Here is a 52,737-nt window from a genome sequence, read left to right on the forward strand (position 1 = left end):
CTTTAGCCTCTACCTGATGGTGGTGGTGTTGCGACTCTGGTTGCAATTGGCCCGGGCAGACTTTTACAATCCGTTCAGTCAATTTATTGTCAAAGCCACCAACCCGCTGGTCCTGCCGCTGCGCAAAGTGATCCCCAGTCTGGGGCAGCTCGATACCGCCACTTTGGTATTGGCCTGGCTGGTCGCCGTGTTGAAGATGCTGGTGCTACAGCAGTTATTACTGGGTGGCGTAGCCCTGAGTCAGGCACTGGTTGCCGGAGTTCTGGTGCTGGTGAAAGAAAGTCTCAGCCTGATGTTTTGGATTTTGGTGATCCGCGCCATTCTCAGCTGGTTCAGTCAGGGTCGCAATCCCATTGAGCAGGTCCTGCATCAGTTGACCGATCCTTTGCTGCGTCCAATTCGGCGTGTCATCCCACCGATGGGCGGCTTGGATCTGTCGGTATTGGTAGCACTGATCGCACTGCAGTTTATTCAAATTCTGCTGGCTGACGTGTTGCGTGGCTTTTAACTGCGGCTGGTGCGGCTGGCGAGCAGCTGCTCCGCTATACTTGAACCCCTGACACGACTCTGTAAGGAGATACCCAATGAGATTCTGGCTTGGCTGTTTTTTTGCTATTCTCGCCTGGTCTGCTCCAGCCGAACAAAAGCAGCAACTGGGCCCCTGGGATGTGCATTACCTGGCCTTTAACGCTACTTTTTTAACGCCGGAAGTAGCCCGTAGTTACGGCATTGAACGCAGTCGTTTTACCGGCTTGGTGAACCTGTCGGTGTTAAACAGCAGTGATCAGGTTGCTCAGCAGGTGAATGTCACAGGCACGGCCAGAAACTTGCTGGGGCAGCAACGTACCCTGCGTTTTCAGCAAGTGCGTGATGGCCAGGCTGTCTATTACTTTGCCCCGCTGACTGTGCGCAATGAAGAGCTATGGCGCTTTGATATTGTCTTGCAGCAAGGCAACGAGCAGCAACGGCTGCGTTTCGAGCACACCTACTACACCGATTGAGCTGTCTATGAATGAATTGGTTTTAGCCACCGGCAATCCCGGTAAAGTTGCGGAGCTGGCAGCTATGCTGGCTCCATTTTCCTGCCTTGTTCGCCCACAAAGCGAGTTTCAGCTGGCAGACGCCGATGAAACGGGCTTAAGCTTTGTCGAAAACGCCATCATCAAAGCCCGGCATGCAGCTTTGCACACCGGCTTACCGGCCATTGCGGATGATTCAGGTCTGGCGGTGGATGCATTGCAAGGCGCACCCGGTATTTATTCGGCTCGTTATGCCGGAGAAGGTGCCAGCGATGCCGACAATGTGCAAAAACTGCTGGCAGCCTTGCACCAGCTGGCGCCCGAACAACGCCAGGCTCAATTTCATTGTGTGCTGGTGTTTATGCGTCACGCCGAAGATCCAACGCCCCTAATCAGTCACGGCCGTTGGCAGGGTCTGATTCATCAGCAACCGCAAGGCGACGGCGGTTTCGGTTATGACCCGGTATTTTTTGTACCGGAGCAAGGCTGCACTGCCGCGGAGCTCAGCAAACAGCAAAAGCAACAACTCAGCCACCGAGGTCAGGCGCTGCGTCTGCTGATAAACCAGCTGCAACAGCACGGGTATTTTCAACCTTGAGTCTGACACTGCCACCTTTATCGCTCTACATCCATATTCCCTGGTGCATTCAAAAATGTCCCTACTGCGACTTTAATTCCCATGCCGTTAAACAAGGGATCCCGGAGCAGGCCTACATCAGCCATTTGTTGGACGACTTGCAACAGGATCTGCATTGGGTGCAAGGGCGTGAAGTACAGAGCATCTTTATTGGTGGCGGTACCCCCAGTGTGTTCAGTGCTGAAGGTATTGCGCACTTATTGGCCGGGGTTCGGCAGCGGGCCGCACTTAGCGCAGACTGTGAAATAACCCTGGAAGCCAACCCCGGTACTTTTGAGGCAGAGCGATTCGCCGGCTATGTGGCTGCTGGCGTCAACCGTTTTTCCATAGGTGTACAAAGCTTTTCCAATCCAGAGTTGCAGGCGCTGGGCCGGATCCACAGCAGTAATGAGGCCATTCAGGCCGCCCAACTGGCTGCCACCTTGCCATTGCGCAGTTTCAACCTGGATTTGATGCATGGCCTACCAGGGCAAAGTGTGGAGCAGGCCATGGCCGACTTGAAGCAAGCCATCGCCTTAGCACCACCGCATCTTTCCTGGTATCAACTGACCATCGAGCCCAATACCGCTTTTGCCTCAAGACCGCCGGTCTTGCCAGAAGACGATCTACTGTGGGCTATCCAGGAACAAGGTCACGAGCTGCTGCTGGCCAATGGCTATCAACAGTATGAAACCTCCGCCTATGCCAAAACAGGCCAACAATGCCAGCACAATCTCAATTACTGGCGTTTTGGTGATTACTTGGGGATCGGCTGCGGAGCCCATGGCAAAGTTACGCTTAGCGAAAGTGGTTCCATTCTTCGCACCAGCAAGGTGAAGCACCCGAAGGGCTATATGGATTTAACGCGTCCTTACCTGGATGAGCAGCGTCAGCTGGATGACAGCGACCTACCGTTTGAGTTTTTTATGAACCGTTTTCGCTTACTGGAGCCTTGCCCTGTGCAGGAGTTTAGCGCCTATACCGGGCTCTCAGAGGCCAGCACGCAACCGGCGATACAAAAAGCAATAAAGTTGGGTTTACTGCACCATGACAATCAGCACTGGCAAGTCAGTCCCCTGGGATCGCGCTATTTAAATGATCTCTTAACGCTGTTTTTGGATGAGCCTGAAGCCTGAGCTTGCATAAAGCTTGTTCCCAAAAAAAACAATTCATACTGATTTTGTTGACATTACCAACATTTTACCAATTAGCACTTGGCCTCTGCTTAAAATCCGTTTATAACTTGTACGTCAGGTCAGGCACGGACAGCAACCCTTGATGTATCGATACGTGGGATGAATTTTGCTACTGGGTCAAGATAATAATGAAAATAACAGAAAATCGAGTACCTTTATCAACAGGCTCACCTGTTGAAGATTACAGCATCGTTAAAGCGGTTGGCTACGACGATATCAGTATTACCTACCGGGCATTGTGCAGCCGAAGCAACCGACTGGTCATTGTCAAAGAGTTTTTCCCAGCCGCTCTGGCCTCCAGGCGCAGCAGTTTTGGTGAGCTGCATGTTAGCGAAGCAGCCAAGCAGGACTTGCTCAACGAGAGCATTGAACGTTTTGCCGCCGTCACCACTGGCCTGACAGCTTGTGATCACCCGGCATTAAACCGCACGCTTATCTGTTTACAACATGGCGGTACCCTACTCAGTGTGCATGAAAAGCTCGACAGTCCAACGCTGCATGAGCATATCGAGCAGGCCGGGGTCTTGCCAATGCCTGAGCCTGCCATTCAAGCATTGCTGCGACCGTTGCTGGATGGTTTGCAGCAGCTGCACCAAAATGGCATTGTGCATTCAGGTGTTCAGCCTGAGCATATATTGCTGAAAAACCCTGAAACGCCGGTATTAAGCCACTTCTGTCAATCACAGCTGATAGGTCAGCGCAATACCCTGCCCGCAATGTTGGCTTTGGATGCTGTTTCGCCTTATCTGGCTCCTGAGCTGTTGTCGAAAAAATCTGAAATCACCGCCGCCAGCGACTTTTACGGCCTTGGGTTGACCTTGTACAAACTAATGACCGGGCTGGAGCTACCGCTGGCGCAAGACCGTTTGAATGCAAGCCTCGACAACGAGCCCGATCCTTTACCTCTATTGCGGGAAAAAGCATCGGGCTACAGCGCTGGACTTTGCAACCTGGTCGAAGCCTGTGTCCGATTGCGGCAAAAAGACCGCCCGCAAAGCGTCGATGAAGTACTCGCTAAGCTCAGTGAAACCTCATTGGCTCCTGTGACCAACAACGCGACTGCATCAATACCGCAACCAACGGAAGCGACCAAAGCAATGCCGGCTGCAGCAGCGGCAACCAGCAACAACACTCAAACAAAGCATACCACCACAGCTGCCACTACAGCCCCTATCACAGAAGAAGCAGCTAAAGGCTCGGGCATGACACGCCAATTGCAGCTGGGCGCAGCTGGTATCGCTGCCGTGCTGCTGATAGGGGTGACCTATGCCATCAGTAAACCGTCATCATCCGATCGGCAGGTGCTAAGCCAGCACCATAGCTTGGAACGCCTGGCGCAAATGGAAGCGGAGCGTTTGGAGCAACTGCGCCAAATGTATCAGCTAGTTACCATCCCAGCGGGTAGTTTTACCATGGGTTGCACCGGCCAAAACTGCCCGGAGTCGGAACTACCCAGTCGCACCATTGAAGTACCAGCTTTTGAAATGATGGCGCATCCGGTTACTTTTGCGATGTGGGACGCCTGTGTCGAACAAGGCGGCTGCTCACACCGGCCGCGCGACGAGGGTTGGGGCCGGGGCAACAGGCCGGTCATTAATGTCAGCTTCAATGAGATTGTTTCTGAGTTCATCCCCTGGCTCAATCAGGCTGCCCGTCAGCAATTTCGATTGCCATCGGAAGTAGAATGGGAATACGCAGCCAAAGCTGGTGCTGATACCCCTTACCAATTCGGTGATACCGTTGGCTGCACTCAGGCTCGCTTTGGTCGTCGCAGCGGTGGTGAATGTGGTGTGCAACTGGATGGAACTGCTGCCGTGATGTCGTTTGAGCCCAATAGTTGGGGCCTTTACGATATGCATGGCAATGTCTGGGAGTGGACCATGGACTGCTGGAACAGCAGCTATCAAGGCGCCACCAATAGCATAGCGCCCAGAACCAGTGGCAACTGCGTACGCCGCGTGCAACGTGGAGGTGCCTGGTTATCCAGCCCCAACGAGCTGACAGCGACTTACCGGACCAGCCACGACAACACCATTCGTCACCGAAACAACGGTTTCCGGCTGGTGCAGAGCAGCAATTAACCACTAGGGCTCCGTTTGGAGCCCTAGTGTTTTTCCACCACCACATCGTAGGCCAGCATTTGCGGTAAACGCTGTTGCAGTTGAGATTCAATAGCATTGAGCTCTTTCAGACGCTGGCAAAACAAGGCTGTTTTCTCTTCTAACAGAGAAGCTTTTTCTTCCAGGCCAAAGTTAATGCGTTCGACCAGATGCCCCATCGCATCCCATTGCTGGGGATCGGTTTGCTCAAAATTGGTTTCGGTATGCTGCAAGGTATCGCGCAACGCTTCCCAAACAGCACCAAAGGAGTGACGCGCCAGGTTATTGAGCTGAGGCTTGAGTTCACCATTTAAAAAATGCTCCAGCTCGTTCAGGCTTTGCGGTGCCAGATAAAAATGATCGCCGCTGCGGACAAAGCGGGACATTAACTGAAAGGTAGTTTCACGGATTAATTCGTTCCATTCTGCCTGCTGCGAGCGGCTGCCAACTCCAGATAGCATTCGCTCCATCGCAGACAGGCCCAACTCAACCCCATCGACAGCAATACCAACAATTTCAGGCACGAACTTGCGCAAACCCTGACTGTATTCGGTCACTAAAGCCGTTTCTTCCTGAGTTAAATCCTGCCATTCCCCTTTAATAAAGAGCTGAGTGTCATGGTTAATTTGCATCAAAGTGCGGTCATTGCTCATGATGCGAATTTGCTCCGGCGATATCAGCAGGCCATAGCCAAAACTGATGTTGCAGTCGCGGGCCTGGAGCGGAAAAGCAAGCAGTAAACAAAAAACCAGCAGACGCATCACAATACTTCTCGACAGTCACAATACCAATGTATGGTAGCTTAATTTGCAGACAACTTCAGCGCCTGCAAACGCATGCTGCTTTCTATTCATCGGAAAAACGCACAAAGCGCACGTAAAGCTGTTGGTTTTTTTCTTTGTAGTTATTTTTGCCACTGTACATGGCAATGGCCCAGGCGTGGGTTGGACGGCTGTGAATGCTGGTATTGGTCCAGATATGCTCGCTGTTGGCGCCAGCAAACAGGGTCCGGCGAAGCGCAGGATCGACACAGCGACGCTCAACAATGGCCATCGCCTCTTTAATATCCGGCAAACGCCAGTGCTGGCTATAGTCCGCAAGCATGGTGCTTTGTTGCAAGGCTTCCTGCCAACTTAACCGCACAGCGGTCCCCTCACAGCGCTGCTGAGCCTGGCTCCAGTTTTGACCATAGAGACACCGTTGCCAAATCAAGCCCGTACTTCGCTGATGGACGAGGCCATCCGGTAAAACTTCAAAATCACTCAACGGAGTCGAGGCTGCAATATCCTCAAAGCAAACCTGCTCTGCCAACAATGACTGTGCGGTAAGCAATACAGCAATAATCACAGCAACACGCATAGCACCTCCTTATGGGCTTCGAACCAAACGAACAAAAGCACGACTGTCCGCTCGTTTCGGCAATGAATTGTCGTTGCCATCACGCATATCAATCACCCAGGCAGCATGAGCCCCCCCACCCTCAGCGCTACTTTGCACAGTCCAGTAATACAAATGACCTAACAGCGCTGGCTCAGGCTCATGCCGGAACAGCGCCGGGTCTAGCGCCTTATCAGCGCCAAAATCGACCAGGGTGTTTAACTCGGCCACAGTCGGTAAACGCCAGTTGCCGCCACCACAGTACAAGGCCGCATTGACAGCTGCCACATACGCCTGAGTGCCACAATTGTTGAGGTCAGGGCAGCCATCCAGCGCTGGAGCAGCTTCTCCAAGGTTACCAGCATGCCCCTCGCCCTCACTGGTCCAGCTGTAATAATTACTTGCCGCACGCAGACTGGCACTTGCAACACTGGCCGCGGCTGGCTCTTTGACTTCCCAGATTAAGCCGGTCACATTATCACGAACACAGGAAAAATCAGCGGCATCACGAGGCAGTTCATCACCGTGGCTATCCAGCTTGCTAAAGTCAAAGCCAGCACGACCAACACCGGTTTTATTCAGCAGAGCTGCTATCGCATCGCGTCCAAAGTCAGCATCTTGCCTGGGATAAGCCTGATCATCGCAGGCAATCTGGTCCAATCCATCGTAACACTGGCTTTGGCCGGTATCGACCCGATAATGCAAACCCGAGGACAACACCGTCAAGACCACCTCATCGCTTGCCTGAGCACCGGTGCTGTCCTGCACCTGCAGCTGAAAGCGTAACTCAGGATGCTGCCTGCTGTCCGGCACGACAAAGTTGGTATGGCAAGCCTTGGCATCCATCAGCTGGACCGGCGCTCCGGTGAGCTGTGTCCAGTGACAATCGACAGCACTGCGCAAAGAGGCAGAGTTTGAGCCATCCAACCAGCTGGTGTGAAACTCCAGAACGGTTCGATCCAAACCTGCATCGGCATAAATCCCTGCGGCATTGCCCTGCACCAACAGCACAACCTCCAAAGCATCCGACAACCCGGCTTCATTCTGCACAAAAAGCTCAAACCGGAATTCGCTATCGTCCGCCAACAACGGAGCCTTCAATAACAGAACGGGCTGATTGATTGGCTGCTGCAACCAGGCAACAGGCCCTGCAACTTGTTGCCATAAAAAGGAAAGTGCTTGCCCTTCTGGATCAAAAGAGTCGCTTGCATCCAGTTGAATGTATTGGCCTGTAGTCGCATAGTTTCCATCAGCCAAACCGCCTTGCACCAAAGCAACCGGCGCCGATACAGGACGCATGACATCCACCTGAACCCGGTCACGCAATAAACGCCCGTCGCTCAGGGTATAGCGAACCTCAAAAATTAAACGGGACTCAGGAAGGTCATCTGGCAAAGGTATCGAGATGGTTGCTCCACTGAAAGGAAAATCAGCCAGTGCTGGCCCACTGAGTTGATGCCAGCTAAAGTCCCCGCCAGGCGGGTCGCCTTTTGCACTCAAGTTAAGCGTAGCGCCGGCATACAGCTGCTGATCCAGCCCAGCATTGACGCTGGCAAGATCGTCCGCTTGTGTGCCTTTATCACCGCAAGCGATGAGCAACAAGCACAGCAAAGACATCAAGCAATAGCGGTTCAACATGGCTCCGTCTCTCCTTTAGGGCAAATTGAATCTCCCTGGAAGACAGTAGCACTGCAAGCTTTAGGCCAATGCCCTTCGCTTACAGTGGCTCAATCTCAGGTTTGACACCGACCAAGTGAATTTTAGAGGGACCATATTCGCGCCGGCTACGGACAATTTCTTTATCGAAGTGCACTTCCACTGCAGAAAACAGCTCGTTACGGGCAATGACTTCCGCTTGCGCTAACAAGGCTTTGCGCTGCTCTTCCAGTTTACGGATATCCGCTATCAGCTCAGTCGCTGTGCGGCGATAATCTTCAAACTCGGTGGTTAACTCATTCAGACGCGCTTCAATGGCGGCACTGCCTTCAAGTTTTTTAAACTGCTCTATTTTTTCTTTTACACCTTCCATATCGTGCTTCAAGCCGGTGACACTGGCCCTGAGGACCTCCTGCTTTTCCACTATGGGATCGGTCAGTCGATTTAATCGAATCAAAATAGAGCTGATGGACAAAGCACCAATACTGCCCGCATAGACACCTTTATCCAGATAGAAGTTGCCACCGATAATTTTTCCGGTGGGTTTTTCTTCGGGACCGGCATAGACACTGTGAGCTTCTACCGCACTGTGCACCAACTGCTTGTTGACATAGAGATTACCGCCACAACCGAAACGGGCATACTGCGCCATGTTGCACTGGATATCGCCTTTGGCTTTGACCACCGTGCTGTACTCACTGCCAGCATCAGGATTTGAAACCTGGTGCCCTATTACCGCCCCTTGAATGGTGACATCACCACCGGCCTCCAGCAAGGTTCCCTCTACAACGCCTTTGACAAAGATATTGCCACCGGCAATGACTTTCAACCCTTCATGGACATCGCCATTCACCACCACCGAGCCTTTAAAAATTATGTGGCCGGTGCTGTTATCCACTTCCTTAACACTGAAGACATCATCGACAGTGGCCCCTGCCTCAATGACCCGCGGCAGACCATCCTTTGTTGCTTTTAATAAATCCGGATCTTCTGCGGATAAACCAACTCCCTCCCCCAGGTTCCATTCAACCGTTAAGCCTGGCATCGCCGGTATGGGTTCACCTGTCACCGTCATGCCTTCTTTACCTGTAGTGGGTGGGTGACGGCGCATCAGAGGCTCACCCGGCGCAATGGAGGGGATCACACCAAAATCACGCAAGTCTGCTTTTTTATCTTCAGGATTTAACACCGGGCGATTGCGGCGGCTTTCCATGGACGGGATCAGAGGTTCAAAACGCGAGTTCTCGCCCTGAGTCACAGCACGCCCTTGGGCAATAACGTGCTTTAACTTGGTGCCAGGCTCGGCTTTGCTGGCCTGAGCCACCAGATGAATAATGTTGTTTTTGATAAACCCAAAAACAATTCCCTCTTTTTGGGCCGTTTTCACCAAAGCATTGGCAGAAACCGGCTCGCCACCGTAGGCTGCAGTAATGTGTGCTGACGCAGACATTTTGTCTTCGGCAATGTTGAAGCTCAACTCAGCCGGAATTTTCTCAGCCACCCAATAGGTGAGCTCTTTACTCCCGGGAGCCTGCAGCTTCTCTTTGACCTTTTGCTGCTCTTGCTCGTAATGAGCCAACAAATTCTTAATTTGCTCCGGCACCAGCTTGCAACGTCCAAAGCCCGCTGCCTGCAAGTGCTCTTTCAGCACATCAACTGTCAGCGCTTGCTCAGCAACAGGGACCACAGCATGTACCTGCTGCTCTTTTTCTAGAAAACGGATGGCCGACTCACTCACAGGACAAAAGCACCACATCATGTTGTCATAGTGCTAATGAAACAAAAAAGGAGCAGAAAGGCAAGCCCTGTACCTACTTTACACAGGGCTTAAGTGCAGATTAGATATAATTATCCTGATGCACCCGGATAAAAAGGTTGGTATTGGATTTGCTGTAGTCGATTTTGTATTCTTTATTGTTCAGTGCCTGTACAAAAAGCAAAGTTTTACACTCGCCAAAAACATCGGTGCTAGAGATATCGACCAACTCCAAATAGCGCTCTTTGGCTTCGGCTCTGTTGGCCGGAACTGGCTCATTAAATGGCTTCACGCCGTGGCGTGTTACGATAAGTGGCGGATCTTCATCATCATTAATAATGACAAGGTCAACTTTCTTTTGCTTGTGGATAATGGTATTCCGGCCACTGACCAGAAATGCTTTTTCGTAATTATTCATGCATTGCTACCTGACGTCATCCTGTAAAATTAATTTTATTATGATACAGCCATTCTGAACTGTCTAGCCTAAGAGCCTGACTCCATGGCTGTGGTGAGTTGCTGCATTCGCAGTAAATTCACCTCCTTACAAAACTGCGCAGCCGGGGCATCAATGCAATTCAGCGGGATAAAGAGTTCGTAACCACAAAACTGTCCAAGCTTTTGCATCCGGTTGGCAAACATGGCCAGAATGCCATCATAGTTCTGCTTCGGAGTCGAGAACCGATCCTTTTCTGCCAACCACTCAGTAGCACACTGGCCTTGTGGGCACTTTTCTTTTAATACAGCAAACCAAAGTGCGCGCTGCTCCATCATCAGTTTAATGGCAAGACGCAGTGGCAAATGCTGCAAAAAAGCATGAAAGTCGGTGACTTTAAAAGCAATGTAATTGACTTCATGCTCCAAATCAGGCTGAGGGCTGCAATGGCTAAAGGCCTGCCAGGGCAACAACCAACTCCCTTTTCGATGGTGGTAGTGCAAGCCTTGCTCATCGCAGACCACCCCATACAATGGCTCGGATAATTTCGCCCACCCTGCGAAGATGCCAATAGCGGATGCGATAAAGGCAATCGCCAGCATGGGGGTTGCTTGCTCGACAAACAGCCAGCTAAACAATGCCAACACCACAAAAACGCCGGTACTGATCAACAAGGTGATGGCACCACCTTCATTACCACTGGCTTTGTAGCGCTTAAAAGGAGCTCCGCTCTCATCGACTGCTGTCATGCCCAAAAAATCCTCTGCTGCTTCGCTCTTTACTATACTGGATTCGATAAATGCTTGCTATCTTGAGCCAGATCAGTTGCGGCTCCTTTATACGACCAATACCGGCTTCACTGCGACAACATGAAATCCAAACGTCGCTAATTTACATACAATAGGGGTGCTTGCACCAAGCGCACATGCATTGATTTTAATGACTGGAGTTGTTGTGGCTAAAAAATATTCTGCCATTGTCCTTTTCTTGCTAACCGCCCTCGCGTTGTTGGCAGCCTATTTATTTTACCAAACCCAGCAAGAGACCAATGGTCAGCGGCCGCCTGCCAGGGCTATCGCTGTCAAGACCTCACATGCCAGCATGCAACCACTGGCGCGGCAAGTCAATGCATTGGGTACTGGCTTAGCCAACGACTCGGTTCAACTGATTGCATCCAGCAGCGAGTACCTCACCTATCTCAATGTGATTGAAGGTCAAAGTGTGCAACAAGGAGAGGTTATTGCCCGCCTGAATGATGTGGAGCAACGGGCCCGGGTTGCAGAATTGCAAGCGCAGTTGACCGAGCAGCAACGGCAGTTAGAGCGCCTCAAGAACCTCGCTGCCACCCAGGCTGCGGCACAGTCCATGCTCGATGAGCAGCAAAGCCGGGTCAATACTACCCTGGCCCAATTGGAAAGTGCCGAGTCACGCTTACGGCAAATGACCATTCGAGCGCCTTTTGATGGCGTGCTTGGTCTTCGCACGGTCAGCCAGGGAGCCTTTGTCAACAGTGGCAGTGTCATCACTACGCTGGATAATATTGCCCAGCTGCGGGTTGAGTTTAATGTCCCTGAACGCTTTATTGCTGAGCTTGCCGTTGGCATGCCAGTCGCCATTCGCAACATCGCCTTTCGCAATGAGATTTTTGAAGGTCAGATTAAAGCCATTGACCCCCGCATTGATCCGGTGACCCGTTCGGTGCGAGTGCATGGTGTGGTTGATAATCAGGAGCTTCGGCTGCGTCCCGGCATGCTGCTGGATGTTCGGGTTACCCTTGCCAATCAGGATGTGTTAATGGTACCGGAAAATGCCTTGGTGCCTCTGCAGAACCGCCAGTATGCTTTTACAGTCGGCGAAGACGATAGAGTCACCCAGGTTCAGGTACAAGTGGGCGAACGGATCCCGGGCTGGGCCGAAATCCTGGATGGCCTTGCCGATGGCGATGAGATTATTGTCGAGGGCGTGCAAAAAGTACGCACTGGCGTCACCATTCGTCGGGCGGAGTAACCTATGCTGTTATCAGATTTGTCGGTGAAACGCCCGGTCTTTGCAACCGTGGTCAACCTGCTGTTGCTTACCTTCGGCATCGTCTGTTTTACCATGCTGCCATTACGGGAGTATCCCAGCATCGATCGCCCGGTAGTCAGTATCAGTACCGTTTACCCCGGTGCCTCCGCTGAAATAGTGGAGTCACGCATTACCCAGCTGCTCGAAGACAGGATCAGTGGCGTTGAGGGCATCAACAACATTAACTCAACCAGCCGCAACGGCCGCTCCAACATTACCATTGAGTTCAATATAAGTCGGGACATTGATGCCGCTGCCAACGATGTCCGGGAGCGGGTTTCCAGAGCTTTGAATAATTTGCCTGATCAGGCTTTTCCACCCGAGGTTTTTAAAGCCAGTGACGACGACGATGTGGTGGTGTGGTTCATTCTGAACAGCGAAACCATGACCTCTCTGGAGCTGACCGATTACGCCGACCGGCATATTGTCGAGCGCTTTTCGGTGGTCGATGGTGTAGCCAATTTGCGTCTTGGAGGTGCCAGGCGGTATGCCATGCGGATCTGGCTCGATCAGGAAGCGATGGCTGCCCGTCAGGTCACTATTCAGGATATTGAGAATGTATTGCGCAGCGAGAATGTCGAATTACCGGCAGGTAACATTAAGTCGATTGATCGAGATTTCACCGTCCGGGTCGCCCGCACCTTTTTAACCCAGCAAGATTTCCGTAACCTGGTGGTCAAACGTGGCGCCAACAACTACCTGGTCCGGTTGGGTGAAGTGGCGCATGTGGTGCTGTCCTCTGAAGATGAGGAAAGTGAGTTTCGCAGCGATGGCCGTAATGTCCTTGGCATTGGTATAGTCAAACAGTCCACCGCCAATACGCTGGAAGTGGTGCGCAATGCCAGAGCTGAGATGGAACGGATCAAACAGAACCTGCCTGCAGGCACCACCATCGAGCCCGGTTACGATTCATCGCTCTTTATTTCAGAGTCAATCAAAGAAGTGTACCGCACCCTGGCCATTGCCATGAGCATGGTGGTGCTGGTGATTTACCTCTTCCTAGGCAATGTTCGGGCAACCTTTATCCCTGCCATCACGGTACCTGTTGCCTTAATTTCTGCCGTTACCGTGCTGTATGCTCTTGGTTTTTCGATTAATTTATTGACCTTGTTGGCCATGGTGTTGGCCATTGGTCTGGTGGTGGATGATTCCATTGTGGTATTGGAAAACATTTATCGCCGGATTGAACAAGGTGAACCTCCGCTGCTGGCCGCCTACCGCGGGGCTCGGGAGGTTGGCTTTGCTGTTATTGCAACCACCCTGGTGCTGATTTCTGTGTTCGTGCCTCTGGTTTTTATGGAGGGGCAAATTGGCCGCCTGTTTACTGAGTTTGCCCTGGCCGTTGCCGCGGCAGTGGCATTTTCCAGCATCGTCGCTTTGACGCTATCGCCGATGCTGTGCAGTAAAATCCTGAGTCACCGCAAACGCGAAAGCAAACTGGGGCACTGGCTGCATATAGGCTTTCGTGCTCTGGAAGCCGGTTACCGCAAACAGCTGGAAACCGTCACCCAAAGTCGCTGGCCGGTCATTGGCCTGGTGGCGTTGTGCCTGCTCTCAAGTTTGTTGTTGCTGCGTTTACTGCCTTCAGAATTAGCGCCAAGTGAAGACAGGGGCACTTTCTTTGTCAGCATGAATGGTGCTGAGGGTGCCAGCTACACCAGCAACAGCCGCAACATGCAGCTGGTCGAAGATGTACTGATGCCCTACTACGAGCGTGGTGAATTCAATCGCTTGCTGATCCGGGTTCCCGGCTGGGGCAACAACGGTGGTATTGCGATTGTCGGCTCTGAGAACTGGCACAATGAGCACCGCCGCTCTGCCGAGCTGATGAACGAAGTCCGTATGAAACTCAATGAGCTGCCAGACATTCGCGCCTTTACCTTTATGCGCAGTGGCCTGGGAGGCGGCGGTGGCGGCGGCCGACCTATTCAGTTTGTACTGCAGGGCAATACCTACGAAGAGTTGGCTCGCTGGCGCGATATTGTGCTGGAAAAAGCGGCAGAAAACCCAAACTTATTAATGTTGGACCACGATTACCGGGAAACGGTACCACAAATTCTGGTCGACATTGACGTGGAGCGTGCTGCTGATCTCGGTGTTTCCATTGGGGCCATTGGCCGCTCGCTGGAAGCCATGCTGGGCGGACGCCGGGTGACCACCTTCCTCGACCGTGGTCGCGAATACGACGTGTTGCTGGAAGGCTGGGACGACGATTTCCGCTCGCCATCCACCATAAGCAATGTTTTTATTCGTTCAACAACGTCCAACCAGCTGATCCCACTGGATAACCTGGTGACCTTGCGCGAAGAAGCGACTGCCTCCAGCTTAAACCGCTACAACCGGATGCGGGCCATCACCATCAGTGGCAACCTGGCACCCGGTTACAGCCTGGGTGAAGCACTGACCTACCTGGAAAACATCGTCCGAACCGAAATCGATGATTTTGTTGGCATTGATTACAAAGGCGAGTCCTTGCTCTATCAGGAAAGTGGTCGGGCGACGTTCATGGTGTTTTTATTGGCACTGCTGATCACTTACCTGGTCCTTGCAGCCCAGTTTGAAAGCTTTATTCACCCCTTGGTGATCATGATCACCGTGCCACTGGGGCTGGTGGGTGCTTTATCCGGGCTTTATTTCTCTGGCATGACGCTGAATATCTACAGCCAAATAGGCTTGGTGATGCTGATAGGGCTGGTAGCGAAGAATGGCATCTTGATTGTGGAGTTCGCCAATCAGCTGCGTGATGCCGGTGTAGCCTTTGAAGAGTCGGTGAAACGGGCTGCTGTGCAGCGTCTTCGCCCGATCACCATGACCGCCTTTACCACCGCCATGAGCAGCTTGCCACTAATTTTAGCTTCAGGGCCTGGCTCGGAAAGCCGTATGGTCATAGGTACCGTGATCTTCTCTGGCGTTGCTTTGGCGACCTTGTTGACCCTTTACGTAGTGCCGGTGATGTATACGGCATTGGCGCGCAACACCGGCTCGCCCAAACGACTGGCCAAAGAGTTGGAAGCACTGGAAGCCGCTGCTGGGCCTGACAAGTAGCCTTAGTTACAGCAAAAGCCCGCGATGACAACCGCGGGCTTTTTTTCTTGTCCGTGGTATTAAAAAGGAATTACGCTGCCGTCCCAGTTCAGCAACAAACCGCTTTGCTCAGCCGTAAGTCCCTCGGCCACAGCAGCCAGTCGTGTTGCGGTACTGGCTGGCGTTTGCAATTGCCTGGCAGGCAGCCGCGCCTGAAAAGGCGCTGACAGCGCGGAATCTGTGGTGCCGGGGTGCACCGTCACCAACACCGCTGTTTTGTTGCGCCGCTTGAGCTCAATACTGGCTGTTTTCACCAGCATATTGAGCGCAGCCTTGCTCACCCGGTAGCTGTACCAGCCTCCCAACTGGTTGTCGCTGATGCTACCCACTTTGGCACTGAGCACCATCACTTTGATGCCCTGCTGCCTGAACAGATAAGGCATCATGGCTTGCAGGTACCTGGCCGGTGACAGCAGGTTCACCGCAAGCGCTTGTGTCCACTGGCTATCAGACAACTGACTGATGGCCTTTTCTGGTTGCATGGTATCGCCATGCAACCAACCCTGACATAGGATCACCAAGGCAGGCGCAGGGTCAAAACAATGCGCAAGGCCCGAAGTCAGTTGCGATGGCTCCTGCTCATCCAGTTGCTGCCAGTGCAGTGCAGCGGACTTCGTCAAAGCAGCAGGTTCGGGCTGTCGACTAAGCGCCATCACCTGCTGCCCGGCAGTTAGATAATGCTGACACAGCGCCTGCCCGATGGCACCACTGGCCCCGACAATGACAACCTTAGACATGAAGCACCGCCTTAGCGGCCTGCTGCCCGGCCAACCAGGCATTCTCAACCCGCCCGCCTAAAGACCAGTCCCCTGCCACCACTGCTGGGAAACGGGCACTGGTGAGGATCCCTGGCGCCGGCTTACTGGCATCGACAATGGCATAGAGCCAGCGATGATGCACACTGGCACCTAGCTGAACTGGCTGCTGAAACAAAGTAGACAATGCATCGGCAGCACAATCGATCAAAAACTGGCTGGATGCATCCCGCTGCTGCTGACTGAACTCAGGGGTAAAGTGCAGCACCCACTGCTGCTTCGGTGATGTCCGGCCCGGCTTGCTGTCTTGCCGGGCCACCCAGCTAAGCGGTCCTTCTTTAACAAAAATACCTTCTGCCGGGTGTGCCATGGGCTGATTCAACTGCAAGGCAACAGCCTGACAAGGCAGCAAGATGTCGTCTGGGATCTGCTGTTGCAACACTGGATCCAAACTCAGCAATGCAGCCGCCTGAGCCGGCGGCAGTGCCAGCACCAGAGCATCAAAACCACTGAATTGACGGCCATCATCCGACTGCAACTGCCAGCCATGCTGGTATTGCAGCTGCTCGATACGACAACTCAATAGCAACTTATCAGCCAGGGTGTGGCTACGCCAGGGGCTGTGCATGGCAGGGGTGCCCACATAGCGCCTGGTATCGTCTGGCGATGCTTGCAACTGGCCATCAACAAAACAATACAACTGAGGATCCCAGTGCTCAACCAGTCCTTGCTGTTGCCAGTCATCCACTTGTTGGCGAAACGCTGGGTGCCTGGCGGTAAAATACTGCGCCCCCAGGTCAATATGGCCCCCAAAAGCTCGCTTAGCAGAGGCGCGCCCTGCTGATGCCCGGCTCTTATCAAACCATTGCACTTCAATACCTTGCGCCAATAAGGCTTCACCACAAGCCAAACCGGCAACACCGGCTCCGACAATTGCTACCCGCATGCATGATTCCTTTTCATCCAATTGGCCGAATGTACGTATAATAAAGTCCTAACGATCAATGAAGGAATCTCAATGAGCACAGCAACAGCGACCTTTGGTGCCGGCTGCTTTTGGTGCCTGGAAGCGGCGATGAATCAGCTGCAAGGAGTGCAGCGCGCCACCAGTGGCTACATGGGAGGCCAGACCAGCAACCCCAGTTACCAACAGATCTGCACCGGGCTAACCGGCCACGCCGAAGTGGTTCAGGTTATATTCGACCCGACCATCATTCGTTACGAGCAATTGTGTCAGATCTTTTTCTGCCTGCACGACCCCACCCAGCTTAACCGGCAGGGCAATGACATTGGCAGCCAGTACCGCTCGGTGATTTTTTACCACAATGACGAGCAGCAGCACCAAGCACAGCAAGTGTTAAATCAGCTGAGCACCGAGCAGGTGTTTGCCAGCCCCATTGTCACTGAGTTGAGCCCGGCGGCGCACTTTTACCCAGCAGAAGACTACCACCAGGGCTATGTGCAGCAAAACCCGAATCAGGGTTATTGCCAGTTTGTGGTAGCCCCCAAACTGGCAAGCTTTCGCCAGCAGTTTCAGCAATTGCTGAAAGCGGATTGATGGTTGTCCCCATCCATCCGCGTTGTCCCGGCAGCCTTAAAAGCCACGATAACTGAGGCGAAGGCCAAGGGTTCGCCCAGCGGTGTCATACCCGATGCTGGTTTGGTAGTTTTTGTTGGTCAGGTTGTCCAGCTTGGCTCGCAGCTGCCAGGCCGGTGTCAGCTGGTAGCTGGCACCCAAACCAAGCAAGGTAAAGCCTCCCAGATCCGGATAGTTGGTCATGGTCGTAAAGTCCAGCCCCTGAAAGGTTGAGCTTTGGTAATCCAGAGTAGCAAAGGCTTGCCAATGCTCCCCCTGCCAGCTGGTGCGAAGGTTCAGGCTGTGCTTGGGCCGGCGTTGCAATGGCTGCTGGTTTTGCTCATCACGGGCATCCAGCCAGGTGTAACCCAGCTGGTGTTGCCAACTTGCCAGTTGCCACTGCGCACTGTATTCAGCACCCCGCACCCGGGCCAACAGCACATTTTCAGCCTGCTCGCTGCCTTGAATCAGGTTGGTGACCTCACGGTCAAACAGCACCAGCTCGGATTGCATTGCCTGGCCGCTGAAACGCAGCGCCACTTCATCCGAAATCGATGATTCTGGTTGCAACTCAGGATTGCCAAAACCTGGCCAATAGAGTTGATTGAACGAAGGGGTTTTAAAGGCGGTTCCCCGGCTTAAGCGAAGCAACCACTGCTCGGTCAGGTAATAGCCCGCCGCCAATTGCCAGGTTCGTTCCTTGCCGTACTGGCTAAAGCGGTCTTGTCGTGCAGCCGCTTCAAACAACCATTGTGCTGGCTGATAGTTAACGCCGGTAAAGAGTGCTCTGTTGCGACGTTGGCTTTCGTCGTAAGCAGGCGCAGCCTTGGCAACCTCCTCCTGGTACCAGTTGGCACCAACCAACACGTTCAGCGACGGGTGCAGCTGCTGCGTCAGTTGGTAATTCACTTCATCCCGACTGGTGCTAAAAGGGCTGCTCGAGTCCGGGCCATAGGTCCGGTCGCTGTCCAGATTCCGGCTTAGCTGCAGTTGCTGGCCGGTTGCGGCTGCTTGATGGTTCCAGCCCAGCACGTGACTGCGTTGCAACACAGCGGAGCGATCTTCGCTGCCCCAGGCCACATCGAAATCGTAACGCCCGGAATTGATGGTGCTGTGCCAGTAAAACTGCCCCATGTCGGACTGATAATCGGTGCCAAAACGAGCAAATCGCTGCCAATAACCGTCTTTATCCGGGTCCAGATCCGGACGAACATCGAACCCATCGGCTCTGCTGTACCCCAGGTTGGCTTGCAGTTGCCAGGCACCGAGCTGACGCTGCAAACCAAGATCACTTTCCAGCAAGCCATAACTGCCAACACCGGCATTCAATTCGGTCTGCTGCTGCCGACGCGTGGTAATGGCAATTACGCCAGCCAGAGCATCGGAGCCATACCAGGCGGCGCGAGGCCCGCGGATCACTTCAATGCGTTCAATTAAGTCCAGCGGGACCATCGACAAAGATGTCTGGCCCAGGGTGGCAGAGCCTGTACGGACGCCATCAACCAGCACCAGTGTATGGCCGGTATTGCCACCGCGAATAAATACCCCACTATTCTGACCACGACCGCCATCGCGCGCTATGGTCACGCCCGGCAGTTGATGGAGTAAGGCCGGCAAATCCGGGGCCTGGCGGGCAAGGATTTCGTCGCGCTCCAGCACAGTGACACTGGCAAGGCTTTGCTCCACCGATATCGGCTGGCGGCTGCTGTAGATGGTGATGGTTTCAATGGAATCGGCAAAAGCTGCGGGCAGCAGCGAAGTGACAGCCAAGGCTGCCAGAGAGTACTTCAGCATAAGGTCTCCTGCAATGTGCCCACCGCACATTGGTTGGTTGATGGATTTTTCAGGCCGGTCTCCGGGCTTACAAGCAAGGTTGTCCTGACCTTCCCATCCTAAGACAGTGGCTTTGGACCAGACTTGTTACCGTTGCGGGGGCAGCTCTGGTTTTTCACCAGATTCCCGTTTCACTGCTTACAAAAGCAGCACCTGAAAAAGCGGGCCTAGTTTAGCCCTATCAAAATGAATGTCAACAGAAATCCAGACGGCCAAATTGAAATAAAAACTCTATTGACAAATATTACTTAAAAGTTAATTATCAAAGATAATGCCCTCTAAATAATGCCCTACCAATGCGCAGGTCTTAAGGAATAACAATGTTTGCATCTTGCCTTCAAACAATTTTAGTTGTGCTTTCCCTTGCAAGCTCAATGGAGACAAGTGAATTGCCGGTAGAAGCTTTTGCCAGTCTGCCTAACGTGAGTCAGGTCAGTTTATCCCCCGATGGCAATAAAGTCGCCTTGCTGTATTGGGCACAACAGTTAGAGGATCAGGAGACCTTTGTCCGTGTTATTAACCTGCAGACTGGAGAAAGTCAGTTTCCCTTTAAAACCGACAACCAGTCAGGGCTTATTAACCGGCTTCGTTGGGGCAACGACAGCATTCTACTGGCATCCATATCCATGCCTGCAACGCGTCAAGGTGTTCCAACAACTGAGACTCGTATTGTTCGACTTGATTTAGAGGCTGGCTCAGCCAGCAACTTGCTTTCGACCAGCTTTTTACGGCGCTTCCGATACACCCCACAATTCCAAACAAACATTGTCGACATGTTGCCAGATGATCCCGATCATATCTTGATCGCGCTGGATGGCTATCGGGATCACACTGGAGTCAGTATCTTTCAGGTTAACTTGCAGCTAAAACGTCCTAGAGTGATTGAGAATGGGCAAGGTTACATTTCGAATTGGCTCACCGACCAACAGCATCAAATCCGGATAGGTGTTTATCAAAGAGATACCAACTTCCGTGTGCTTGAGAGAAGCCCAGAGCGGCGAAACCAACGGTTGTTATGGCAATTTGAGCTTTTTAGCGAAGATGAAGTTTGGCCATTGGGTTTTGGTAAAGATCCTAACCAACTCTACGTCATACAATATCATCAGGGTCGCAAAGCACTCTTTGTAGTGGATTTAACCGATCCCGAGTTAACCGCAAAACCAGTGATTACCCACCCCCATTACGATGTACAAGGCAGTTTGCTCTACTCCGATGTTGAGAAGGATGTGATTGGAGTTACTTTCAATGAAGGCGGCGGCTTTACTTTCTTTGAAGAGAGCTACCAACGTCTGCAAAAGGCGATTGATCGTGCCCTGCCCGAAACGACCAACTTGCTGTTAGGGTTTAGCAAAGATGAGCGTCGTTATGTATTATTTTCTTCAAATGCAACGGATCCAGGCGCTTATTTCGTTGGTGATCGAGACACAGGTGAATTACTCCATTTGGCCGATCGGTTTACTATGCTGCCTGTTGATTACATGCAACCAAAACAAAGAATTCAATATCAGGCAAGAGATGGTCTGACCATTGAAGGCTTTTTAACACAGCCCAGCACTGCATCGAAATCATCACCACCTCCGGCCATCATTTTTCCACATGGCGGTCCTATTAGTTTTGATGATGGCAGCTTTGACTACTGGACTCAGTTTTTTGCAAATCGTGGCTTTGCCGTCTTGCAAATGAACTTCCGCGGCTCTGCAGGCTATGGTTTCGATTTTATGTCTGCCGGCATTCAAGGTTGGGGTCAAGCCATGCAGGATGACATTGAAGATGGTACCCGCTGGATGATTCAACAAGGTTATGCCGACCCTGATAGGATTTGCATTGTTGGGGCCAGTTACGGTGGCTACGCAGCTTTAATGGGCAGTATTAAAACGCCTGAGCTGTACCGTTGTGTTGTCAGCTTCGCAGGTGTTACCGATGTTGAGTTGCTGGTCCGTTCGCATCGTCGATACCGTAACTCACGAGTCGCTCAGGCACAGATTGGAGATAACTTTAGGGAGTTACGCAGTATCTCCCCGGTTAACTTGGTCGAGCATATTCAAATTCCATTACTGATTATTCATGGTGATCAAGACCGCAGTGTTGATATTCAGCAAGGCAGGCGTCTGATCCGGCAGCTGGAACGGCACAATAAAGATGTGCGCTACATTGAACTGGAACGGGGTGACCATTACTTAAGCAACAGCCAACACCGTCTTACTGCTTTCAGAGCCATGAATGAATTTCTAAAACAACACCTGACCCAGCAGCCGGAGTCGGCTCATGCAGATCAGGTCACTCTACCGCCGAGCCAGACTCCGCCAAATTAATCACGAAAGTTGGTAAACTGAAAGGGTTGTTCCAGGTCGCTTTGCTTAACAAAAGCGATGGCCTCTTGCAGGTCGTCGCGTTTTTTTCCGGTAACCCGCACCTGATCGCCCTGAATGGACGCCTGCACTTTGAGCTTGCTGTCCTTGATAAGCTTAACCAGCTTTTTCGCCGTCGGGGTATCAATCCCCTGCAACAAGCTTAATGTTTGGCTGTAGGTTTTCCCCGAATGCACCACCTCATTCTCTTTAAAGGAACGCACATCCAGGTTGCGCTTGATGGCTTTTGCCCGGAAGATTTCCAGCATCTGCTGCAGTTGAAACTCCGCTTCGGCTTTCATCGTCACCAGTTGCTCGCTTGACGTAAAGCTGGCTTCAACGCCACGAAAGTCATAACGGGTATCCAGTTCGCGATTGGCATTATCGACGGCATTTTGCACTTCTTGCTGTTCGATTTCGGAAACAATATCAAAAGATGGCATGCTGACTCCAAAGCTGATTAAACCTCGCGATTATAGCGGTAAAATTGCTACAATCCGAGCATTGTTGCATTTTTGAATCACGGCATCGCATGACAGACGCACAGCAACATAAACGAAACGACTGGCTGGTGGTTGGCAAAGGCGCCATTGGTTTACTCACGGCCTGCCAGCTGCAGCAGCAGGGCGAGCTGATCCGACTCTGGCTGCGCCAGCCAACCGAGCTGCAGGTTGCCATGACCACGGTCAGAGGTGCCGTCCGCCGCCACCACTTTGCTCCCTGGCCCAAAACCCAGGCCGCCCGACTGGCCTTTATTGCTGTCAAAGCCTACGACGCCCTGCCCTGCATTCAGCAGCTGCAGACGCAGCTGGCTGAAGACGCCTGTGTCATCCTCAGCCACAATGGCCTGGGTACCCTGACCAACATTCAGGCAGCGTTAAAACCCCGACAACAGCTGTGGTTTCTCACCACCACCCACGGCGCTTATACCCAATCGGATTGCAGCAAAGGCCATCAACTGGTGCACAGCGGCAGTGGCAGCTCGGTTATAGGGAAAATCACGCCTGCTGACTCTGAAGCTGTACCCGGTTGGTTTGATGTGCTAGGGCAAGCGCTGGGACCTCTGACGTTGGTGGAAAGAATTCAACCATGTTTATGGCAAAAGCTGTTAATAAACTGCCTGATCAACCCACTGACGGCGCTGCATCAGGTGCCCAATGGCGCCCTGGCAGAAACCCGCTTCGAAGCGACTCTCAAAAAGCTTTTTGCCGAGTATTGCCAGCTGGCCGCCGCAGCCGGTTACCCGCAGCAAGAAACCGCAGCCTGGCAACAGCTGCAACAGGTGATCTCCAACACGGCCAGCAATCGCTCGTCCATGCTGCAAGACCGCTTGGCCGGGCGGAAAACCGAGCTCGATTTCATCACCGGTTTTGTGCTGAGCGAGGCAGACCGTCTTGGACTGGCCCTACCGGCTCACCAGCAATTGTATCAGGACTGTTTGGCGGCAGGTTTTTGATAGACCGCCACATTCTGGTAGCCTTCGTCTTTTAACAGCAAGGCTTGCATCCGACTCATCACGCCTTGATCGCAATAGAGGTAATAAGCTTTATCCTGCGCCAGCTGACCAAACTGACTGGCCAGTTTGTAAAATGGCAAGGCCAGTACCGAGTGGCCAGCCACCTCAAGTGGAGCCTGCTCTGCTTCATCTGGCCGGCGAATATCCAGTACAATGGCATCCTCGGGCATGGCCTGCACCGTTTCAATGGTGCTCACTTGCTGGCTGGACTGGTAGTCAATGGTGCGGATATCCAGAATTTTGGCATCGGCATTTACCTGCGCCAGTACGGCTGGGTCGAAGCGTTGTTCGCAGGCCTCCACCTCAGCCAGTTTGGCTTTTACTGTGGGCTTGTTGGAAATGACACCACAGTACTCAGGCATGCTGGCTGCCATATCCTCCACCCCAATCTTACGGGCAATGTCGATAATGTCCTGCTTGTCGTGCGCAATCAAAGGCCGCAGGATCAACATCGGAGTGACCCTGTCGATCACATTGAGGTTGTCCAGGGTTTGACTGGACACTTGTCCGGCGCTTTCACCGGTGACAATGGCCGGGATCCCCAACCGCTGAGCCAGCTCAGCGGCAGCCCGCATCATCATGCGCTTGAGTACCACGCCCATCAGGCCGGTATCGGATTTTTCCAGAATTTCTGCCACCACTGGAGCAAAGTCCACGCTGATGAACTTCACTTTGTGCGACAGACTGTATTTTTGCCACAGGTAATAGGTGATTTCCCGCACCCCGGTTTCGTGGGCTTTGCCACCCAGGTTGAAAAACAGGTAGTGGGTCCGCATGCCTTTTTTGATCATCAAGTAACTGCTGACCGCAGAATCAAAGCCACCGGAAATCAGCGACAACGCATCCGCCTGCGAGGGCAACGGAAAACCACCAAGGCCGGAATACTGCGCCCGCACCATCATCAGTTTGTCTTTGCGGATTTCCAGCTGCACCGTCACGTCCGGCTTTTTCAGCTGCACCCGGGCCGAAGGGACCTGCTGGTTTAAACCACCACCGATGTATCGCTCCGCCTCGGTTGAGCTAAAAGCATGGTCGCCAGAGCGACGAATACGAACACAAAAGCTTTTGCCACGAATTTGTTCAGCGAAAACCGGCAAAGCTTGCTGGTAAATATCGTCCAGACTGGTAAAGCTACTGGATTGCATCTCAGAAAATTGCGCAATGCCAGGAATACAAGCCAAGCGCTCAATCAATAAAGCGCGCAGCTCAGGCGTACTTTGCTCAAGCCTGACGGTGATGTGATCCCAGTGCGAAACGATGACAACGTTTGGCGTACACTGCAATAAAATGGTTTTCAGGTTTTGTTGCAGCAGCTTGGTCTGGCGCTTGCGCACCGACTTGCTTTTGATGGTGATTTCAGAGTGCAGTTTGATAATAAATTCGAGCATTGCCGGGCTGTTCTAACCAATAAAGCCCGGCAGTATACCTGAATTGCATGCAGGTGACGACTTTCCGCCTCGGGTCAGTTTTCCAGACTGATTGGATCCGACTCTTTCGCTTGCCCCTGCATGATAGAAATCTCAACCCGTCGATTGCGACGCCGGTTTAACTCAGTAGTGTTCGGTACCAGAGGTCGGGTATCGGCATAGCCGACCACCGCCAACCGGTTCGGATCGAAACCGGGGGCCTTCAGCATCTCGGTCGCCACCGCCACCGCGCGTTTGGCCGATAAGTCCCAGTTGTTGTCGTGCAACTCGTCGCGGATCACCGCATCATCGGTATGACCGGTTACGGTAATTTCACCAGGAATGTCGGCTAATAAGCCTCCAATTTGCTGAATGATGGGTTGAAAGCGTGGCTGCAAAAACGAAGAGCCGGATGGAAAGGAGCCATTTTCCCGGATGCGAATAATGATTTGCTGTCCAAGAGACTCCAGCTCAATGGCACCATCCAGGATTTGCTGCTCCATCTGATCGGCGATACGCTTGACCAGCTCATTGACTTCTTGTTGCTGGGCAGCGGCTTCGGCTTCACTTTCGGACACTTCGTCATCCATGCTGACCGACAAGCCGCCGGTCTGATCCTGTTGCTGCTCTTGCCGGCCACCGGCCGAGTCTTCTTCCCCAGCTTGGAACTCAATCATCTGCTGGGTGATTTCCATGGTTTGTTGTTGCAAGGTTTCAATCGGCGTTGGGTCAGGGCGTCCAGGACGAAACTCCAGCGCAATCACACTGGTGCCCTTGGGAATGTCTTCCACTTCAATTTTATTTTGCACACCAAAAGCAAACTTCATCGAGCCGGCAATTTGTTTAAATTTCAGCACATCCATCTCTGAAAAGGCCAGCAACAAGACAAAGAAACACATCAAAAGTGCCATCAAATCCGCAAAGGTGCCCATGTAGGCTGGCAGACCTTTCGGAGGGCATTTACACTCTTCGGTCTCATCTCTCATCACATCTAACCTTCTTCGACCGCGACGTCCCGTTTTCCTTGCGCAATGTAATTACGCAGCAATCCTTCAATCACTTTCGGGTTTTGACCATCCTGAATGCCTAAAATTGCATCCAGGATTAATTGGTTGTTTAATTTCTCCTGATCGTTGCGAAGCGCCAGCTTATCGGCAATGGGGATGGCAATGACATTGGCAATAAAGGCACCGTACAAGGTGGTCAGCAAAGCCACCGCCATCGCCGGCCCAATGGCTTTGGGATCATCCATATTCGACAGCATCGCCACCAGGCCAATTAGGGTCCCGATCATGCCCATCGCCGGCGCCACATCGCCTAAGCTACGAAAAATGCTGATGCCTTGTTCATGACGCTTTTCGGTCAGGCTGATGTCTTTCATCAGGGTGGCCCGAACCACATCGCCATCATGGCCATCCACCAGCATATTGATGCCTTTTTGCATAAAGGGATTCGAGATCTCAGCTTCTTCCAGCGCCAGGAAGCCCCCTTTACGGGCCGAGTCTGCCAATTGCACCGCTTGCTCAATCAGCTCTTCGGCTTCTTCAATTTTGAACATAAAGGCTTTGACCACGACCTTGCCTGCGCCGAAAAATTGCCCCAATGGAAACTTGGTAATGACAACAAATAGAGAGCCGCCGACCACAATCAATATGGACACGACATCAGCAAACATGATGGGATCACCAGAGCTGGCCAGAATCATAGCCATGATCACAAAACCGATAGCGCCCACCAGACCTATGAGTGTTGCTAAATCCACACCTGACTCCCCGCATTGGACAAATGATTGAGCATTCTTGCTTTTATCTTAGCCGATAGCTGTTTATCGACAAAGTAAAACAAAGCTTAAATTCACTTTTGCAGTAAAAGCAGTTCAAAAGACGTGGTTGATTCGCCATAATAGCGACCTTAAGTGGCAAAGGCCTGGCCTGGTACGAGGAAAGCATGTCGAAGAAAAAAAGCGATCTGAGTCAGTTTGAACAACAGCTGTCCGAGCTGGAACAGATTGTCCAGCAACTGGAGCAAGGCGATTTGTCGCTTGATGAGTCTTTGAAGCAGTTTGAACGTGGCATCCAGCTATCACGCCAGAGCCAACAGCAACTGCAACAAGCGGAGCAGCGTGTCAGCCAACTGTTGCAAGACGGCAGTGACCAGCTGGTCCCTTTTGCCAATCAGGACGATGAACCGGCGTGAAACCAGCATTTCTAACGCAGGATCAAAACCGGGTTGAGCAGTTCCTGGAACAGACTTTGGGTCAACAAAGCAAGGCCGCCGCCTCTTTGCATCAAGCCATGCATTACAGTGTTTTGTTGGGTGGTAAGCGCATTCGTCCTTCGCTGCTTTACCGCTGTGGCTTGATGCTGGGCGCCTCTGTGCAGGATTTGGACGCACCAGCCGCCGCACTGGAAGCCATTCATTGCTACTCGCTGATTCACGACGACCTGCCAGCCATGGACAACGATGCACTGCGTCGTGGCAAGCCAACTTGCCACATCGCCTTTGATGAGGCGACCGCTATTTTGGCAGGCGACGCCATTCAAAGCTTAAGCTTTGCTATCATCAGCCAACACAGCTATCAGCAGGTCTCACCGCAGCAAGTGTTGTCGATGGTGCAAAGGCTGGCTGAGGCCAGTGGTGTTGGCGGCATGTGCGCCGGGCAAGCCATTGATCTGGCGCACACCAATCACGACTATACGGCAGAGACGCTCGAGCAGATGCACCGCCTTAAAACCGGGGCCTTAATTGAGTGTGCTATTGAGCTGGCCTGGCTCGCCAGTCCCGGCGAAAAACCAGCAGAACATTTGAGCGCCCTGCGTCGCTATGCCAGCTCTTTGGGCCTGGCATTTCAGGTTCAGGATGACATATTGGATATAGAAAGCGATACCCAGACACTGGGCAAACCCCAAGGCTCCGATCACCAAGCCAATAAAGCAACCTACCCGGCCTTGTTGGGGCTTGAAGGAGCCAAGCAAAAAGCACAGCAGCTGTATCAGGATGCACTGGGCGCGCTTCAGCAACTCCCATATCCAACCCATGAATTACAAGCGCTGGCGCACTTTTTAATTGTGCGCAAGCATTAAAACAAAGGCAGATGCATGACCGTTGAGATAGACAACTACCCTTTGCTGGCTCAGGCCAACCTACCGCACGAGCTGCGGCAGATCCCGCAGGAACACTTGCCCAAACTGTGTCATGAGCTGCGGGACTTTTTACTGAACAGTGTCAGTCAAAGCAGTGGCCATTTTGCCTCCGGTCTTGGCACGGTTGAATTAACCGTGGCCCTGCACTACGTCTACAACACTCCCTTTGATCGACTGGTGTGGGATGTCGGCCATCAGGCCTATCCGCATAAAATCCTGACCGGAAGGCGCGACCGCATGAACAGCATCCGGCAAAAAGACGGCTTGCACCCTTTTCCTTTCCGTGAAGAAAGTGAGTACGACACCCTGAGTGTCGGGCACTCCAGTACCTCCATCAGCGCAGCTCTGGGCATGGCTTTGGCTGCTCAGGCTGAGCACAGCGGACGCCGGGTGGTTGCAGTCATTGGCGATGGTGCCATTACTGCAGGCATGGCCTTTGAAGCTTTAAATCATGCCGGTGAAACCAAGCCTGACATGCTGGTGATTCTAAACGACAACGACATGTCCATTTCCGAGAATGTCGGTGCTTTAAACAAATACTTCGCCCGAATTTTATCCGGTAATTTTTACACCAACCTGCGGGAGGGCGGTAAAAAAATACTTAGTGGCGTTCCGCCCTTACACGAACTGGCCAGTCGGGCAGAAGAACACTTTAAGGGCATGGTGACTCCGGGCACTTTTTTTGAAGAACTCGGCTTCAATTACATCGGTCCTATTGACGGCCACGATGTGCTCAGTCTGACCGATACCATTCGCAATATGCGCGGTATGAAAGGGCCTCAGCTGCTGCACGTGGTCACCAAAAAAGGCAAAGGCTACCATCCGGCAGAGCAGGATCCTATCGGTTATCATGCGGTCTCCAAGTTTGATCCTAACAGCAGCAGCCTGCCGGCGAAAGCCGCTGGCAAGCCAAGCTTTTCCAATATTTTTGGCCGTTGGGCTTGTGATATGGCCGAACAGGATGAGCGCTTGCACGCCATTACCCCAGCCATGCGTGAAGGCTCTGATCTGGTTGCATTTTCCAAACGCTTTCCAAAACGCTATTACGATGTTGCCATCGCTGAGCAACATGCAGTCACCTTAGCGGCCGGCTTGGCCATTGAAGGCCTAAAACCTGTGGTCGCCATCTACTCGACCTTCTTGCAACGCGCTTACGATCAATTGATCCACGATGTTGCCTTGCAAAACCTGGATGTGCTCTTTGCCATTGATCGGGCTGGTGTGGTCGGCCAGGATGGCCCAACGCATCAAGGTGCTTTTGACATCAGCTTTTTGCGCTGCATTCCCAATATGGTCCTGATGGCACCAGCCGATGAAGCCGAATGCCGGCAGATGCTCTACACCGGCTATCAGCACCCCGGCCCCGCAGCGGTTCGTTACCCGCGCGGTCAGGGTTCAGGCATTGAGCCGGCCACAGACATGCAACTGTTGCCTCTGGGCAAAGGGCAGCCACTGCGCCAGGGCAACAAGATCGCGATTCTGGCCTTTGGTCCTTTGCTGCAGGCCTGCAAAGGCGTGGCAGAGACGCTGGATGCCAGCCTGGTCAATATGCGCTTTATCAAGCCATTGGATGAAACCTTGCTGCTGGAGCTTGCAGCCAGCCACGAGTTGCTGGTCACCGTGGAAGATGGAGCCGTTCAGGGGGGAGCGGGTTCAGCCGTCGCTGAAGTGCTGCTGGCCCGGCAACAACGGTGTGGCTTATTGACGCTGGGTTTACCGGACCAGTTTATAAAGCACGGCAGCCAGCAAGAAATTTATCAGGAGTTAGGCTTGGACGAAGCCGGAATTTTGCGGCAGATCCAACAGCGCTTGTCGAACGACCCAGCGTATGCCTAAGTAACTTCAAGCTTGAACAACCGCAGTCAGGGATCAACTGCCCTGACTGCTCTCGCTACGCTGGATGCTGAAATGCGCCAGGCCTTCGGACAGCAACTGCTCGATTTGAGCCTCAATATGGACCGACTCTTCAAACTCAAAAGCATCGACCTGCTCGTCAAATATCAGGGTTGCCACACCGTCTTTTCCTTCATGCTTGACCCGATACAAAGCCATTTCAGCCAATTGCAGGGACAACTCCCAGTTCATTAACTGTCCGCCAATTAATTGCAATGGAAAAACGGAATAGCCAATAGAGCAACTCAAATGAATGGATTGTCCATCCGGCAAGCTGTATTGGGTTTCACCGATCTGCGCATGCAGCTTCAGTGCAAAGTCCCACAACACATCCGTATGAATATCACGCAAGACCAGTAAAAACTCTTCACCGGCATAGCGTACCACATAATCCGAGCCACGGCTTTCACGCAGCAGCAACGCACTGATTTGTTGCAGCAAACTATCACCAGCACTTTGACCATAGAGATCATTGATCGATTTAAACCCGTCCAGATCCAAATGGATTAAAGCAACGCACTTGCCTTGCTGTTGCAAACTCTGCCGGTTACGCTGGTAGTGCTCGATGTCTTTTGGCAGTTGCTCGAACAGGAAACGACGATTATGCAAGCCGGTCAAGGTATCCTTGTACACCAATTGTCCCAACCTGGCATTCAGGGCATTCAATTGATTGTTGCTGTTTTCCAACTCTTGAGTTCGCTGCCGGACCAAGCGCGCCAGCTCTAACCGTTGCTGCACATTGTTACGTCGAATCAACCAGAAAACACCACCCAATATTAAACTGACCAAAGCAAACCAGAGTACCTGATAGATCCAGGTTTCATCAAAGCGCCGCGGTACCACCAACTCAACCTCACTGCTCAGCGCTTCGGCCCAGGATTGGTCCTGCTGCCGCACCTGCACCTCAAAGCGATACTGACCGGGCAGTAAATTGGTGTAAATGGCCTCACGTCGACTACCAACCTGTTGCCAATGCTGATCAAAGCCATGCAAGCGATAACGAAAGTTCAGTGAAGGGGCATTAAAAAAATCCAATGCGGTATAGTGAATGCTCAGACTCCGATCATCCAGCGACAGCACCACCCGCTGTTTGCCCTCCAGCAAGTAACTGCGCTGGCCGGTTATTTGTTGCAGTACAGGACGAAAGTCCGGGTTAGACCGACGCTGAAAGTAACGATCTATAGCCACCACACCTTGCAAGCTTGGAAACCAGAGCTGGTCTTGCCAGAGTGCAATTTTGGCGTGTCCCGCACCATTGCAGCAACGTCCAGGGGTGGTGCCCAGCTGACGCTGATAAGGCGTCAGCAACTGCTCCGCTTGAAAAGGCTCATGACGAAATTGCACCAAGGCTTCCAACGACAGCCGGAAAACACCTTTTAAGGTACTGAACCACAGTTGTTGCTCCGCGCCATCCATCAGCATGGCCACCACTGGACCATAAGGTAAGCCATTGCTGTTATCAAACTGACGCCATTGTGAGTCCGGGTAACGAATAAAGAGGCCATCGTCCAGAGTGCTGACCAATAAGGTTTCATCCGGCAACACCTGCAGTGCCAGAATGTAGCTGTTGTACAAAGGAGTGGCAATGCCCAAACGCTGCAAGCGGTTCTGTTGCAATTGATAGAGACCCCGGGTAGTGCCTATCACTTGGTACCAATCACGATCCTGCAAGGTGGTGACATGACGGGATTCCAGTTCACGGTTAAAAGCAAAGGGCTGCAACCCCTGTTCTGCCAAGTAATGCAGGCCGGCAGAGCCACCAATCCAATGTCCTCCGGCCTTACGTGGCTGAATAAAGCGAACCGTACTGCCATTGAGCTCTGAAGCGAGCTGATTAAAGTCGCCCGTCTCTGGCGTAAACTGATACAGACCACCGTCCATTGCTAACCACCAGGCATCCTGAGCAAAGTGCAGATCATGGATGGTTTGGGTACCCATTTTAGTCGAGTCCAGCAAAGTATCAAACTGCCCCTGACTGTCGAGATACCCCAAACTGCTTTGGGTGGCGACAACCAAGCGTTGCTCCGGGCTCACCGCAATCGAGCGAACTACCGGATCCTGCTGCCCCTGTCCCACCATTCGCCGTACGTGCCCAGCAGAAGCCCGAAAAATGCCATTGCTGAAGCTTGCAAGCCAGATATTCTGATCTTTGTCTTCAAAGATGTCATAAAACCAGGGGGCCGTGCCTAATTCTGCAGCCCCGATCTGTTGCCAGACCAGTCCCTGATGCCGTTGATGCAAGCGGCTGTAGCTGGAAATCCAGTCCGAACCCTGGCTGTCCCTGAAAATACGGTAAATGGCGGTGTAATCTTGCGGTAAATCTGGACAACGCACCACTTCACCCTGCTGGTTCAGCCGGTAAATGCCCTGGTCTGTGGCCAGTAATACCTGCTGCTCCAGCAAAGCGATGTCGTAGATGGGGTTTTGTTGCAGCTCAGTTGGCAACGAAAAAAACTGCAGCTCGTCCTGACGCAGATCGTAGCGAATCAGCTGCTCACTGGTCGTTAACCAGACCAGATGGCCCTGACTTCGCAACTGACGTACCGGCTGGCGCACCGCTGGCACCCGACTAACCTGGCCGGCTTTGATACGAAACAACTGCTCGGCAGCCACCCACAGCTCACCAGGCTGGACCTCAGCGATAGCCGTCACCTCGCTGAGAATATTGAAACGCTCAAAGCTCAGCTGCACCGGATCGAGCCGACTTAACCCTGCTTTGGTTCCAACCCAAAGCATGCCCTCACTATCCGTCAATAACTGAGTAATCGCATTGCTGGCCAACTGCCGGTGTTGTTGATGGGTAAAATTATCGAAGCGGTAACCATCGAAGCGACTCAGGCCATACAAGGTGCCCGCCCAGATATAGCCTTGCTGATCCTGTGTCAGAGCCCGAACAGAGTTCGATGCCAGGCCGTTGGCAGTGTCCCAATGACGAATGTCGTAATCATGCAACGAGGGCTCCATCGCCTGAAGCGATGCACTGAACAAGACAACAAGCCAGCACCACTTCAGCATGATTACACTCCCTTAATACAACCACCAAATTAAAACGTGCAATACCGCACAGGCCATGAGACCGGCAACGATATCATCGAGCATTATGCCATGGCCGCCGCCGACCTGCTTATCCAGCCAGCGAATGGGCCATGGTTTTACAATATCAAAGAAGCGAAACAACACAAAGCCCAGCAACAGATTAAGTGGGGTTAAGGGAACCAACAGCATAGTGACCGCCAGTCCGACCATTTCATCCCAGACAATGGCACCGTGATCATGCACGCCGGCATCACGTGACGCCACTTCGCAGACATAAATACCCAAACCCCAGGCCAGCAGCACAATCAGCAGGTACCAGCCAACAGGCAACAGCAACAATAAGGCCACCAAAGGGACAGCAGCCAGGGTACCAAAGGTACCTGGTGCTTTGGGCGCCAGACCAGAACCAAAGCCCAACGCCAGCAAGTGCTGCCATTTTCGTAGATTAAAGGTGCCGTTCATGACTCAAAATGCTCAAAGCCACGGTGCTCATAAGCAAAAGGCTCTTGACCGGCTTTAAGCTCCAACTTACCTGCCGCACCCGTAATACGGCCAATGCAGGTCACTGGCACCCCATAGGGCGATAGCAGCACGTCCAACATGCTCTTTTTGTTTTCAGGCACGGTGAACAGCAGCTCATAATCCTCGCCACCCGATAGTGCCAGCGATAAGGCAGTGTTGCGATCGCAGCTGTCTTTTAGAGCTTGAGAAAGGGGCAGACGCTCCACATCCAGGCTGGCGCCAACGCCAGAGCGATGCATTAAATGCTGAATATCGGAATAGAGTCCATCGGACAAGTCCATCGCACTGTTGGCGACGGTCCGCAAAGCCTGGCCTATCGCCAGCCGGGCAGTTGGGTAGTGAAAGCGCTGCAAAATATGCGCCCGGTGCTTTTTGCTCACTTCCACCTGGCCCTGACAAAGCCGTAATCCGAGCCCGGCATCGCCTAAAGTGCCGGTGACGTAGATGTAGTCGCCAACTGCTGCGGTACGACGAGTCAGCATCTTGCCATGAGGGACCTGACCTTTCGCCACCACGGTGAAAGTCATAGGGCCGCGGGTGGTATCCCCCCCAACCAGCTGACAATCGTAATAATCCGCGGTTTCACTCAGGGCAGCGGCAAACGCCTGCAACCAGGCATCCTCAACCTTCGGCAAGGTCATGGCCAGCGACAACCAGGCAGGCTCTGCCCCCATCGCGGCCAAATCACTGATGTTCACCGCCACCAGCTTATGCCCTAAAGCTCTGGGATCCACATCCGGGAAAAAGTGTGTACCGGCGACCATGGTGTCGGTGGTTACCACCAAATCATAACCTTCGCGCAGTTGCAGCACTGCGCCATCATCACCAACGCCCAACAAGGTATCGGGACGGGCTCTGCCGGAGTTGGCAAAATAGCGCTGAATAACTTCGAATTCACCCATTACAGAAAAAGCCGGCTGCTTGAGCCGGCTGTCCTTTAGTTTGGTCGTAGAGTACGAGCCGCTTTGTCCAGGATGCCATTGACAAATTTATGGCTATCGTCAGCAGCAAAGGATTTAGCCAGCTCAATGGCTTCGTTGATCACCACCTTGTAAGGCACATCAACCCGGTACTTCATTTCATAAGCCGAGACCCGCAAAATGGCTTTTTCGACCTGGTCAATCCCATCGAAAGGGCGATCCAGATAGGGGGTCAACAGCTCGTCCAGGTTTTGCTGGTAGCTGACAACACCGCGTAACAAGTCCTGAAAGTAGGCGACATCCAGTTGCTTAACATTGTTCTCCAGCAACAACTGTTGCTCGATTTCCTGAATCTTATTCTGACTGAGCTGCCAGCTGTAAATGCCCTGCACCGCTAACGCGCGTGACTTACGGCGTGCATTGGGTTTCATTCAGACACCCTCACAGCTGTTCAAGCAAGTTGACCATTTCCAACGCAGACAAAGCAGCTTCGCCACCTTTGTTGCCTGCTTTGGTACCAGCACGTTCAATGGCCTGCTCGATTGAATCGACCGTCAAGACCCCAAAAGCCACCGGCAAGTCTTGCTGCATCGCCACCTGACCAATGCCTTTGGTGCACTCGGAGGAAACATACTCGAAATGAGGGGTGCCACCACGAATCACGGCTCCCAGCGCAATAACAGCATCGTACTTTTTGCTGGCGGCCACCCGCTGCACCGCCAAAGGCAGTTCAAAGGCACCGGGCACCCGGATCACGGTGATGTCTTCATCCCGGACCTGGCCAATCCGCTTCAGGGTGTCCACGGCACCTTGCAGCAAACTTTCTACAAGAAAGCTGTTAAAGCGTGCGACTACCAGCGCAAACTTTTTATTCGGGGCAGTCATGCCTGCTTCAATTACCTGCATTTTGCAGCTCCAATTCATGCTAAAATCATCAAAATTGCCGCGTATAATACCACAACTACAGCAAAGCCGAAGCACAATACCGTGCTTTACTCACTGACGTAATCGACCACTTCCAGTCCAAAGCCCGATAAAGCATGGTATTTTTTCGGCTTGCTCAGCAAACGCATTTTACCTACCCCTAGGCTGGCCAGAATTTGTGAGCCCACCCCAACGGTGCGGGATGTCCCCTGCCATGGAGCCGATTTTGGCTGCTCGCCTTTGTCTTCGGCTTCAAACGCTTGCACCATCCGAACCAAGGCATCCGGACTTTCATGCTTGCCAAGCAGCACCAAAACACCGCCTTCGTCAGCAATGCGCTGCATGGCCTGATGCAGCGGAAAACTGCGATTCGCGGCTCTATCCGCCAACAACAAGTCGCTGAAGGTGTTGTGCAGATGCACCCGAACCAGGCATGGTTCTTCCGCCCGGATTTCGCCTTTCACCAGAGCAAAGTGAATTTGGTTGTCGATGGTATCGCGAAAGGTCACCAGCTCAAAATCACCGACATCGGTGCTCAGCTGACACCGAGCGACCTGCTCAATGGTGGTTTCATGCAAATTGCGGTATTCAATCAGATCGGCAATGGTGCCCACTTTGATGTTGTGTTTCTGGGCAAATTTTTCCAAGTCCGGCCGTCTGGCCATGGTGCCATCGTCATTTAAAATCTCAACAATCACCGCAGCAGGCTCCAGGCCAGCCAAACGGGTTAGATCGCAGCCCGCTTCGGTATGACCGGCCCGAATCAAGACCCCGCCATTTTGTGCTTTTAACGGAAAAATATGACCAGGTTGCACAATGTCGCTGGCTTTGGCATCACGCGCAACCGCGGCTTTGACAGTCCGGGCCCTGTCGGCGGCGGAAATGCCTGTTGTCACGCCCTCAGCCGCTTCGATGGAAACGGTAAAGGCGGTACTAAACTGGGATTTATTGCTGTCGACCATCAGCGGCAAGTTCAATTGTTTGCAGCGTTGCTCGGTCAGCGTCAGGCAGATCAGGCCACGACCATGAGTCGCCATAAAGTTGATGGCCTCTGGCGTGACGTACTCTGCCGCCATCACCAGATCTCCCTCATTTTCCCGATCTTCATCATCCATCAGGATTACCATCCGCCCCTGACGGATGTCTTCAATAATTTCAGCGGTACTGTTTAATTGCATAGAAACCTTCTGTGATGACTCTTGATAAAAAGAAACGCGCCCGCTCAGATAAAACCACGGGTTCGCAGTAATTCGGAACTGACAGCACTTACCGGCGCATCCTGTTGCAGCAACCGCTCCAGATAACGTGCCACCAAATCGACTTCAAGGTGCATGAATGCCCCCGGCCTTAGCTGCTGAAGCGTGGTTACCAAAGCAGTGTGCGGTACTATGGTAAGCCGAAATGCATGCTGCTTGATTTCATTAACGGTCAGACTGATGCCATCGACCGTGACGGAGCCTTTTGTTGCAATGTAACGGCTGAGCTCCGCTGGCATGGCAACCCAAAGCTCCCAGCTATCGGCTTTTTTCTCGATGCTTTGTAACGAGGCAATGCCATCAACATGGCCGGCGACCAAATGGCCACCGAGACGACTGCTGGCCAGCAGTGCTTTTTCCAGATTGACCCTCTGGCCTGGCCGGTACTTGCCAAAGAGAGTGCGACTCATGGTTTCTGCCGATACATCGGCCCGAAACGCACCAGCTTGCAGCGCCGTTACCGTCAAGCAAACCCCATTGCTGGCGATGCTGTCGCCCAGCTTCACGTCGGAAAAGTCCAACTGCTCGCTGGCAATCCACAGTTGCATGCCCTGCCCCTGCCGGCTTGCAGAGCGAATGGTCCCTACCGCTTCAATAATTCCAGTAAACATTGGATCCTCAGTTTTCCAATCCGGCAATCAGCCTGAGATCAGTCCCCAGCAAGCGAACATCCTGCCAGCGCAGCTCAATGGCTTGCTGCAGACTGGTTAACTCTGGCATGCTGACCAGGCTCCGGGCCTGATCGCCTAAAATTCTGGCAGCCTGATACAGCCATAGCTCATCGACCAACCCCGCTTGCAGCAGGCTTCCTGCCAAGCCGGCACCGGCTTCTACCCAGAGCAGATTCAATTGCTGTTCGGCCAGTGCAGCCATCAAAGCTGGCAGCTCAAAACCAGCAGCCGTGCATGGCAGCCGCAGCGCCGTGGCACCCGCCGGAGGCTGGTGACTGCTGCTTTGCGGATAGACTAGAACGATAGGGCCGCTTTGAGCGAACAACGGCTCCTGCCCGGTCAATCGCTGCTGGCGGTCCAGCACCACCCGCACCGGTTGACGCACCTTGCCATCATGCAGCTTTGTGATGGGCTGACAGGCTTGTTCCGGGCGAACGCCAAGACGAGCGCCATCTGCCAACACCGTGGCTGCCGTAGAGAGCACAGCACAGCATTGAGCACGTTGCAGCTGCACATCGGCCCGGGCTGCTTCGGAGGTAATCCATTGACTGGCGCCATTTCGAAGTGCCGTTTTGCCATCCAGGCTGGCCGCCAGTTTCAAACGAACAAAAGGACGCTGCCGTTCCATCCGGCTTAAAAAACCTGGGTTCAGCGCCCTGGCACAGTCCGCCATCAAGCCCAGCTCCACCACAATGCCTGCAGCGGTTAAAATGGCCACACCCCGTCCAGCGACCTGGGGGTTGGGATCCTGCATCGCGATGATCACCCGCCGCACGCCGGCCTGAACCAAGGCTTCTGCACAAGGCGGGGTTCGCCCGACATGACTGCATGGTTCCAGCGTCACATAGCAATCAGCACCACGGGCCTGGTCGCCAGCCTGCCGCAGCGCCACCACTTCGGCGTGAGGGCCTCCTGCCTGATGATGGTACCCTTCTCCGACAATCTGGCCCTGCTGCACCAGCACAGCCCCGACATTGGGGTTGGGCGAGGTGGTGTAGCGTCCCAGTGCTGCCAGCTCAATTGCCCGGGCCATAAAGCGGTTGTCTTGTGCCGAAAAGCTCACTGCTCATCTCCCAAGCGTGCGATGGCCTCACCAAATTCACGAATATCTTTAAAAGAGCGATAAACAGACGCAAAGCGGACATAGGCCACTTTATCCAGCTTGACCAGCTCATCCATAATCAGATTCCCCAGCAACTGGCTGCTCACTTCCCGCTCCCCGGTTGCCCGCAGCTGAGACTTCACCTTGTTGATCAGCTGCTCGGTTTGTTCGGTTGCCACCGGACGCTTTTCCAACGAGCGCAACAAGCCACTGCGAAGCTTATCTTCGTTAAACGGCTCTCGGGAACCATCGCGTTTGACAATGCGCGGCATCACAAGCTCAGCAGATTCAAAGGTAGTAAAACGTTCATGACAGGCGCCGCACTCACGCCGGCGCCGCACCTGATGGCCATCGGCTACCAGGCGAGAATCAATCACTTTGGTGTCATCTTTACCGCAAAAGGGGCAGAACATCGGCGTCAATCCTCTTTAGACCTGTCCATGGCAAAATGGCCGCTATTGCGGCCATTTTAGCATGAAAATCAGACCTTAGGCATAGACGGGTAGACGAGCACACAGCTCAGAGACCTGAGCCCGAACCCGGTCAATCACCGACTCATCGCCCATGTTGTCCAAAATATCACAGATAAAGTCGGCGACCAGCCGTGCTTCAGCCTCTTTAAAACCCCGGCGGGTAATGGCCGGTGTACCGATGCGCAAGCCACTGGTTACAAATGGAGAACGCGGATCATTTGGCACTGAGTTTTTATTGACCGTGATGTGCGCACGTCCCAGGGCCGCATCGGCGTCCTTACCGGTGATGTCTTTGTTGATCAAATCCACCAGGAATAAATGGTTTTCTGTACCACCGGAGACGATGGTGTAGCCGCGCTTGATCATCTGATCGCACATGGCTTTGGCATTGACCACCACCTGCTGCTGATACACTTTAAACTCGGGCTCCAATGCCTCTTTAAAAGCGACGGCTTTGGCGGCAATCACATGCATCAAAGGACCGCCCTGGCTGCCTGGGAAGACTGCCGAGTTCAGTTTTTTCTCGATGGCTTCATTGCTGCGCGCCAGGATCAGACCGCCACGAGGACCAGCCAGTGTTTTGTGGGTGGTGGTGGTGACAACATCGGCAACAGGCACCGGGTTTGGATACAAGCCCGCGGCAACCAGACCAGCCACATGCGCCATATCAACCAGCAGGTAAGCGCCAACTTTATCAGCAATTGCACGAAAACGCTGCCAATCGACAATGCCAGAATAGGCAGAGAAACCAGCAATGATCAATTTAGGCTTGTGTTCCAGTGCCAATTGCTCGGCCTGGTCGTAATCAATGACGCCGGTTTCCGGGTGCAAACCGTATTGCACCGACTTGTAAAGCTTACCAGAGGCACTGACAGTGGCACCATGCGTCAAGTGACCGCCGTGGGCCAGGCTCATACCCAGAATAGTATCTCCTGCTTCAAGCAGGGCTAAAAACACTGCCGAGTTGGCTTGAGAGCCGGAGTGTGGTTGCACATTGGCGTAATCGGCACCAAACAACTCTTTGGCACGGGCAATGGCCAAGTCTTCAACGATATCGACATGCTCACAGCCACCGTAGTAACGCTTGTGAGGATAGCCTTCGGCGTATTTGTTGGTCAATTGCGTGCCCTGAGCCTCCAGTACGCGCGGGCTGGCATAGTTCTCAGAGGCAATCAGCTCAATATGAGCTTCCTGACGGCTGGTTTCATCGGCTATTGCCTGTGATAAAGCTGGGTCGTAGTCGGCAATCGTCATGGTACGCTTTAACATAGATTCTCCTGCAGCGCTGTGGTTAGGCATGGTGCAACGTTAGACTTAGTGCAACCTTCGGCTCAGTACAACCTTAGACCAAGCCCGAAATGCCGCCTATTCTACCCGCAAAAAGGTTCGGATGCACCCAGATTTTGGCCATCTAAACTTCCGAAAAGCCCGCAATGGCTTTTCTGTGCATAAATCCGCACAGCTTCGATGCACCGCTTGCATGATGCACATCTTGCTTTTATCCAGCAAACCACTAAAATACTGTATATATAAACAGTCAAGCGATAAATATGCAGCGCAAAATCATTCATATTGATTTGGATTGTTTTTTTGCAGCCGTGGAGATGCGCGATCAACCCTCCTTACGCCAGCATCCGATTGCCGTGGGAGGCTCTGTCGATGCTCGTGGTGTCATTGCAGCCTGCAATTATCCGGCTCGTGCCTTTGGCGTTCGATCAGCCATGCCAACAGCACGAGCGCTAAAGCTCTGTCCGCAGTTGCAGCTGATACCAGGGCGCATGCAGGCCTACAAAGAAGCCAGCCAACAGGTGATGGCCATTTTGCAGCAATACAGTGATCGCATCGAGCCTCTGTCGATGGATGAAGCCTATCTGGATGTGACCGGTAGCACTTTGCATCAGGGCAGTGCCACCCGGATTGCCACAGCCATTCGGCAGCATATTTGGCAGGAAACCGGCTTAACAGCCTCAGCCGGCGTGGCTCCCAACAAATTTTTGGCCAAAATCGCCAGCGATGAGCGCAAGCCCGATGGTCTTTTTGTGATTTGCCCGCATCAGGTAACGGATTTTGTCGCCCGATTGGCGGTTGAAAAAATCCCCGGCATCGGCCCAAAAACAGCGGAGCGCCTGCATGATTTGGGCGTATACCACTGTCCAGATCTAGCCAAGGTTCCCCTGCCTCGATTGATTCGTCAGTTTGGCGCTTTTAGCCAGACCTTGCTGGAGCGGTGTCAAGGCATCGACCATCGCCCCCTTTGTGCAGAGCGGGTCCGCAAATCGGTTGGGGTGGAACAGACCTTTGCCAGCGACAAACAGAGCCTGCAAGACTGCGAGGCAGAGCTTCCTGGCTTGCTCAGCACCTTGCAACAACGACTGGAGCACCATCAGGCAACAGCTCAGGTGCAGAAGGTGGCGGTAAAACTAAAGTTTACTGACTTTCAGCAAACCACGGTTGAGCAACAAATTCCAGCGACCGATGCAACCGCCATTCGCGCTTTACTGGTTACCGCCTGGCAGCGCGGACAAGGACGAGGGGTCCGTCTGATGGGGTTGCAGGCGGGCTTGGCTCAGGCTGAAACAAAGCAACTGGAACTGGGGCTTTAGGAGCTGTTGATCAACAAAAAACCAGCGACAAGCGCTGGTTTTTAATGCTGAGTCTGGTGCATCAAGCAACGACAGTGACGTTGTCGGCTTGAGGACCTTTTTGACCATCAACCACCTGAAAGGTGACTTGCTGGCCTTCCACCAGGGTACGACGACCGGTGCCGTTGATGGCTCGAAAGTGAACAAAAACATCTTTGCCGCCTTCACGTTCAATGAAGCCGAAGCCTTTGTCTTCGTTAAACCATTTGACGGTACCGGTAATTAAATCTGACATAGCACTCTCTTACATTTGCATTCAACTGACCAGCACGCTGGTCAAGGTGGTCTTGTCATCAGACTGTCCTGGCCGATGAAGCCAAGGCTTCACTCAATCGCAAGACCCACCCGACAACGCAACAGGTGGTCGCTGATGTTTTGCACCCTACCGACACAACCCGGCAAGGCGATGGCAACCCACTGCAGCAGTTGCCATAGAACCAGTGTAGCACCGAACCTGCAAAAAGTTGTGACGGCTTTATGATTTTTTCTTGCGCGGCACTGGAATGTCGCCATCATCCCCCCGCTCAAACAGAGGGCGGGTTGCTTTGGGTGTCGCTTTGGCTGAAGCAGGCCCTTTCGTTGCCGGCCGACGCTTCACTGCTTTGCCGGCATCGGTTTTGGCTTTACCAGTTGCAGTCACTGAAGCGGAACTGCCATCAAAACGGGCAGGCAGGCTATCAATGACAGCAAATTGAACCGGCTGACGAAAAAAAGCTTCCAACTGCTGCAAACTGCCCCAGTCTTTGGGTCCGACCAAAGAAATGGCTTGGCCTTGCATGCCAGCACGGCCAGTCCGCCCAACCCGGTGCACGTATTCTTCGGCAAACTTAGGCAAATCAAAGTTCACTACATGGGATACCTGCAGTAAATCCAGCCCCCGGGATGCCACATCGGTGGTGATCAACACCTGGGCTTTGCCACTGGCAAAGTCCTGCATCACCGCATTGCGTCGGGTTTGGGTTAATTTGCCGCTCAGGCCGATGGCCTTAAAGCCCAGCCCTTCAAACCAGGCGGGCAAACGTTCGGTATCAGCACGGGTGGCGGTAAACACAATGACTTGCTTTAAAGTTTCAGCATCTTTCAGTAAATGCGCCAGGATGGCTTCTTTGTGGCTCAGGTTATCGCACAGATAAAAGTGCTGTGCGATATCGGCATGCTGCTGATGCGCATCGTCGGTGGTGATCCGGTGCGGCTTGCGCAACAAGGCCAAGGCCAGCTCATTGACGTCAATGTGATCCAGGGTGGCAGAAAACAACAAGGTCTGACGCAAGCGATGCGATGCCGCTTTGTGAATAGCCATCAGCTCTTTCGCAAACCCCAGGTCCAGCATGCGATCGGCTTCGTCCAGGATCAACATCTCAAGTCCCTGCAAAAACACCGAGCGGTGACTGAGGTGATCGCAAAAACGCCCCGGTGTAGCGACAATAATCTGCGGCTGGCGTTTCAGCAGTTTTTCCTGATCATTGAAATTTTCGCCTCCCAGAATGAGGACGGCCTGAATTGGCGTATTGGCCACCAGCAAGCGCAGCTGGCTGTAAACTTGTCTGGCCAGCTCACGAGTAGGCGCCAGTATCAAAGCACGCGCATCCTGACGAGACATCGGCTTGCTGCGAAGCAAGCGCTGCATCATGGGCAACAGGTAAGCCAGTGTTTTGCCGGAGCCAGTGCGGGATGACACCAGCAGATCTTTGCCCGTTAAAACGGCCGGAATAGCCTCTTGCTGGACTTCAGTAGGCTTGGTAAATCCAAGGTGCTGCATCGAGCGCAACAAGCGCGGATCCAGCGCCAGTTCGGCAAAAGGCGTCATTGATTACTCCACTGTGGCAATGACGCCATTATACCTCAGTTTCAATCCAGCGGCTCAACAATCGCTTCAATTCGGCGATTTCGGGCTCTGGCTTCGTCGCTGGTCCCCGTTGCCCGAGGCTGTGTTTTCCCATAGCCTACCGTCTTGATCCGCTTGGCTTCGATGCCATACCGCTCACTCAGTAAATCTGCAACCGCCTGAGCCCGGCGCTCAGATAATCGCTGATTGTATGCATAAGAACCTCGGTCATCGGTGTGCCCGGCAATGGTGACCTTGGTATGAATAAAGCGCTTCAGATAATCCGCCAGCTCTTGCACCTGTGACAGGTACTGTGGCTTGACAATGGCTTTATCAAAGTCAAACAGGATATCAATTTCCAGAATCACCTGATCTTCTTCAAAAATGCTGCAGCCAAAAGAGTCGACTCTGTCACCGGCTGGCGTATTGGGACAACGATCACATTCATCCGGAATGCCATCACCGTCGGAATCCACCACAACAGGGGGCTCTTTAAAAACAATAGCGCGCTCGCGCGGATCCTCACTGCCAGCCAACAGCTCTGCTGAGCTGAGTAATACAACAAGAACAAACAGTGATTTTAACCAAGACATCATGTCTCATCTCCATGTTGAGGGGTCGTCGAAAAATAAGGCTCGGGCTGATGTAAAAAGCCCTGATAGCCATCAAAGCGGTAGTGAGATAGCTGTTTCAGCTGCTCTTCATCTTCGATATGCACTGCCAGCACCTGAATGCTCAGCGCACGTATCGTCGCCACCAAAGAATTTAAAAAGACACTCTCCTGAGCTGAAGCCGCCAATGACTGAGTGAAAGCTGCATCGATTTTCACATAGTCAGGCCGGAACTGCTGAACATAGGCCATGGATGCGAAATTACGCCCGACCCTATCCAACCCAAAGCGCACCTTGTATTGCCGCAGTAAAGTGATTAATGCCTGGGCCGCAGCTTTGTTGTACAACACCGACTCTTCCGAGCACTCAATGCCAAAGTAGGGCAATACATGCACGTGCTGCTGCAACTGACTATCCAGCCAGCGTAAAAAGGCTGTCGATTTGAGCGCCGCCGACGACAAATTCACGACGACCGGATGCTCTTGTGCTTGCTCCAGCTGCGTCAACACACGTTGAATCACTTGCTGATCAAATCGCAAGCCCAACTCATACTCATCCAACGTTGACATAAAGCTGGCAGCGGGAATAAAGCGCCCTACCGGAAACTCCAATCTGGCAAACACTTCGAAGTGCACCAACTGCTCATTCAACAGAAAAGCAGGTTGTTTTGAAAAGCTGATGGTTCCCTGCTCTACCGCATCTTGCAGCTTCGCAACCAGCTCGCTGCGTTGCGTGACATCGCGATTGTCGGTATGAATCGGGACCTGATGGTCATTGTCGTTGCGGGCTTGCTGCAAGGCACGATCCACCCTGGCCATCACTTCCGAAACAGAGCTGGAGTGATTGATCCAGCAAGCTCCGATCCAAACCGGTTGCTCCAGACTGGCGAAAAGCTCAAGCAAAGCTTGTTGCAGGTGTTCCAGCATTATTTTGGCTTGTTCAATACTTTGGCCGGGCAACAGCAGGGCAAACTCATCCAGCCCCATCCGGCACAGCACCGCGTCACTGACGGTTTGTGCCCGTTGCTGCATCAACTCACCGGCTCTGGCTATGGCTTTATCACGTGCCATAAAACTTTGCTGATCGCGTAGCGTTAAACCCGGCACTTTGACCAGAGCAACGATACCTCTGGGTTCATCTTGCAACCAGACCTGCAGCTGCTGATTAAAAAATCGCCGATTCCCCAGACCACTAACCGGATCCCGAAAGGCTTGATCTTTCAGTTGCTGCTGACGAGCATCGCTTTCAGCAAAGTCACGCTGCAGTTGATCCGACATTTGATTAATAGCCTGCACCACGCTGCGAAGCTCGCGCGTTCGGGGTAAAACCGGAATCTGCTCGAACTGATGCTGACGAATTTGTTCCGAAACAGACTGAATATGCTGTAAGGGCTGCAAGATTCTGCGAATACCTAAGGTAGCCAACAACACCAACAATAACGTCAGGGCGGCAAACCAGCTCAACATTTGTACCAAAGTTTGCCACAAGGTGCGGTATGCCATGCCAGGGTGACCAACAATCCGAAGTTCGCCATGCTGCATCCAGCCACTGGTCAGTACCACCCGACGCTCAACCTGTGGCAACAACTCAAGTTGCAAAAACCAGTTTGGAACCTGATCTCTCTGGCTGTCCCGCAGCTCTTGCCAGCTGTAATCCGAATCAAATAACTGAACCTCCAACCGCTGGTAGAACCCGCCATCGGCATAGGCTTTAAGCACACTTTCGATTAAGACTGGCTGCAATGGTTCTAAATGCGGCTGCAAGGCCCCGGCCAAGGAGACGCTGGCATTCTCTACATCAGTCGTCAACTGCTCGGCCAGGAAAACTCTGCTGTTGTTGAAACTCAACCAGAGTGCTCCCACCAAACTTAGGGTTAAACTGAGCAAAATCAAAGCCAGAAGTTGTCGAAATAACGTCATTCTTATTATCCTTGTCGCTACCGCGGGTGGGCATAACGCTCCAGTAACTCCACCCATTGGGGCAAACGTTCTGGTGAGCCTATGGCTTCAGCCCGGCCTCGCTGCCGGTTAAGCCATAACTGCTGGCCGTTAAAACTAAATACCGGCACCAGATCCGGCCGCTGTGTTGCCGGCCGGATGGCACCATCCAAATTATCCAGAATCAGGGGAACGGCTGATGGTGTTTCGTAGTAAGCCAACACCATATGAAATTGATTCAATTGCACGGCTTTGACATACACCAAGCGCAGCTTTTGACTATCAAACCCCATCTCAAGCAAGGTAAAATACTTGGCAATGCTGAAGTCTTCGCAATCGCCTGCCCCCATACCGATAAATTCCAGGGGCGTTGCCCAGTAATCTTCCTGCCCCCACAGCACACTATCATCCATAAACTGAAACAGATTAAAGAAGCGGTTCACGGCTTCCAGCTGCTCCATTGCGCTAGTTTCTTGCTGCTGGTCAATAAGCTGTCGCCAGGCATGATAACGACGCACAGCTTGCTCATCAAAGTTCGCCCGAAGATAACTCAAGGCTTGCTGTTGCTGCGGATCGGCCCACAGCAAACAGCCGGTAGCCAGCAGCAACAACAGCAACAACCGCAAGCGCATCTGGCTGCCCTTACCAGCCGCTGGCCGAGTGCGCTTCTACCTCATCCTGCTCACGATCTTCCATCGAATAGATATGCCAGCGCATGACCTCGCCACTGGCGAGATTGTAGGCTCGGATCCCGATCTGATTGGCATTCATCACAAAAGGATCCGCGGCCGTTACCGATTCAATCGTCACCTCAATTGGCGGAAGGTACTGACGATACTCAGCCCACAAGCGCTCTTTCAAATACGCAACCCGTGCATCAAACAAGGCTTGATCCAATTGAGGCTGATTTGGCAGTTGGTGCGCAGAGATGGTCAGGCGGATTGGGTCCTCAGCCAACTGTAAATGCTTAATCAATGCCAGCAAGCTGCGAAGCTCTTCGCAGGGCAGGATGCGATCTACCCGGTAAAATTGCAGCGCGTGCACCGTGGTCAATTCGCGACCTTGCACCGAGCTACATCCATCCACGCTAACCAGAGCGCCAGATGTTGTTTGGCCGCAAAGATCGCGCTGCCGGATCACACCATCCCAATCTGGATCTTTCAGTTGCTCCAGCTGTGCAGGACTTAATGACTGCACATCGGAAGCAGGTGTCTGGCTGCAAGCAGCCAAAACGGAGCTGAGCAGAACAATACAACCTATGAAATTAAAACGAGACACCATCATGCTTACTCCTGTCCCTGAGCGTTAAAAAAGTCGTCCGGATCAATCCGTAAAGCGGCCAGTAACTGACCTTTTGCTTGCAAAATTCGATAGTTGGCAAACAGATGGTCGTATTCTGCAGTAACAAAGTTGCCACGGGCTTCAAACAACTCATTTTCGGTGTCCAGCAAATCCAACAACGAACGGCGGCCTAAATCAAATTGCTCACGGTAGGCCGTCTGAGTTTTGTAACTTTCTTCAACATGCTCTTGCAAATATGCCAGCTGTTGAAACAAGGTACGCTCTGCTTGCCAGGATAGACGCGCGCCTTCCTGCACCTGACGCCAGGCTCTTTCCCGGATTTCTTTGGCTTCTGCAGTGCGGTAAGCAGCACGGGTTACCTGATGCTGATCACGCCGACCATTAAAGAGGTTGTAACGCAACACCAGACGAGCCTGTGTTCTATCCACATAGTCGTTATCCCGCTGCCAACGATTAAACTGATTGGCCTGCACCTCAAAGTGCAATTGCGGCCAATAGGCTGCCCGGTGCTGACGCTGCAACTGCTCAACGGCATGCACATCGAAACTAGCCGCCGTCAGAATAGGATGCTGATCACGGGCTTGCTCCAGTAACTGCTGCTTAGAAGCCGGGATCATCCGAATATCCGGCACAGGCGCTCGCAGCTCTTGTGGATAATAGCCCGTCACGGCCATAAAAGAGGATTTGGCATCGGCTGCATTGTTCTGTGCCGCTAAATAATTGGCATGAGCACGGGCAAGTCTTCCCCGGATCTGTGATAGATCGGATTGAGAGCCCAGGCCGGATTCTACCCGCTCTTTAATTTGCTCAAAAATACCCCGATGCGATTGCAAGTTTTGCTCGGCCAAACGCTGTAATTGCTGGGTTTTCAGCACATCCAGGTACACTCTGGCGACTTCGAGCGCAACTTCTTCTGTCGTTGCCAGCAAGCTCCAAAATTCAGCCTGCGCTTCAGCCTGAGTCCGATCACTATCGCGAGCAGTGTAAAAGCCATCAAACAGCATTTGGCGCAACGTCAAGGAAACATTGCCAGCACGCCCCGACTCCACATCATCACGCAACCGTGAAATAGGCGACTCGGACTTATTCAGTTGCTGTACCGCCTGCAAGTCCAAAGTCGGCAACCAGCCGCCACGCGCGATACGATGCTCCTGTTGGTAGCTATGGTAGCGAAAAAAGACTTCACGCACCGTTGGATGGCTATGGAGTGTCTGAGCTACAGTAAACTCGAGCGAGTCTGCCTGACTCTTCATAGCCGGAAAGGTACTCAACCCCAGGCAAAAACCCAACATCCATGTCACACGATTATTTTTCATCAAATTATCTCTCTTTTAGCGCACTTTGCTTAGCTCGGGTAATAGGTTTTACAAGATACTGAAATAATGTCCTTTTACCGGTGATGATGTCAACCGAAGCCATCATACCTGGCATAATGGGCAAGGCTTCGCCATTGGCATCCAAAAAGCTGCCCTCGGTCCGTATCCGTACCAGGTAGTAACTTTGCCCTTGCTCATCCAACATGGCATCGGCACTGATGTACTCCAGAGTACCCGGCAAGCCTCCATAAATCGTAAAGTCGTAGGCGGTTAGTTTCACCACCGCCGTTAAGCCAGGGCGAATGTAAGCGATATCCCGGGGCGACATTCTGGCTTCGACCACCAAAGCCTCTTCCTGCGGCACAATTTCAATCAAATCCATACCTGGTTGAATCACCCCACCGATGGTATTGATGCGGATGCTGTTGATGATACCATTGACCGGCGACACGACCTGAGTACGGGTCAGTCTGTCCGACAACTGCACCAGGGACTCTTCCAGCACAGACAAGCGGGAGGAGGCTTCGGCCAGCTTTTGCTGACTATCTGTCCGAAACTGCAGAGCGGCATCCACTTGCTTGCGTAAACTTTCTTGCAGGGCGGCAACCACCTTCGGCAAATTGTAACGAGCCGATGACAACTCAGACTGCACTTCATTGAACTGCCGCTCCAGCTGCAGCAACTCGACTTCCGATACCACACCGCGCCGCGCCAAAGGGCGTGTAAGATTGAGCTCTTGCTCAACCAAGGCTTTACTTCGCTCCAGGTGTCGAATACGGGACTCTATCTCAGAGCGCTCTTGCTGACGCTGCTGAATTTGTTCAGCAATGATAGCAAAGGTATTTTCCAGGCTCTGCATCCTTTCCTGAAACAAAGCCTGATAGAACAGCAAGGCCGGCGCCTCGGCATCCAATGCACTAAAATCCGGTGACTGAATTTGCAAAAATGCCCGATTCGACTCAACACGCACCGAAGCAAGCTCAGCCCGGTAGCGAGCCATATCGGCCAGCAATGTGGTTCTTTGGTGCTGCTGCTCTCGCACATCGGCCAGAAACCGTGTTTGATCAATGCCCATCAAGACCTGTCCCTGCCGCACATGCTCCCCTTCACGCACCATGATTTGTTGCAGGATGCCTCCTTCAAGGTTTTGCACCACTTGCAGTTGCTGTGAAGGGATCACCCGGCCCTGGCCGCGTGAGACTTCGTCAATTTCAGCAAACCAGGACCAAACCAAAAAGAACACAACCATCAGCATCAAGGTCGTCAGCACCCGCTTCGCCCGATAAGGCGTTTTAAAATGCAATCGCGAATGCAGATCATCAATGTACTCGAGCTCATGCTCTGAGATGGCCGGCTGCGCGGGCCAGAACCAGTTTAACAGTCGCTCCAGCAGCTTACTCAGCATTGGAGCGTCCTTGTTTTAATGCTGCTAACACGGCCGCTTTGCTGCCATCGGCGACCACCCGGCCTTTTTCCAAAACGATGACACGATCGACCAGTTCAAGCATCGACATTTTGTGGGTAATCAGAATCAAGGTTTTGTCTTTGGCTACCTGACTGATATGACGTATCAGTTGAAACTCAGTATGGCTGTCCATGTGACTGCTGGGTTCATCCAACACTAAAATAGGTGGGTTGAACAACAAGGCTCTGGCCATGGCAACACTTTGCCGCTGTCCTCCAGACAAGTAACTACCACGCTCTCCTACCTGACGGTCCAAGCCATTCGGTTCGTGATCGGTAAACTGAGTCACCCCTGCCAGTCGCGCCGCTTTTAACACACGCTCATCATCAACATGAGGTACACCCAAGGTAATGTTGTCACGCACACTGCCATAAAAAAGATTGATGTCTTGTGGTACGCAACCAATTTTCTGGCGTAAGTCCGCCGGGTTAATTTGCTGACTGTCAACGCCATCAAAGCGAATGGCTCCTGCGCCAGGCTGATAAAACTGCAACATCAGCTTCTCAATGGTGGTTTTGCCACTGCCGATACGACCAATGATGGCGACTTTTTCACCGGGGCGAATGGTAAAACTAACGTCTTTTAAAACCTGATGCTGTGTCCCGGGATAACTAAAGCCAACCCTGTCAAACTCGACTTTGCCATCAAAGTACCCACGGTGTAAAAAGTGATCAGTTTGTTCCTCTTCAAGCGCCATCAACTGCTCTAAATTGGTCAGCGCAGCTTTGGCATTTTGGTAACGGGTCGCCAGCAAGGCGATCTGAGCAAAAGGAGCCACCATTCGATTTCCCAGCAACACAAACGCAATCAGGCCACCAAAGCTCAGTTGATTGTCCATAATCAGATAAACACCGCTGACCACAATGGCGACGGTAACCAGGTGCTGAATAAAGCTGGTGACGCTGGCTACCGCTACAGTGTACTTTTTGGTTTGCATCGACCAGGACGCACTTTCCGATACCAAAGACTCCCACTTGCCCTGAAACTGACTCTCAGCACCAGCCAGTTTCAGCGAATCCAAACCTGCCAGTGACTCGACCAGGTGCGCCTGCTTCTGGCTGTTAAGACGACTGCCCTGCTCAACCAGAGTTGCCATGCGTTTCAGCACCCAGAATGAGAATGCCAGCATCGCTAGAATTGCAATCAGCAACAACAAGGCTGCCGGCCCGGCAATAAAGTAAAGTACGGCGAAAAACAGCAAGGCAAAGGGCAAATCGATTAGCGCCGCCATGGTGGAGGAGGCAACAAAATCCCGTATTGAATCAAACTCTTGCACATTGCGGGCAAAGGCTCCAAGCGATTCAGGCCGGGACTTTGCTTTTAGGTTCAACATTTTTTCAAAAAGACGGGACGACAATAAAACATCGGATTTTTTGGCGGCTACATCCAGCAAATACCCCCGCAACTGCTTTAAAATAAAATCAAAAACAAAAATTACCACCATGCCACTGGTCAGTACCCAAAGCGTGTCGACCGCTAAATTCGGGACTACCCGGTCGTAGACATTCATTACGTACAAGGGAATGGCGATGGCAAAAAGGTTGATAAAAAACGCTGCCAACAAGGCGTCACGGTAGATGGGTGCCGACAGTTTGATGGTATCCCAGAACCAGTGACCATCCAGTGTGTGGAAAACTTTAGGAGCCCGCTTATCGAAGCGGTGCTTTTTTTTCACCAGCAAAGCATGACCAACGTAGCGCTGCGCTAAGGCATCGGCAGCAAGCTCTTCTTCAGAGTCTTCAACTTCGGGCCAGGAAACCGTGACGGTTCCCTGCTCCTGATTGCGAGACAGCAGAATACAGGCTTTTCCCTGCTCCAGCAAAAGCACACAGGGCAAGAAGTCATCCTGCAATTGATCAAAGCTCTTTTCAGAAAACTTGGCCGCTAAACCGCCCCGTTGTGCAGCTCTGGGGATATCTTTCAGCACCAAACGGCCATGATGCAACGGCAATCCCATGCTTAAGGTTTTTGCCGAAAATGGCCGCCCATAGTGTTTGGTAAAAAACACCAGGCACTGCAATAAAGGATCACTCTCCAGCGGGTCGACTGGAATTTGTTGGTTGGCGTTTTGTGGCATTTATCCGCTCTTTTTTGCAGAGGCCGAAGCCTCTGCATTTATAGATTTAGTTAGGTCGGATCCATGATTAACTGACCAAATTCAAGCCAGGTTTCAACGGCTTGCTCAGCTGAACCAAAGTGTTCTATCACCTGCTGATAATCCAGCTCAGCGACCACTACCGATGTCAGCTCACCGCTATTGAGATCCGTGAGCTGCAACACGGCTTCGCCTTGTTCATTACTGACAAGCTGCAGCAGCTGTTCAAGACTTTCAGTATTGATTTCAGGGAACAGGTCCTCTAGCAAGATGGTCTCTGACGTAAAGTCGGTTCCAGTTTCATCTGCTTCAGTCTGTTCTGCCGTTGAAATGAATGCATCGCTGATGATAAGGGGTTCATCCTCCATCATCAAGCCGGCAGGTTCAAATTCATCGGAGTCAAGATCATCTGTTACCAGCTCACTATCACCACCCAAAGCCACAGGGCTGGTGTAACCATCCAGTAATGCGATAAAGTCTTCAAAGGTGAAGTTAGTAGCACTGCTATCGGCTACATCGCCATTTTCATCAAGTTCAAAAGCTGGAGGCACCGTTGTAGGTACTCCAGAAGCCGTGTAAAACTCCCCTTCCGATTTCACGACATGACTTGAGAGTCTTACGCCTTCTTCCACTCGAAAGTAATCACGCACGGCATCTAAAAACTCCGGCATGTGGGACATATCAAAGTCTTGCGGGAAGTCCGTGACCTTAATTGTGATTCTTGCACCACCTTCACCAATAGCAGTTGCAGCAAAATAGTCGATGACAGAGTCGGTACCCGGGTCATCATCACCAAGGTCGACACTGATCTCGCGACTGGCCGTGGCCGTGGCGCTGTTGCCAAATTCATCCTGGGTGGTGACG

General features: G+C 52.6%; 47 protein-coding genes and 1 riboswitch (1 of these 48 cut by a window edge). Of the genes, 14 read left to right on the top strand and 33 right to left on the bottom strand.

Going from position 1 to position 52,737, the window contains the following annotated elements:
- The 5 genes from Q3O59_RS11500 to Q3O59_RS11520 form a co-directional block, all read left to right on the top strand.
- A protein-coding gene (locus Q3O59_RS11500) for a YggT family protein (RefSeq protein WP_305945711.1) crosses the window boundary here: on the top strand, positions 1-508 show its 3' portion. Its footprint begins 35 nt before the window's first position; only the last 508 of its 543 coding nucleotides appear in the window; its start codon lies off the left edge, out of view; it ends in the stop codon at positions 506-508.
- A gap of 76 nt (positions 509-584) precedes the next feature.
- Positions 585-1,001 (top strand): DUF4426 domain-containing protein, encoded by a 417-nt coding sequence (locus tag Q3O59_RS11505; RefSeq protein ID WP_228591578.1) that lies wholly within the window; start codon positions 585-587, stop codon positions 999-1,001.
- Positions 1,002-1,008: 7 nt separating this feature from the next.
- Positions 1,009-1,617 carry an RdgB/HAM1 family non-canonical purine NTP pyrophosphatase gene (gene rdgB, locus Q3O59_RS11510; RefSeq protein ID WP_305945712.1) on the top strand — a complete coding sequence of 203 codons (609 nt, stop codon included), beginning with the start codon at positions 1,009-1,011 and terminating at the stop codon, positions 1,615-1,617.
- The gene (hemW, locus tag Q3O59_RS11515; protein ID WP_305945713.1) at positions 1,614-2,771 is read left to right on the top strand and encodes a radical SAM family heme chaperone HemW; all 1,158 of its coding nucleotides are present in this window, start codon (positions 1,614-1,616) and stop codon (positions 2,769-2,771) included. The genes rdgB and hemW overlap by 4 nt, the downstream gene beginning before the upstream one ends.
- Before the next feature lie 188 nt (positions 2,772-2,959).
- On the top strand, positions 2,960-4,912 hold the full coding sequence (locus Q3O59_RS11520) for an SUMF1/EgtB/PvdO family nonheme iron enzyme (protein ID WP_305945714.1): 1,953 nt from the start codon (positions 2,960-2,962) through the stop codon (positions 4,910-4,912).
- Between the two features lie 23 nt (positions 4,913-4,935).
- Here the strand turns inward: Q3O59_RS11520 and Q3O59_RS11525 are convergent, their stop codons facing one another.
- The 6 genes from Q3O59_RS11525 to Q3O59_RS11550 all read right to left on the bottom strand — a co-directional run bounded on the left by Q3O59_RS11525 (position 4,936) and on the right by Q3O59_RS11550 (position 10,904).
- A complete protein-coding gene (locus Q3O59_RS11525; RefSeq protein ID WP_305945715.1) occupies positions 4,936-5,691 on the bottom strand; it encodes a DUF2884 family protein in 756 nt (251 codons plus the stop codon).
- An 85-nt stretch (positions 5,692-5,776) separates the two neighbouring features.
- A complete protein-coding gene (locus Q3O59_RS11530; RefSeq protein WP_305945716.1) occupies positions 5,777-6,289 on the bottom strand; it encodes an Lcl C-terminal domain-containing protein in 513 nt (170 codons plus the stop codon).
- A 9-nt stretch (positions 6,290-6,298) separates the two neighbouring features.
- Positions 6,299-7,945: an Lcl C-terminal domain-containing protein gene (locus Q3O59_RS11535; protein ID WP_305945717.1), complete on the bottom strand. Its 1,647-nt coding sequence runs from the start codon at positions 7,943-7,945 to the stop codon at positions 6,299-6,301.
- 79 nt (positions 7,946-8,024) lie between these two features.
- The gene (locus Q3O59_RS11540; protein WP_305945718.1) at positions 8,025-9,701 is read right to left on the bottom strand and encodes a flagellar assembly protein A; all 1,677 of its coding nucleotides are present in this window, start codon (positions 9,699-9,701) and stop codon (positions 8,025-8,027) included.
- 100 nt (positions 9,702-9,801) lie between these two features.
- Positions 9,802-10,137, bottom strand: a complete 336-nt coding sequence (locus Q3O59_RS11545; protein ID WP_228591538.1) for a hypothetical protein — start codon at positions 10,135-10,137, stop codon at positions 9,802-9,804.
- A gap of 68 nt (positions 10,138-10,205) precedes the next feature.
- Positions 10,206-10,904 (bottom strand): DUF2982 domain-containing protein, encoded by a 699-nt coding sequence (locus tag Q3O59_RS11550; RefSeq protein WP_305945719.1) that lies wholly within the window; start codon positions 10,902-10,904, stop codon positions 10,206-10,208.
- A gap of 205 nt (positions 10,905-11,109) precedes the next feature.
- Between Q3O59_RS11550 and Q3O59_RS11555 the strand changes: the two genes are divergently transcribed.
- Positions 11,110-12,162 carry an efflux RND transporter periplasmic adaptor subunit gene (locus Q3O59_RS11555; RefSeq protein WP_305945720.1) on the top strand — a complete coding sequence of 351 codons (1,053 nt, stop codon included), beginning with the start codon at positions 11,110-11,112 and terminating at the stop codon, positions 12,160-12,162.
- Between the two features lie 3 nt (positions 12,163-12,165).
- Positions 12,166-15,267, top strand: a complete 3,102-nt coding sequence (locus Q3O59_RS11560) for an efflux RND transporter permease subunit (RefSeq protein WP_305945721.1) — start codon at positions 12,166-12,168, stop codon at positions 15,265-15,267.
- Between the two features lie 59 nt (positions 15,268-15,326).
- Here the strand turns inward: Q3O59_RS11560 and Q3O59_RS11565 are convergent, their stop codons facing one another.
- Positions 15,327-16,043, bottom strand: a complete 717-nt coding sequence (locus Q3O59_RS11565; RefSeq protein WP_305945722.1) for an SDR family NAD(P)-dependent oxidoreductase — start codon at positions 16,041-16,043, stop codon at positions 15,327-15,329.
- Positions 16,036-17,007 carry an NAD(P)/FAD-dependent oxidoreductase gene (locus tag Q3O59_RS11570; RefSeq protein ID WP_305945723.1) on the bottom strand — a complete coding sequence of 324 codons (972 nt, stop codon included), beginning with the start codon at positions 17,005-17,007 and terminating at the stop codon, positions 16,036-16,038. Before Q3O59_RS11570 ends, Q3O59_RS11565 begins: the two co-directional genes overlap by 8 nt.
- Before the next feature lie 72 nt (positions 17,008-17,079).
- Here Q3O59_RS11570 and msrA point away from each other — a divergent pair, with 72 nt between their 5' ends.
- Positions 17,080-17,619, top strand: a complete 540-nt coding sequence (gene msrA, locus Q3O59_RS11575; RefSeq protein ID WP_305945724.1) for a peptide-methionine (S)-S-oxide reductase MsrA — start codon at positions 17,080-17,082, stop codon at positions 17,617-17,619.
- Between the two features lie 36 nt (positions 17,620-17,655).
- On the opposite strand, the gene Q3O59_RS11580 is transcribed toward msrA, so the two are convergent.
- A complete protein-coding gene (locus Q3O59_RS11580) occupies positions 17,656-19,431 on the bottom strand; it encodes a TonB-dependent receptor domain-containing protein (protein WP_305945725.1) in 1,776 nt (591 codons plus the stop codon).
- 35 nt (positions 19,432-19,466) lie between these two features.
- Positions 19,467-19,642, bottom strand: a riboswitch (cobalamin riboswitch).
- 148 nt (positions 19,643-19,790) lie between these two features.
- Between Q3O59_RS11580 and Q3O59_RS11585 the strand changes: the two genes are divergently transcribed.
- Entirely contained in the window at positions 19,791-21,782 is a 1,992-nt protein-coding gene (locus Q3O59_RS11585) for an alpha/beta hydrolase family protein (protein ID WP_305945726.1), read from the top strand.
- Here Q3O59_RS11585 and Q3O59_RS11590 read toward each other — a convergent pair.
- Positions 21,779-22,261, bottom strand: coding sequence for a YajQ family cyclic di-GMP-binding protein (locus Q3O59_RS11590; RefSeq protein WP_305945727.1), 483 nt, complete (start codon positions 22,259-22,261; stop codon positions 21,779-21,781). The two genes, Q3O59_RS11585 and Q3O59_RS11590, sit on opposite strands and share 4 nt — an antisense overlap.
- Positions 22,262-22,350: 89 nt before the next feature.
- On the opposite strand from Q3O59_RS11590, the gene Q3O59_RS11595 reads away from it, so the two are divergent.
- Positions 22,351-23,274, top strand: a complete 924-nt coding sequence (locus Q3O59_RS11595) for a ketopantoate reductase family protein (RefSeq protein WP_305945728.1) — start codon at positions 22,351-22,353, stop codon at positions 23,272-23,274.
- On the opposite strand, the gene thiI is transcribed toward Q3O59_RS11595, so the two are convergent.
- The 3 genes from thiI to pomA form a co-directional block, all read right to left on the bottom strand.
- Positions 23,247-24,722 (bottom strand): tRNA uracil 4-sulfurtransferase ThiI, encoded by a 1,476-nt coding sequence (gene thiI / locus Q3O59_RS11600; protein ID WP_305945729.1) that lies wholly within the window; start codon positions 24,720-24,722, stop codon positions 23,247-23,249. The genes Q3O59_RS11595 and thiI overlap by 28 nt on opposite strands.
- Positions 24,723-24,796: 74 nt before the next feature.
- Entirely contained in the window at positions 24,797-25,726 is a 930-nt protein-coding gene (locus Q3O59_RS11605; protein ID WP_305945730.1) for a flagellar motor protein MotB, read from the bottom strand.
- Positions 25,727-25,731: 5 nt separating this feature from the next.
- A complete protein-coding gene (gene pomA, locus Q3O59_RS11610) occupies positions 25,732-26,502 on the bottom strand; it encodes a flagellar motor protein PomA (RefSeq protein ID WP_228592459.1) in 771 nt (256 codons plus the stop codon).
- A 185-nt stretch (positions 26,503-26,687) separates the two neighbouring features.
- On the opposite strand from pomA, the gene xseB reads away from it, so the two are divergent.
- From xseB to dxs, 3 genes are read left to right on the top strand one after another with little or no spacing between them, the layout of a single operon-like run.
- Complete coding sequence (gene xseB / locus Q3O59_RS11615; protein ID WP_305945731.1) at positions 26,688-26,936, top strand: exodeoxyribonuclease VII small subunit; 249 nt, start codon at positions 26,688-26,690, stop codon at positions 26,934-26,936.
- Positions 26,933-27,823 carry a (2E,6E)-farnesyl diphosphate synthase gene (gene ispA, locus Q3O59_RS11620; RefSeq protein ID WP_305945732.1) on the top strand — a complete coding sequence of 297 codons (891 nt, stop codon included), beginning with the start codon at positions 26,933-26,935 and terminating at the stop codon, positions 27,821-27,823. Before xseB ends, ispA begins: the two co-directional genes overlap by 4 nt.
- Positions 27,824-27,838: 15 nt before the next feature.
- Positions 27,839-29,719 (top strand): 1-deoxy-D-xylulose-5-phosphate synthase, encoded by a 1,881-nt coding sequence (gene dxs, locus Q3O59_RS11625; protein WP_305945733.1) that lies wholly within the window; start codon positions 27,839-27,841, stop codon positions 29,717-29,719.
- A gap of 33 nt (positions 29,720-29,752) precedes the next feature.
- Here dxs and Q3O59_RS11630 read toward each other — a convergent pair whose 3' ends face one another.
- The 10 genes from Q3O59_RS11630 to glyA form a co-directional block, all read right to left on the bottom strand.
- Complete coding sequence (locus Q3O59_RS11630) at positions 29,753-32,791, bottom strand: ligand-binding sensor domain-containing protein (RefSeq protein WP_305945734.1); 3,039 nt, start codon at positions 32,789-32,791, stop codon at positions 29,753-29,755.
- 12 nt (positions 32,792-32,803) lie between these two features.
- Positions 32,804-33,274, bottom strand: a complete 471-nt coding sequence (locus tag Q3O59_RS11635) for a phosphatidylglycerophosphatase A family protein (RefSeq protein ID WP_305945735.1) — start codon at positions 33,272-33,274, stop codon at positions 32,804-32,806.
- Positions 33,271-34,236, bottom strand: coding sequence for a thiamine-phosphate kinase (thiL, locus tag Q3O59_RS11640; RefSeq protein ID WP_305945736.1), 966 nt, complete (start codon positions 34,234-34,236; stop codon positions 33,271-33,273). The genes Q3O59_RS11635 and thiL overlap by 4 nt, the downstream gene beginning before the upstream one ends.
- 35 nt (positions 34,237-34,271) lie before the next feature.
- Positions 34,272-34,685 carry a transcription antitermination factor NusB gene (gene nusB / locus Q3O59_RS11645; RefSeq protein WP_305945737.1) on the bottom strand — a complete coding sequence of 138 codons (414 nt, stop codon included), beginning with the start codon at positions 34,683-34,685 and terminating at the stop codon, positions 34,272-34,274.
- Between the two features lie 10 nt (positions 34,686-34,695).
- Positions 34,696-35,160 carry a 6,7-dimethyl-8-ribityllumazine synthase gene (ribH, locus tag Q3O59_RS11650; protein ID WP_305945738.1) on the bottom strand — a complete coding sequence of 155 codons (465 nt, stop codon included), beginning with the start codon at positions 35,158-35,160 and terminating at the stop codon, positions 34,696-34,698.
- Between the two features lie 86 nt (positions 35,161-35,246).
- Positions 35,247-36,356: a bifunctional 3,4-dihydroxy-2-butanone-4-phosphate synthase/GTP cyclohydrolase II gene (ribBA, locus tag Q3O59_RS11655; protein ID WP_228590281.1), complete on the bottom strand. Its 1,110-nt coding sequence runs from the start codon at positions 36,354-36,356 to the stop codon at positions 35,247-35,249.
- A gap of 44 nt (positions 36,357-36,400) precedes the next feature.
- Positions 36,401-37,045: a riboflavin synthase gene (locus Q3O59_RS11660; RefSeq protein WP_305945739.1), complete on the bottom strand. Its 645-nt coding sequence runs from the start codon at positions 37,043-37,045 to the stop codon at positions 36,401-36,403.
- Between the two features lie 7 nt (positions 37,046-37,052).
- Positions 37,053-38,168 carry a bifunctional diaminohydroxyphosphoribosylaminopyrimidine deaminase/5-amino-6-(5-phosphoribosylamino)uracil reductase RibD gene (ribD, locus tag Q3O59_RS11665; protein ID WP_305945740.1) on the bottom strand — a complete coding sequence of 372 codons (1,116 nt, stop codon included), beginning with the start codon at positions 38,166-38,168 and terminating at the stop codon, positions 37,053-37,055.
- Complete coding sequence (gene nrdR, locus Q3O59_RS11670; RefSeq protein ID WP_228590287.1) at positions 38,165-38,620, bottom strand: transcriptional regulator NrdR; 456 nt, start codon at positions 38,618-38,620, stop codon at positions 38,165-38,167. The genes ribD and nrdR overlap by 4 nt, the downstream gene beginning before the upstream one ends.
- A 75-nt stretch (positions 38,621-38,695) precedes the next feature.
- Positions 38,696-39,949, bottom strand: a complete 1,254-nt coding sequence (gene glyA, locus Q3O59_RS11675; RefSeq protein ID WP_305945741.1) for a serine hydroxymethyltransferase — start codon at positions 39,947-39,949, stop codon at positions 38,696-38,698.
- A 281-nt stretch (positions 39,950-40,230) separates the two neighbouring features.
- Here glyA and dinB point away from each other — a divergent pair, with 281 nt between their 5' ends.
- A complete protein-coding gene (dinB, locus tag Q3O59_RS11680) occupies positions 40,231-41,283 on the top strand; it encodes a DNA polymerase IV (protein WP_305945742.1) in 1,053 nt (350 codons plus the stop codon).
- A gap of 61 nt (positions 41,284-41,344) precedes the next feature.
- Here the strand turns inward: dinB and Q3O59_RS11685 are convergent, their stop codons facing one another.
- The 10 genes from Q3O59_RS11685 to Q3O59_RS11730 all read right to left on the bottom strand — a co-directional run.
- Positions 41,345-41,557, bottom strand: a complete 213-nt coding sequence (locus Q3O59_RS11685; protein ID WP_228590293.1) for a cold-shock protein — start codon at positions 41,555-41,557, stop codon at positions 41,345-41,347.
- Between the two features lie 240 nt (positions 41,558-41,797).
- On the bottom strand, positions 41,798-43,129 hold the full coding sequence (locus tag Q3O59_RS11690) for a DEAD/DEAH box helicase (RefSeq protein ID WP_305945743.1): 1,332 nt from the start codon (positions 43,127-43,129) through the stop codon (positions 41,798-41,800).
- A gap of 41 nt (positions 43,130-43,170) precedes the next feature.
- Positions 43,171-43,743 (bottom strand): OmpA family protein, encoded by a 573-nt coding sequence (locus tag Q3O59_RS11695; RefSeq protein WP_305945744.1) that lies wholly within the window; start codon positions 43,741-43,743, stop codon positions 43,171-43,173.
- A complete protein-coding gene (locus tag Q3O59_RS11700) occupies positions 43,740-45,677 on the bottom strand; it encodes a bifunctional diguanylate cyclase/phosphodiesterase (RefSeq protein ID WP_305945745.1) in 1,938 nt (645 codons plus the stop codon). Before Q3O59_RS11700 ends, Q3O59_RS11695 begins: the two co-directional genes overlap by 4 nt.
- Positions 45,678-45,694: 17 nt before the next feature.
- The gene (locus Q3O59_RS11705) at positions 45,695-46,327 is read right to left on the bottom strand and encodes a transglutaminase-like cysteine peptidase (protein ID WP_305945746.1); all 633 of its coding nucleotides are present in this window, start codon (positions 46,325-46,327) and stop codon (positions 45,695-45,697) included.
- A gap of 10 nt (positions 46,328-46,337) precedes the next feature.
- Positions 46,338-46,979 carry a hypothetical protein gene (locus tag Q3O59_RS11710; protein ID WP_305945747.1) on the bottom strand — a complete coding sequence of 214 codons (642 nt, stop codon included), beginning with the start codon at positions 46,977-46,979 and terminating at the stop codon, positions 46,338-46,340.
- 2 nt (positions 46,980-46,981) lie between these two features.
- Positions 46,982-48,313 carry a TolC family outer membrane protein gene (locus tag Q3O59_RS11715; protein ID WP_305945748.1) on the bottom strand — a complete coding sequence of 444 codons (1,332 nt, stop codon included), beginning with the start codon at positions 48,311-48,313 and terminating at the stop codon, positions 46,982-46,984.
- Between the two features lie 4 nt (positions 48,314-48,317).
- The gene (locus Q3O59_RS11720) at positions 48,318-49,718 is read right to left on the bottom strand and encodes an HlyD family type I secretion periplasmic adaptor subunit (RefSeq protein WP_305945749.1); all 1,401 of its coding nucleotides are present in this window, start codon (positions 49,716-49,718) and stop codon (positions 48,318-48,320) included.
- Positions 49,708-51,855, bottom strand: coding sequence for a type I secretion system permease/ATPase (locus Q3O59_RS11725; RefSeq protein WP_305945750.1), 2,148 nt, complete (start codon positions 51,853-51,855; stop codon positions 49,708-49,710). Before Q3O59_RS11725 ends, Q3O59_RS11720 begins: the two co-directional genes overlap by 11 nt.
- A 50-nt stretch (positions 51,856-51,905) precedes the next feature.
- On the bottom strand, positions 51,906-52,737 hold an 832-nt coding region (locus Q3O59_RS11730; protein ID WP_305945751.1), incomplete at its 5' end, for a hypothetical protein.

Source organism: Alkalimonas delamerensis, from assembly GCF_030717955.1.
GTDB classification, from domain to species: domain Bacteria; phylum Pseudomonadota; class Gammaproteobacteria; order Enterobacterales; family Alteromonadaceae; genus Alkalimonas; species Alkalimonas delamerensis.

Bases quoted from the DNA above. Each gene is read 5' to 3' on its own strand.
- Q3O59_RS11505 (WP_228591578.1), top strand. From the start codon at position 585: ATGAGATTCTGGCTTGGCTGTTTTTTTGCTATTCTCGCCTGGTCTGCT.
- rdgB (WP_305945712.1), top strand. From the start codon at position 1,009: ATGAATGAATTGGTTTTAGCCACCGGCAATCCCGGTAAAGTTGCGGAG.
- Q3O59_RS11520 (WP_305945714.1), top strand. From the start codon at position 2,960: ATGAAAATAACAGAAAATCGAGTACCTTTATCAACAGGCTCACCTGTT.
- Q3O59_RS11525 (WP_305945715.1), bottom strand. From the start codon at position 5,691: ATGCGTCTGCTGGTTTTTTGTTTACTGCTTGCTTTTCCGCTCCAGGCC.
- Q3O59_RS11530 (WP_305945716.1), bottom strand. From the start codon at position 6,289: ATGCGTGTTGCTGTGATTATTGCTGTATTGCTTACCGCACAGTCATTG.
- Q3O59_RS11535 (WP_305945717.1), bottom strand. From the start codon at position 7,945: ATGTTGAACCGCTATTGCTTGATGTCTTTGCTGTGCTTGTTGCTCATC.
- Q3O59_RS11545 (WP_228591538.1), bottom strand. From the start codon at position 10,137: ATGAATAATTACGAAAAAGCATTTCTGGTCAGTGGCCGGAATACCATT.
- Q3O59_RS11550 (WP_305945719.1), bottom strand. From the start codon at position 10,904: ATGACAGCAGTCGATGAGAGCGGAGCTCCTTTTAAGCGCTACAAAGCC.
- Q3O59_RS11560 (WP_305945721.1), top strand. From the start codon at position 12,166: ATGCTGTTATCAGATTTGTCGGTGAAACGCCCGGTCTTTGCAACCGTG.
- Q3O59_RS11565 (WP_305945722.1), bottom strand. From the start codon at position 16,043: ATGTCTAAGGTTGTCATTGTCGGGGCCAGTGGTGCCATCGGGCAGGCG.
- Q3O59_RS11570 (WP_305945723.1), bottom strand. From the start codon at position 17,007: ATGCGGGTAGCAATTGTCGGAGCCGGTGTTGCCGGTTTGGCTTGTGGT.
- msrA (WP_305945724.1), top strand. From the start codon at position 17,080: ATGAGCACAGCAACAGCGACCTTTGGTGCCGGCTGCTTTTGGTGCCTG.
- Q3O59_RS11580 (WP_305945725.1), bottom strand. From the start codon at position 19,431: ATGCTGAAGTACTCTCTGGCAGCCTTGGCTGTCACTTCGCTGCTGCCC.
- Q3O59_RS11585 (WP_305945726.1), top strand. From the start codon at position 19,791: ATGTTTGCATCTTGCCTTCAAACAATTTTAGTTGTGCTTTCCCTTGCA.
- Q3O59_RS11590 (WP_305945727.1), bottom strand. From the start codon at position 22,261: ATGCCATCTTTTGATATTGTTTCCGAAATCGAACAGCAAGAAGTGCAA.
- Q3O59_RS11595 (WP_305945728.1), top strand. From the start codon at position 22,351: ATGACAGACGCACAGCAACATAAACGAAACGACTGGCTGGTGGTTGGC.
- thiI (WP_305945729.1), bottom strand. From the start codon at position 24,722: ATGCTCGAATTTATTATCAAACTGCACTCTGAAATCACCATCAAAAGC.
- Q3O59_RS11605 (WP_305945730.1), bottom strand. From the start codon at position 25,726: ATGAGAGATGAGACCGAAGAGTGTAAATGCCCTCCGAAAGGTCTGCCA.
- xseB (WP_305945731.1), top strand. From the start codon at position 26,688: ATGTCGAAGAAAAAAAGCGATCTGAGTCAGTTTGAACAACAGCTGTCC.
- dxs (WP_305945733.1), top strand. From the start codon at position 27,839: ATGACCGTTGAGATAGACAACTACCCTTTGCTGGCTCAGGCCAACCTA.
- Q3O59_RS11630 (WP_305945734.1), bottom strand. From the start codon at position 32,791: ATGCTGAAGTGGTGCTGGCTTGTTGTCTTGTTCAGTGCATCGCTTCAG.
- Q3O59_RS11635 (WP_305945735.1), bottom strand. From the start codon at position 33,274: ATGAACGGCACCTTTAATCTACGAAAATGGCAGCACTTGCTGGCGTTG.
- thiL (WP_305945736.1), bottom strand. From the start codon at position 34,236: ATGGGTGAATTCGAAGTTATTCAGCGCTATTTTGCCAACTCCGGCAGA.
- nusB (WP_305945737.1), bottom strand. From the start codon at position 34,685: ATGAAACCCAATGCACGCCGTAAGTCACGCGCGTTAGCGGTGCAGGGC.
- ribH (WP_305945738.1), bottom strand. From the start codon at position 35,160: ATGCAGGTAATTGAAGCAGGCATGACTGCCCCGAATAAAAAGTTTGCG.
- ribBA (WP_228590281.1), bottom strand. From the start codon at position 36,356: ATGCAATTAAACAGTACCGCTGAAATTATTGAAGACATCCGTCAGGGG.
- Q3O59_RS11660 (WP_305945739.1), bottom strand. From the start codon at position 37,045: ATGTTTACTGGAATTATTGAAGCGGTAGGGACCATTCGCTCTGCAAGC.
- nrdR (WP_228590287.1), bottom strand. From the start codon at position 38,620: ATGTTCTGCCCCTTTTGCGGTAAAGATGACACCAAAGTGATTGATTCT.
- glyA (WP_305945741.1), bottom strand. From the start codon at position 39,949: ATGTTAAAGCGTACCATGACGATTGCCGACTACGACCCAGCTTTATCA.
- dinB (WP_305945742.1), top strand. From the start codon at position 40,231: ATGCAGCGCAAAATCATTCATATTGATTTGGATTGTTTTTTTGCAGCC.
- Q3O59_RS11685 (WP_228590293.1), bottom strand. From the start codon at position 41,557: ATGTCAGATTTAATTACCGGTACCGTCAAATGGTTTAACGAAGACAAA.
- Q3O59_RS11690 (WP_305945743.1), bottom strand. From the start codon at position 43,129: ATGACGCCTTTTGCCGAACTGGCGCTGGATCCGCGCTTGTTGCGCTCG.
- Q3O59_RS11695 (WP_305945744.1), bottom strand. From the start codon at position 43,743: ATGATGTCTTGGTTAAAATCACTGTTTGTTCTTGTTGTATTACTCAGC.
- Q3O59_RS11700 (WP_305945745.1), bottom strand. From the start codon at position 45,677: ATGACGTTATTTCGACAACTTCTGGCTTTGATTTTGCTCAGTTTAACC.
- Q3O59_RS11705 (WP_305945746.1), bottom strand. From the start codon at position 46,327: ATGCGCTTGCGGTTGTTGCTGTTGTTGCTGCTGGCTACCGGCTGTTTG.
- Q3O59_RS11710 (WP_305945747.1), bottom strand. From the start codon at position 46,979: ATGATGGTGTCTCGTTTTAATTTCATAGGTTGTATTGTTCTGCTCAGC.
- Q3O59_RS11715 (WP_305945748.1), bottom strand. From the start codon at position 48,313: ATGAAAAATAATCGTGTGACATGGATGTTGGGTTTTTGCCTGGGGTTG.
- Q3O59_RS11720 (WP_305945749.1), bottom strand. From the start codon at position 49,718: ATGCTGAGTAAGCTGCTGGAGCGACTGTTAAACTGGTTCTGGCCCGCG.
- Q3O59_RS11725 (WP_305945750.1), bottom strand. From the start codon at position 51,855: ATGCCACAAAACGCCAACCAACAAATTCCAGTCGACCCGCTGGAGAGT.